General features: G+C 47.3%; 48 protein-coding genes and 1 pseudogene (1 of these 49 running past the window's edge). 21 read left to right on the top strand and 28 right to left on the bottom strand.

All coding sequences use genetic code 11. The features are described from left to right. Positions 1–1,868: the 5' portion of a DNA primase gene (dnaG, locus tag BLX24_RS11360; protein WP_071503271.1), read on the bottom strand. It extends 241 nt beyond the left edge of the window; only the first 1,868 of its 2,109 coding nucleotides appear in the window; it begins with the start codon at positions 1,866–1,868; its stop codon lies off the left edge, out of view. 313 nt (positions 1,869–2,181) lie between these two features. Here dnaG and BLX24_RS11355 point away from each other — a divergent pair, with 313 nt between their 5' ends. Continuing rightward, positions 2,182–3,576 (top strand): vanadium-dependent haloperoxidase, encoded by a 1,395-nt coding sequence (locus BLX24_RS11355; protein WP_083421929.1) that lies wholly within the window; start codon positions 2,182–2,184, stop codon positions 3,574–3,576. A gap of 122 nt (positions 3,577–3,698) precedes the next feature. Here the strand turns inward: BLX24_RS11355 and lgt are convergent, their stop codons facing one another. After that, on the bottom strand, positions 3,699–4,517 hold the full coding sequence (gene lgt, locus BLX24_RS11350; RefSeq protein ID WP_071503270.1) for a prolipoprotein diacylglyceryl transferase: 819 nt from the start codon (positions 4,515–4,517) through the stop codon (positions 3,699–3,701). Between the two features lie 79 nt (positions 4,518–4,596). Here lgt and yidD point away from each other — a divergent pair, with 79 nt between their 5' ends. From yidD to BLX24_RS11335, 3 genes are all read left to right on the top strand, one after another. Further along, entirely contained in the window at positions 4,597–4,806 is a 210-nt protein-coding gene (gene yidD, locus BLX24_RS11345; protein ID WP_071503269.1) for a membrane protein insertion efficiency factor YidD, read from the top strand. Between the two features lie 111 nt (positions 4,807–4,917). Next, on the top strand, positions 4,918–5,295 hold the full coding sequence (locus BLX24_RS11340) for a co-chaperone GroES (RefSeq protein ID WP_071503268.1): 378 nt from the start codon (positions 4,918–4,920) through the stop codon (positions 5,293–5,295). A gap of 111 nt (positions 5,296–5,406) precedes the next feature. After that, a complete protein-coding gene (locus tag BLX24_RS11335) occupies positions 5,407–5,793 on the top strand; it encodes a DUF4174 domain-containing protein (protein ID WP_071503267.1) in 387 nt (128 codons plus the stop codon). Positions 5,794–5,911: 118 nt separating this feature from the next. Here the strand turns inward: BLX24_RS11335 and BLX24_RS11330 are convergent, their stop codons facing one another. From BLX24_RS11330 to BLX24_RS11295, 8 genes are all read right to left on the bottom strand, one after another. Next, positions 5,912–7,303 (bottom strand): OmpA family protein, encoded by a 1,392-nt coding sequence (locus tag BLX24_RS11330; protein WP_071503266.1) that lies wholly within the window; start codon positions 7,301–7,303, stop codon positions 5,912–5,914. Positions 7,304–7,346: 43 nt separating this feature from the next. Further along, positions 7,347–8,435 (bottom strand): hypothetical protein, encoded by a 1,089-nt coding sequence (locus BLX24_RS11325; protein WP_071503265.1) that lies wholly within the window; start codon positions 8,433–8,435, stop codon positions 7,347–7,349. Between the two features lie 96 nt (positions 8,436–8,531). Continuing rightward, positions 8,532–9,737, bottom strand: coding sequence for a cytochrome P450 (locus tag BLX24_RS11320; protein WP_071503264.1), 1,206 nt, complete (start codon positions 9,735–9,737; stop codon positions 8,532–8,534). Between the two features lie 42 nt (positions 9,738–9,779). Beyond that, on the bottom strand, positions 9,780–11,354 hold the full coding sequence (locus tag BLX24_RS11315) for a Dyp-type peroxidase (RefSeq protein WP_071503263.1): 1,575 nt from the start codon (positions 11,352–11,354) through the stop codon (positions 9,780–9,782). Between the two features lie 12 nt (positions 11,355–11,366). After that, entirely contained in the window at positions 11,367–12,026 is a 660-nt protein-coding gene (locus tag BLX24_RS11310; RefSeq protein WP_071503262.1) for a hypothetical protein, read from the bottom strand. Positions 12,027–12,062: 36 nt separating this feature from the next. Beyond that, entirely contained in the window at positions 12,063–12,719 is a 657-nt protein-coding gene (locus BLX24_RS11305) for a hypothetical protein (protein WP_071503261.1), read from the bottom strand. Between the two features lie 494 nt (positions 12,720–13,213). Beyond that, positions 13,214–14,305 (bottom strand): glycine cleavage system aminomethyltransferase GcvT, encoded by a 1,092-nt coding sequence (gcvT, locus tag BLX24_RS11300; protein WP_071503260.1) that lies wholly within the window; start codon positions 14,303–14,305, stop codon positions 13,214–13,216. Between the two features lie 35 nt (positions 14,306–14,340). After that, positions 14,341–15,681, bottom strand: a complete 1,341-nt coding sequence (locus BLX24_RS11295; protein WP_071503259.1) for a T9SS type A sorting domain-containing protein — start codon at positions 15,679–15,681, stop codon at positions 14,341–14,343. Between the two features lie 100 nt (positions 15,682–15,781). On the opposite strand from BLX24_RS11295, the gene BLX24_RS11290 reads away from it, so the two are divergent. Further along, positions 15,782–16,990, top strand: a complete 1,209-nt coding sequence (locus BLX24_RS11290) for an AGE family epimerase/isomerase (protein ID WP_071503258.1) — start codon at positions 15,782–15,784, stop codon at positions 16,988–16,990. A 7-nt stretch (positions 16,991–16,997) separates the two neighbouring features. Then, the gene (locus BLX24_RS11285; RefSeq protein WP_229201772.1) at positions 16,998–17,243 is read left to right on the top strand and encodes a CBU_0592 family membrane protein; all 246 of its coding nucleotides are present in this window, start codon (positions 16,998–17,000) and stop codon (positions 17,241–17,243) included. A gap of 341 nt (positions 17,244–17,584) precedes the next feature. Here BLX24_RS11285 and BLX24_RS11280 read toward each other — a convergent pair whose 3' ends face one another. Then, positions 17,585–18,547 (bottom strand): glycosyltransferase family 2 protein, encoded by a 963-nt coding sequence (locus BLX24_RS11280; RefSeq protein ID WP_083421928.1) that lies wholly within the window; start codon positions 18,545–18,547, stop codon positions 17,585–17,587. A 71-nt stretch (positions 18,548–18,618) separates the two neighbouring features. After that, positions 18,619–20,262: an ArnT family glycosyltransferase gene (locus BLX24_RS11275; protein WP_229201770.1), complete on the bottom strand. Its 1,644-nt coding sequence runs from the start codon at positions 20,260–20,262 to the stop codon at positions 18,619–18,621. Positions 20,263–20,980: 718 nt separating this feature from the next. Here BLX24_RS11275 and BLX24_RS11270 point away from each other — a divergent pair. From BLX24_RS11270 to BLX24_RS11210, 14 genes are all read left to right on the top strand, one after another. Next, positions 20,981–21,772 carry a polysaccharide biosynthesis/export family protein gene (locus tag BLX24_RS11270; RefSeq protein WP_071503257.1) on the top strand — a complete coding sequence of 264 codons (792 nt, stop codon included), beginning with the start codon at positions 20,981–20,983 and terminating at the stop codon, positions 21,770–21,772. Between the two features lie 11 nt (positions 21,773–21,783). Continuing rightward, positions 21,784–24,108 (top strand): GumC family protein, encoded by a 2,325-nt coding sequence (locus BLX24_RS11265; RefSeq protein ID WP_071503256.1) that lies wholly within the window; start codon positions 21,784–21,786, stop codon positions 24,106–24,108. A gap of 368 nt (positions 24,109–24,476) precedes the next feature. Then, positions 24,477–25,148 carry a sugar transferase gene (locus tag BLX24_RS11260; protein ID WP_071503255.1) on the top strand — a complete coding sequence of 224 codons (672 nt, stop codon included), beginning with the start codon at positions 24,477–24,479 and terminating at the stop codon, positions 25,146–25,148. Positions 25,149–25,166: 18 nt separating this feature from the next. Then, positions 25,167–25,910, top strand: coding sequence for an acylneuraminate cytidylyltransferase family protein (locus tag BLX24_RS11255; RefSeq protein ID WP_071503254.1), 744 nt, complete (start codon positions 25,167–25,169; stop codon positions 25,908–25,910). An 11-nt stretch (positions 25,911–25,921) separates the two neighbouring features. After that, a complete protein-coding gene (locus tag BLX24_RS11250) occupies positions 25,922–26,602 on the top strand; it encodes an inositol monophosphatase family protein (RefSeq protein ID WP_071503253.1) in 681 nt (226 codons plus the stop codon). After that, on the top strand, positions 26,547–28,130 hold the full coding sequence (locus BLX24_RS11245; protein ID WP_071503252.1) for an N-acetylneuraminate synthase family protein: 1,584 nt from the start codon (positions 26,547–26,549) through the stop codon (positions 28,128–28,130). Before BLX24_RS11250 ends, BLX24_RS11245 begins: the two co-directional genes overlap by 56 nt. Positions 28,131–28,219: 89 nt before the next feature. Then, complete coding sequence (locus BLX24_RS11240; protein WP_071503251.1) at positions 28,220–29,587, top strand: lipopolysaccharide biosynthesis protein; 1,368 nt, start codon at positions 28,220–28,222, stop codon at positions 29,585–29,587. Continuing rightward, positions 29,542–30,666, top strand: a complete 1,125-nt coding sequence (locus BLX24_RS11235) for a polysialyltransferase family glycosyltransferase (RefSeq protein ID WP_143092648.1) — start codon at positions 29,542–29,544, stop codon at positions 30,664–30,666. The genes BLX24_RS11240 and BLX24_RS11235 overlap by 46 nt, the downstream gene beginning before the upstream one ends. Positions 30,667–30,670: 4 nt before the next feature. Continuing rightward, complete coding sequence (locus tag BLX24_RS11230) at positions 30,671–31,834, top strand: glycosyltransferase family 4 protein (RefSeq protein ID WP_083421926.1); 1,164 nt, start codon at positions 30,671–30,673, stop codon at positions 31,832–31,834. Positions 31,835–31,838: 4 nt separating this feature from the next. Continuing rightward, positions 31,839–33,188: an O-antigen polymerase gene (locus tag BLX24_RS11225; RefSeq protein WP_071503248.1), complete on the top strand. Its 1,350-nt coding sequence runs from the start codon at positions 31,839–31,841 to the stop codon at positions 33,186–33,188. Further along, the gene (locus BLX24_RS11220) at positions 33,185–34,444 is read left to right on the top strand and encodes a glycosyltransferase family 4 protein (protein ID WP_071503247.1); all 1,260 of its coding nucleotides are present in this window, start codon (positions 33,185–33,187) and stop codon (positions 34,442–34,444) included. Before BLX24_RS11225 ends, BLX24_RS11220 begins: the two co-directional genes overlap by 4 nt. Next, positions 34,444–35,523: a glycosyltransferase family 4 protein gene (locus BLX24_RS11215; protein ID WP_071503246.1), complete on the top strand. Its 1,080-nt coding sequence runs from the start codon at positions 34,444–34,446 to the stop codon at positions 35,521–35,523. Before BLX24_RS11220 ends, BLX24_RS11215 begins: the two co-directional genes overlap by 1 nt. A 12-nt stretch (positions 35,524–35,535) precedes the next feature. Further along, positions 35,536–36,099 carry a WcaF family extracellular polysaccharide biosynthesis acetyltransferase gene (locus tag BLX24_RS31665; protein WP_083421925.1) on the top strand — a complete coding sequence of 188 codons (564 nt, stop codon included), beginning with the start codon at positions 35,536–35,538 and terminating at the stop codon, positions 36,097–36,099. Continuing rightward, a complete protein-coding gene (locus BLX24_RS11210; protein WP_229201769.1) occupies positions 36,077–37,357 on the top strand; it encodes a WcaI family glycosyltransferase in 1,281 nt (426 codons plus the stop codon). The genes BLX24_RS31665 and BLX24_RS11210 overlap by 23 nt, the downstream gene beginning before the upstream one ends. On the opposite strand, the pseudogene BLX24_RS34050 reads toward BLX24_RS11210, so the two are convergent. The 5 genes and pseudogenes from BLX24_RS34050 to BLX24_RS34045 all read right to left on the bottom strand — a co-directional run. Next, positions 37,354–37,467, bottom strand: a pseudogene (locus BLX24_RS34050) (IS1 family transposase); the annotation flags it as partial. The gene BLX24_RS11210 and the pseudogene BLX24_RS34050 sit on opposite strands and share 4 nt — an antisense overlap. 106 nt (positions 37,468–37,573) lie before the next feature. After that, positions 37,574–37,738 carry an IS1 family transposase gene (locus tag BLX24_RS33835; RefSeq protein WP_083421923.1) on the bottom strand — a complete coding sequence of 55 codons (165 nt, stop codon included), beginning with the start codon at positions 37,736–37,738 and terminating at the stop codon, positions 37,574–37,576. A 92-nt stretch (positions 37,739–37,830) separates the two neighbouring features. Then, positions 37,831–38,547, bottom strand: coding sequence for a transposase (locus BLX24_RS11200; RefSeq protein ID WP_177225825.1), 717 nt, complete (start codon positions 38,545–38,547; stop codon positions 37,831–37,833). Then, the gene (locus BLX24_RS11195) at positions 38,537–39,145 is read right to left on the bottom strand and encodes an IS110 family transposase (protein ID WP_071503244.1); all 609 of its coding nucleotides are present in this window, start codon (positions 39,143–39,145) and stop codon (positions 38,537–38,539) included. Before BLX24_RS11195 ends, BLX24_RS11200 begins: the two co-directional genes overlap by 11 nt. Before the next feature lie 325 nt (positions 39,146–39,470). Beyond that, a complete protein-coding gene (locus tag BLX24_RS34045; protein WP_083421922.1) occupies positions 39,471–39,752 on the bottom strand; it encodes an IS1/IS1595 family N-terminal zinc-binding domain-containing protein in 282 nt (93 codons plus the stop codon). Positions 39,753–40,028: 276 nt separating this feature from the next. Here BLX24_RS34045 and BLX24_RS31645 point away from each other — a divergent pair, with 276 nt between their 5' ends. Further along, positions 40,029–41,444, top strand: coding sequence for a sialidase family protein (locus BLX24_RS31645; RefSeq protein ID WP_083421949.1), 1,416 nt, complete (start codon positions 40,029–40,031; stop codon positions 41,442–41,444). Between the two features lie 81 nt (positions 41,445–41,525). On the opposite strand, the gene BLX24_RS11185 is transcribed toward BLX24_RS31645, so the two are convergent. The 11 genes from BLX24_RS11185 to BLX24_RS11135 form a co-directional block, all read right to left on the bottom strand. Continuing rightward, positions 41,526–42,644: an acyltransferase family protein gene (locus tag BLX24_RS11185; RefSeq protein WP_071503242.1), complete on the bottom strand. Its 1,119-nt coding sequence runs from the start codon at positions 42,642–42,644 to the stop codon at positions 41,526–41,528. A 57-nt stretch (positions 42,645–42,701) separates the two neighbouring features. Continuing rightward, the gene (locus BLX24_RS11180; protein ID WP_071503241.1) at positions 42,702–43,838 is read right to left on the bottom strand and encodes an acyloxyacyl hydrolase; all 1,137 of its coding nucleotides are present in this window, start codon (positions 43,836–43,838) and stop codon (positions 42,702–42,704) included. Positions 43,839–43,862: 24 nt separating this feature from the next. Continuing rightward, positions 43,863–45,341, bottom strand: coding sequence for a capsule assembly Wzi family protein (locus BLX24_RS11175; RefSeq protein ID WP_071503240.1), 1,479 nt, complete (start codon positions 45,339–45,341; stop codon positions 43,863–43,865). Between the two features lie 409 nt (positions 45,342–45,750). After that, entirely contained in the window at positions 45,751–46,863 is a 1,113-nt protein-coding gene (gene gmd, locus BLX24_RS11170; RefSeq protein ID WP_071503239.1) for a GDP-mannose 4,6-dehydratase, read from the bottom strand. Between the two features lie 22 nt (positions 46,864–46,885). Further along, positions 46,886–47,824, bottom strand: coding sequence for a GDP-L-fucose synthase (gene fcl, locus BLX24_RS11165; RefSeq protein ID WP_071503238.1), 939 nt, complete (start codon positions 47,822–47,824; stop codon positions 46,886–46,888). A 286-nt stretch (positions 47,825–48,110) separates the two neighbouring features. Continuing rightward, positions 48,111–49,667: a hypothetical protein gene (locus BLX24_RS11160; protein ID WP_071503237.1), complete on the bottom strand. Its 1,557-nt coding sequence runs from the start codon at positions 49,665–49,667 to the stop codon at positions 48,111–48,113. Between the two features lie 37 nt (positions 49,668–49,704). After that, the gene (locus BLX24_RS11155) at positions 49,705–50,421 is read right to left on the bottom strand and encodes a hypothetical protein (RefSeq protein WP_071503236.1); all 717 of its coding nucleotides are present in this window, start codon (positions 50,419–50,421) and stop codon (positions 49,705–49,707) included. Positions 50,422–50,741: 320 nt separating this feature from the next. Then, positions 50,742–51,509, bottom strand: a complete 768-nt coding sequence (locus tag BLX24_RS11150) for a tyrosine-protein phosphatase (protein ID WP_071503235.1) — start codon at positions 51,507–51,509, stop codon at positions 50,742–50,744. A gap of 212 nt (positions 51,510–51,721) precedes the next feature. Continuing rightward, positions 51,722–52,669, bottom strand: coding sequence for an NAD-dependent epimerase/dehydratase family protein (locus BLX24_RS11145; RefSeq protein ID WP_071503234.1), 948 nt, complete (start codon positions 52,667–52,669; stop codon positions 51,722–51,724). Between the two features lie 113 nt (positions 52,670–52,782). Next, positions 52,783–56,250: an endonuclease/exonuclease/phosphatase family protein gene (locus BLX24_RS11140; protein WP_071503233.1), complete on the bottom strand. Its 3,468-nt coding sequence runs from the start codon at positions 56,248–56,250 to the stop codon at positions 52,783–52,785. A gap of 77 nt (positions 56,251–56,327) precedes the next feature. Further along, positions 56,328–57,671, bottom strand: a 1,344-nt coding sequence (locus BLX24_RS11135; protein ID WP_143092647.1) for a T9SS type A sorting domain-containing protein, incomplete at its 5' end; no start/stop codon positions are given.

Below are 57,671 nucleotides of genomic sequence, written 5' to 3'. Positions count from 1 at the left end.
CAGCCGTCGCTGATTTCGTGCCTGGGCGTGGTCATATGGATGGTTTCGTGCTGCAGGTTATAATCGCCTGCTTCCGGTGGCCGGTTCAGAAAATCGTCGGCTGTCAGGATCTCACCCCGAACGAAAGCCTCACGGAAAATGGCCAGCATCAGGTTATAGGGCGGCGTCTGAAAATCAATCTCGTCGAGCTCGCTGAGCATATACTGACACAGCGAAATGCCGGGTTCCAGCTCCCGGTGCCCGTAGTTGATCAGTAACCGGATACATTCTTCTTCCTGATAGGAGAGCGGTGTGCGGTTGACGGGTTTGGCCGGCTGTAGTTTCGGGGTTGCGGGAGTACCCGAGCGGTTATCCGGAGCCGGTGGGGGCATATCCGCTGGTGCCGGGCCGCTGATACCAGCCCCCGCAAAGAGCGCATTCCATTCCTCCTCCGATGGTTCCATCGGCGGCGGGAAACCTGGTCCGGGGGCGTTGTTACTGCGATTACGCTCCTGCCGGCGGTTTGTTGCCTCTTGCCGGTCGGCGTCCTGCGCTTTCTTTTCGTGCTGTTTCCGGATGAGCCGGTTCCCTTCCGAAATGAGCGTCTGCTCGTCAACGTTCAGCTGCTGCGCCGTATTCCGGAAAAAAATCTGCCGTTTGAGCGGGTCCGGGATTTTGATAATGCTTTCGACAACCTCCGCGATAACCTCCGCCTTCCGGAACGGGTTTTCGCCGGCATCACGCAGGAGTGTCTCGGCCTTGAACCGGATAAAGTCGAGCGCGTTGTTTTTGATGTATGTTTTGAACGCTTCGCCCCCCACCCGGCGCACGTAGCTGTCGGGGTCTTCGTTGTCGGGAAACGTGACAATGCTGACATTCAGGCCTTCTTCCAGTACCATGTCAACGCCCCGGAGTGCCGCCTTAATACCGGCTGCATCCCCGTCATACAGCATGGTTACATTCTGCGTAAACCGGCTGATTAACCGGATCTGCTCCATGGTCAGCGAGGTGCCCGACGAAGCTACAACGTTTTTGATACCAGCCTGATACAATGAAATAACATCCGTGTAGCCCTCCGTCAGAAAACAGTTATCTTCCTGCCGTATGGTTTGTTTGGCCTGTGAAATGCCGTATAGGACCTGGCTTTTGTGGTAAACTTCGGTCTCCGGGGAGTTAAGGTATTTCGGCTGGTTTTTATCGGTTTTCAGAATCCGCGCGCCGAAAGCGATGACGCGTCCCGATACATTATGGATCGGGAACATAACCCGGCCCCGGAAGCGGTCATACTGCTTTACCTGACCGGGAGCATTGCCTTCACGGGTGAGAATCAGGCCGGCTTTTTCGAGCAGCGCACGGTTGTATCCCCGTTTTTCGGCTTCCTGCATCAGCGCATCCCATTGGTCAACGCTATAGCCCAGCTCAAAGGCTTCGATGGTCGGATTGGTAAAGCCCCGTTCACGGAAATAACTCAGCCCGATACTCTGGCCTTCGTCTGATTTAAGAAGGGTATTCTGGAAAAAGGTTTTGGCGAAATTCAGGACAATGAAGAGGCTTTCGCGCTCGTTCTGCCGTATGATTTCTTCAGGGGTCTGTTCCTGCTCTTCAATCTCGATGCTGTACTTTTGGGCCAGATACCGCAACGCTTCGCCATAGCCGATGTTTTCGACGTCCATCACAAACCGCACCGGATCACCTGCCTTGCCGCAGCCAAAGCATTTGTAAATCTGGCGGGTCGGGTTTACGTTGAAAGAGGGCGTTTTTTCGTTATGAAACGGACAGCAGGCAATGTAATTACTCCCCCTCTTTTTAAGCGAAACAAAGTCGCTTACCACCTCAACAATGTCTGCCGCCTGGCGGATTCGCTCAACGGTATCTTCTGGAATGCGCATGAATTAGTAAAAAAGCAATCTCTTAGCCGATCAGAAACAAATGATTTACGAGTGATGATGTACGAATTACGGTGTATGGATCGTATTCAGAAAGGTTGCTCAGTAACTTTTGAGCGTTACGTTTAACCGGCCTGAACCCGTAATCAAAGGTACACATTCCCGGGTACAGACCGATACCTGATTGGTGTTAGTTCGTCCGAATGAAATTAACGTGTTGGAAAAAGTCTCTCGTTTGCCTGGTTTGGCAACATATTTGCTTTAATGAAATCATAGTACCGTTTATGTACGAATCCTCTTATTACCAACGTATCTTATGGAACAACAATTACGTGTGCACAGTAAAGCGCGCCGTCAGGCTTCGGCTACGGGCATTGCGTTGCTGTTACTTTTGTTGAGTTTATTACAGTCTTGCCGGCAAAATCCGGAAAGTGAGGCTGTGAATCCCGGCGGCCAGTCTGCTGATAAATTAACGAATGAGGTTGCGCTGAAATGGTCGGCCATGCAGCTTCGTCTGGTGCGGCAGAGTGCGGGTTTTTCGCCGCCGGTTGCGTCACGGGCGCTGGGCTTTGCCGGTATTACCATGTATGAGGCAGCCGTGCCCGGCATCTCCGACCGCCGTTCGCTGGCTGGTCAGCTGCAAGGCTTAAGTACCTTGCCGCAGATCGAGGCCGGCAAAAGCTATAACTGGAACCTCAGCGTCAACGCGGCCGAGGCCGCTATTCTGCGCAGTCTGCATGCCAACGCATCGGCAGCGGCTAAAACAGCCGTCGATTCGCTGGAATCAGCGTTGTTTGCCCGGTTTAAATCGGCTTCACAGGAGGAAAATGACCGGTCGACGGACTTTGGTAAACGTGTAGCGGATGCCATCTTTGCCTGGTCGAAAACCGACGGCGGCCACGAGGGCTATACCCGTAACTTCCCCGCCGATTACAGTTTGCCGGTTGGCAATGGCTTCTGGCGCCCTACCGAAAACGGGCAGAAAATTCCGATGCAGCCCTATTGGGGCCGCAACCGGCTGTTTGTTGGTGCTTCCAGTACAATGCCGGTTCCGGAACCACTGCCTATTTCAACCAGCCCGACGTCGCAGTATTATGCGCAATATCTGGAGGTATACACCAAAAACATGACGCTGACGCAGACCGAAAAAGAAATCTCAATCTGGTGGGCCGATGATCCGAGCGAAACCTTTACCCCGCCCGGCCACTCTTATAACCTGGCGCGTATTGCGGTTAAAACCAGCAACGCTAATCTGAGTCGTTCGGTGGAAGCATTTGCCCGCGTGGGTATGGCCGTAGCCGATGCTTTTGTGCACTGCTGGAAGTGTAAATATGCCTTCATGAATGAGCGGCCATACACGTTTGTGCGCCGTGCAATCGATCCGTCATGGGTACCGTTCTGGCCGGCACCGCCGTTCCCGGGGTATACATCAGGGCACGCGACGCAGTCGGCAGCGGCCGCTACCGTATTGACCGGCTTATTTGGCGACGATTTTGCCTTTACTGATGATTCGCACGTAAGCCGTGTCCGGGATACCAAACGGAATACAGATTTTAAAGCCCGGTCATTTAAGTCATTCTGGGAGTCAGCAGAGGAGTCGGCTTTTTCACGGTTCCTGGGCGGGATTCATACCCGGCAAGACAATGAAACCGGCCTGCGCGAAGGCCGGACGCTGGGGCGGAATATCAATACGCTGAACTGGACAAAGTAAGAGGAAAGCAGATGCTGGATCTGGTTGATGCCGGATAGCAGATAGCAGTGGTGGTATGACCGGCAGATGGTCCTGTTTAACAGGTTTGTCTGCCGGTCATGCCACCACTTTTTATTGCGTTGTTAGTTCCTTGCCGGCGGGTGGTTAGACGCAGAGCGAACCAGGAAGAAAATACCTAGTAACACAGCCGGTATGCTCAGAATCTGCCCCATGTTCAGGAACAGCGTGCTTTCAAACGAGACCTGATTTTCTTTCAGGTACTCATACAGGAAGCGAAGGGTAAAGACAACAATCAGGAAAATGCCCAGCAGGCTTCCGTGCGGCGTTGCTGCCTTCTTACGGTTCCAGACGGCAAGCAGAATAAAAAATAACACAAAGCAGGACAGCGACTCATACAACTGAGCAGGGTGCCGGGGTATTTTGGCAAACTCGTCGTTGTTGATAAACACAAACCCCCAGGGCAGGTCCGTTGGCCGGCCAACGATCTCGGAGTTCATCAGGTTACCCAGCCGGATAAAGGCACCGGCCAGCGCCACGACAATCGCAATGCGGTCGGTTACCCACAAAAATGTCTGCCCTGTCTCTATGCTGCGTTTCCGGCGTGAATAAAACCACAGGGCCAGCAAAATACCGATCCCGGCTCCGTGACTGGCCAGGCCGGCAAAAGGAGGCAGAATAACCTGCAGCGGGTTTTTAATCAACAATTCAGGTTCGTAAAACAGGAAATGACCTAACCGGGCACCTAAGACCGTGGAAATCACCATATACAGCAACAGGGTGTCGGTATCTTCCACCGGTTTGCCTTCCTTTTTGAAAATATGGGTCATAATCTGCATCCCGATCAGGAAGCCAAGTGCGAATAACAAACCGTACCAGCGAATGGAGAATGAGCCAATGTGAAAGATTTCGGGATTAATATCCCAGATAATGTATTGCAGCATATTGGATTGTTTTCAGAACCCTTGGTGTTAATGAACTAAACCGGGCAAAGATAAGGTAAGTCGGTTTAAGTGAGAAAAGATGAAACAGATAGTTATTTGGTTTGTACGATTTTATCAGGCAGCCGTGTCTCCCTTCTTCCCGAATGCCTGCCGGTATACGCCTACCTGTTCCCAATACATGATCGAAGCCGTGCAGAAACACGGGCCGCTCAAGGGGGGCTGGCTGGGAATGAAACGGATTAGCCGCTGTCATCCGTGGGGCGGGCACGGGTATGATCCGGTACCCTGAGCGGTAAAGGCTGACAATTTGGCAATCTGTAAAAAATTGCCTGATTTTTGCCGGTGCCTCCACCGCTGAAACACAGTGAGATATTGTCATAAACTACGTTGATAAGCCATTATGATTGAGATTACGGCCGATAATAAACTGAAACGCCTCATTATCGTAGGCGACCGCGTTCTGATTAAACCGAAAGATCCGGGCGACCGGACGGCCAGCGGACTCTACCTGCCGCCGACCGTGCACGAAAAAGAACAGGTCCAGTCGGGCTATGTGATTAAGGTAGGTCCCGGCTATCCGATTCCGGCGCCGGTTGACGATGAGCCCTGGAAAGAAACGGAAGAAAAAGTGAAATATATGCCTTTGCAGGCGCAGGAAGGCGATCTGGCCATTTATCTGCAACGGAACGCCATTGACCTGGAATACGACGGACAGAAGTACATTATCATCCCCCAGGCGTCGATTCTGATGCTGGAGCGTTCGGAAGATCTCTACTAAAAAACGTGCTGTGTATGGTCGTGGATGGCAGCACGGCTTAACATCATGAAAACACAAAGCCGTCTGCGATGGTTGTTAGTGATACATTTTAGTATTCTTACTCTCATCGTTATGGAAAGCATTGCAAACCAGACTAAATCGCTGAAGGCGATTCTGGCCGACAAAAAAGATCATCGCCGTGTGCTGTTGCTGTACGGCCGCGAAGATGCACAACACTACCTTATCGAACAGCAGGAATCGCTCCGGCAGGCCGACCAGCAGGTGGCCGAACGGGATCTGGATGTTATTGTCCTGATTAACTCCCTGGTCATGGAGCCCGACCGGCAGTTCCTGATGGGGGGCGATTTTAAACTAAACCCCGCAGATGATTTCGTGGGCTGGCTCATTGGCAAAGACGGTACCGTAAAGCACCGGTTTTCCGCGCCTGCCGCTCCCGATGAGCTTTTTAAGATTATCGACAGTATGCCGATGCGGAAGCAGGAAGCGAAAAAGAATTAAACCACAGAGTTACGCGGAGTTTGGCACAGAGTTACACACTAATTTATACGTCGTGTAGCTCTGTGCTTACTCTCTGTGATCGCTGTGGTTCTCTAAAATCAGCTGTGGTTCTCTAAAATCACTTGCCCGTCAGCTTCAGCGTTACCCGCCGGTTTTTGGCTTTATTTTCTTCCGTGTCATTCGGGGCCATCGGGTAACGGCTGCCGAAACCGGTTGTGGTCAGGCGCTCGTCCGTTACATCGAGGCGGCGCAGAAAGGTGGCCGTCACCATGGCCCGGTACTGCGACAGGGTCTGGTTTTTGGCCGGATCTCCCACATTGTCGGTATGCCCCATGACTTTTACCTGATACTTCGGATTCTTTTTCAGATAGGCCGCTACGGCCCGCAACACCTGGGCTGATTCCGGCATGAGCTCATAACTGCTTTGGCGGAAATAAATCGGCGGAATCGAATCGGGCAGGTTCAGGGCGGCTACGCCCGGAATCTCAAACGTAACGGCCGGCTCGTCGCTGACCGGAGGCGTTGCAGGAGAGGCTGGTTTTACCGTTGCGGTTACGGTAGGGGCCGGGGGCGTTGGCTTCGGCGTTTCGGCAACCGGCGGCAGTTTGATTTCCAGCATATTGAATCCTTCGCGCAGAACCACGTCCTGCTGATGGCGAATTTGCTTTCGGGCATCAACCAGCGCTAGCCGGTAGGCTTGCGGAAAAAACAGGTAGCTGCTCTGCCAGGTGCGGCCCGCATTAAGGGTAACCGGCGGCGCACCGGCCGCCACCGGCCGGATTTCGCACCGGAAGGTTTCAGTAACCGGCGTACCGTTGGCATTCTGCACCCGTACCGAAAAGCTGACCAGATCACGGAACAGGCGGTAGTCGTGCCGGAGCCGGCCATTCGCCGCGTCGATTGTCAGCATTCCCTGGTAAAAATCAAAGCCCGGCGACTTCACCTCCACCGTTAGTTCATCCTTTTCGGCAAAAGCCAGTTCAAAGCGGCCTTCTACATCCGGATCAAGACAGTTGGTCCAGTCGGCAGTCATGTAATGAAAACAGGTCCGTGCCCGGACCGGCGCTGTGGTATACACATCCGACATAAAAAATAAACTCCGCTGCTTCGACTTCGGATTCACCTTGGGCGACAGCAGTTTAAACTCCGCCGACGTCAGTGGCCGTACGCTAACCTGCTGAAAACTATTCGGAATCATCGGCACCGTAATGGCAACCGCTTCGCTGGCGGGCATGGTCAGGGTAGGTTTTACCAGCAAACGCTGGCTGCGGTAATTCGGGTGTTCGATGATCAGCGCCGTGGCATTACAATTCACATCGACGGTGAACCGGCCGTTTTCGTCGCTTTTACCGGCGTGTATACTGCCGCCCGGCACCAGCACGTAGAGGCTGGCCGAAACAGGCTGGCGGGTTGTAAGATCCTGAATGATTCCTGACAGTTTAAGACAATTCTGGGCCATAGCCGGGAGCGTCAGCAGGGTGCAAAGCAGGATGAATACAAGTCGTGTCATGTTGGGTAGAGAGTCAAATACCTAATGGTAACGAAATTACGGCTTAATCCTGTAATCCTGTCAAAAGATATTCCAGGAGCAGGGCCAGACAGTGGGCGTCGCACTGCCAGCGGAGCTGAACAAACGGGTGGTCGGCCAGTCGGTTCAGGAGCGGGTGTTCATAGGCGGTCAGCAGGCCGGCAATAAAGAAATGAAAGGACGAAAAGTCGGCTTCGATGCCGGTCAGGTCTACGGGTGCGGTCTGGTGGCGGGCAATGTCGGGAGCCAGCCGGTAGAGCGATGTCCGGAGCATGAGCCGGTCAATCCGGTTCGCAGCAAACGGCAGTTCGGTGAGCGTATCGGCAATGAGTCGCGGACGAATCGCCTCCAGCACCGGAAAGGCACCGGCCAGCCGCGCCAGATGGTAGATGATCAGCGAGGTACGGGCATAGTGTGGTGAACACCGGAAGGGATGTGTTTTGTACCGCCCCGACAGGACAATGTGGCGGAGGTAATGCAGACTGGCGGTCATCTGGGGTGTTTCCGGTGCATCGGCCGCATAGAGGTAATACAGCATGTTGCTCATGGCACAGGCATCGAAGTCGACGGGCATGTGCTTGCCGAACCAGGTCGAAAACGCAGGCAGGTCCCGGTACTCAGGGAACGTATTGCGGATAGGGCCGTGGGCCTGAGCCAGGTTCGCGTGTTGCGCCAGTTTACCGGTCAGCCAGCGGGCATCGGCGGGCGGGGGCTGACTGGTGAGATAGACCATGGCCGTATCGTCGATATCGTCCGGAATCCGGAAGTGGTCGAACCGGTGGAACAACCGCCCGTTTGGGAAATGGCGGGAAGGAGTAGTCGGCCAGAAATTATAGGTGGGCAGGCCGTCTTTATTCCGGAATTGCGGATAAGCCGCCTGTGCCCGTTGCCGGATGTGATCAATAATTGTCTGTTGGCCGGGTGGTAGCTGCGCCCGCAGTTGCTGCAGGACAAAGACAATACTGGCCGTGAAAAAGACATTGACATCGGCCCGCCGGTAGCCGCCCCAGTCCGGCTGAATCCGGTACGACGGAAACAACCCCGGCCCGGACACCGGATCGGTATCGGTCTGTAGCGCCGCCAGCCGGCGAAGGAGGGAGGAGGGAGTAACCATGAAACAAAAGCCGGGGTAGTATAGACGGGTTCCGGCAGCGAATCTGTAACGTCAGGATCGCCGCAAAACTATATACTCCCCCGGATTTTGCAGGCATCAGGCCGTAAAATTCAGCATAAACCGATCCGGGAAGGGCCCGTCGAACACCATTTTTCCTTCATCGCCGGTGGCTTTCCGGATGTTTGGTAAGCGCAGTAAGCCCGCCATTAATTCAGGAATCTGGGCCATGTTGATATACCGGCCCGAACAGGCATGCAGCCCGTAACTGAAGTGCAGGTATTCTGCCGTTCTGGACAGGTTGATCGTATCCGGCTGCTGAAATACGCGGGTATCCCACATGGCCGGCGCAATACCGATGTACAGGGTTGCACCGGCCGGAATGGCATAGGTCCTGGCGCCGCTGCTGATCGTTGTGGCCGACTGGTTATACCGCAACACAATGGGGTTATGCGGGTTAAACCGCAAGGCTTCCAGCAAATAACGGCCGATGGTTTTTGTGTCGTTCCGGAGGGCTGTCTGCACGGCATCGGCGGTATACGCTTTTTTATCCAGCAATACGTCCATGGCCAGCGCACAGCATTTACTCGTGGTGTCGACAGATCCGATGATAAAGCCGCTGATATTCCGGCGGATGACATCATTCGTGATCCAGGGCTCCTGGTCCTGTAGCTTTAATAACCGGTCGAGTACGGTATCCGATTCCGGAAGCGCGTAGGTGCCTGTCTGCCGGTATCGGGCAATATAAGCGGTCAGATAGGCAGAGAGTTCACCGGCCGCCGTGGTGGCTTTAGCGGCAATGGCCTCGTCGTTGGTCAGATTAAGAAACAGATGGTGGAAAAGAGCGCGCATCCAGCCCATCATCTGCCGGTCCTCGAATGCATCGAGCCCGAAATAATGCCGGATCAGGCTGACCGGTACCACACGCGCATAGTCGTTTACAACATCAATCCGGCCGTTGCTTCTGGCTTTCTCCAGGCATTCGGCCGCCTTTTGCCGGACAAGTGTCTGGATGAGGGCGAGATCCTCCCGTTTAACAACCTGCTGCATCATCCGGAGTTCGCGGTCATGCTGCGCACTGCGATCCATGCCCAGAAAGAAAGCCAGATCCAGCCCGTCCATCCGGGCCTGATTAATTTCAGCAATGGTAAAGTCGGTGTCCCGGGTAAGCGCCTGTACGACTTCGGGATACCCACTGATCAGCACGGTTTTGCGGAAGACAATCACCGGCGATACGGCGCGGAGTACGTTCCAGAAGAACCGTTGTACGCCGGGCTTTTCTAATAGACTGGTAAAGACAGACATAAGCTACGTTAGGTATAAGATGAGAACCCTGACCAGGTTGCATCAGGTTGGGTCAACAATACCTTCACCGATGCTGTTGAGGGCGGTCAGACTGGGAATAAAGAAATAGTCGCCCCCGCGTGTTTCAATAAACCGGGGAATCTGGCTCAGGAAATACGGCGCCGTATCCTGATCGCCCTGAACAACCATTCTGCCCTGGGGAACGCCGTTTAGTTCGTCATGATTACCCAGAATAGGGTCTTTGTCGTTGGCCAGTTTGAAGTCGTTGCCGTAATTGAGCCATTGCTGAAAGACAAATTCAAACTGGCGTTTAATGCTGGCGCAGATACTCATGACAATGGTACCGTGGTCGCCGTTATTGCTGGCCGGGTCCGGCGCGATGCCGTAGGGCAGGCCACGGCGGATCATCCGGCGGCGGTCATCCAGGGCGCTCGGGGTATTAAACGCCTTATCCTGACCGAACTCCAGCGATCCCCTCGGATTGGCCCGGCGGGTATGTGCTCCCACCGGACACCGGCTGCCTTCAATGTCTTTACTGTAGTCGAAGGCGGTGAATTTTTTATTGATTTCCTTAAACGCGGCCCTGGCGTTGACCAGCTCATCCGTTGTTTTGGCGGTGTTGATGGCCGCAAGGGCAAGCTGCCGTTTCAGGGCAATGGCGTTGGCGTCGGCTTCGTTGGGGAAACTGGTTAAGGGTGCCCCATTCCGCCACCTTCCGACAAATTTGGCCGCCAGCGCTTCTTTACCGCCGGGAAACACGGCCCCGCAGGTATCCAGATAGGCATTGAAACGGCCCACATATTCGTGAAACTTGCTGTAGGCCATAAACGAGCCGTTTTTGGCCAGCAACGGCGGGGTTGGCGCAACAGGATACTCCTGTGCTTCGTCCTGATAGCCTAAAATAAACTCACCGGTTTGCAGGGGAGCCCAGGTCGAAGGCTGTTCGGGATCACCGTAACGGACTTTTTTGCCGCCGCCCATCACATTGCCCAGGTCGTCGGGCATACCCTCGAAAAACGGATTGCTGATGCCGTCTGAATATCCGAAGTGTTCCTTGGCCGTCGGGATGCCTTTTTCGTACAGAACAGACGCCTGCTGGTAAGGCAGCGTAACCCCATCGACAGCGGTCCGGTGGCCGTCCAGCAGGTGAATCTCCCCGATTTCGGCAGCCATGGCGAGGATTTGGGCATAACGTTGTTCGAGGGCCTGATCCTCCCGTGCCTCAATCGATACAAAAACGTGAATGTCTTCGTGCCAGACCTTATCCCAGCATTCCGGATCGCTGCGGCCATCGTCGCCGAGGATGGTTCGCCGGCCACGCATGCCTACAATAAACTCATCGGGAAACGATTGCAGCGACAACACCGGAAGCCCCAGCTGCTTCAGGCCGTTGTAGGTAAAGGCCACATTGGTGGTGACGGCCGTGGCCCGGGTGTTTTCTTCAGAAAGCCAGACGGCCGCACTGGTGATAAGCGGAAGCAACTGCCGGACAAACGCACGGCCATTGTCTACTTTATTGATGCTGAAAAACAGGTAGCGGGCCTTGAAAAAGCCGAATTCAACGCTGTGTGCCAGAATGTTGCCTTGTATGTCTGTATAATTCAAGCGTACTTCCATAGGGACTGAAGGTTAAGCGGTTACGATGTGTTTTTCTGAAGAAATACCCGGTTTCCAGGTCGGCGCCTGCACATCAAACGGTTTGACCCGTTCGGCAAACGCGCGGTAGGCCGTCAGAAGCGCCTCCGGTTTGAGCCCCTGATGGCTGTATACAAACCGCGAAAACTCCTGCTTCAGATACAGTGACTTAAGCTGCTCGGCCAGGGGCGCATCGGTTGAGCCGTTAAAATAAAACGTGGTGTTGACCTGACACCGGCGGATGTATTTCTCGAAGGCATCGGCGCTCGTCACCTGATCAAAATCAATACAATACTGCCAGATCCGGTGAATGTCGTCCGGAATGGCGGCATACATCGTCTTCAGATAGTCGGTCAGGGCCGCTTCCGATCCGGCATGTACTTCGGCAACAAAGACAAGGTAGCTCGACCGGAGCTGATCATACTGGTTGGGGTAACCCTGAAAAAAAGCATCTTCCAGCAGGAAAAACCGGGCCAGGTAGGTATTGGGTACCGCTGCCATCGGACTGTTGCACCGGCCATCAAAGGAGTCCTGGGTGTCGGGCAGGGCCTGAAGGACTTTACGGGTCTCAATAGATGGCGAAACAAGGCCGCTTTCGGCGACTAAAGGGCATAGGACGGTCAGCCCGTATGCATTACCAGAGAGGTTGGGCATGAGTGTTAAAAGGCTATACTAGGGGTAAGGATAAGGTTACTCGCGGTCGGCTTCAATCCGTTTGCGCTTGGCAATGGCCTCATTGGCCAGACTCACAACCGGCGTTGGTTCCATCTGACTGAGGTCATTCTGCAGTGCTAACAGGGTGGCATTGTATTGTTTCTGAAAATCATCGGGCGAAATGGTGTTCAGGTTCCGGCCAAGGTCCAGCAGCGACTCCCGGACTTTCTTCGCCGATTTGATATCATTCGAAGACGCCAGCGGATAGGCGCTGTAATAATGCTCCGTCCAGATCTGATTGCTCAGTACATACTGGTTAAACGGCGTTTCGGGCACCGAATCGGGCCAGCCAATGGTTTTGTACCACAACAGATTCAGCCCGCCCGGGATTGCCATCGAAAAGGAATCGACGTATTGGGTCCAGCTGCCATTGAAGTTGCTGAAAAAAAGCATGTAGCCATAAGTCAGCTTTTCCTTGGGCTGTTTTTCGTTCAGCCTTGGCAAATCCTTGTCCTTGATAATAACCCAGCGGGCATAATGAATGAGCGAGAGGGTGATTAACCCGCCAAACGAGCGCTTCTGAAAAAAAGGCCGTCCGGCAATCCAGAAAATAGCCTTGTTGACCCAGACCATCCGACGCTTCAGCGGCGTCAGTAGATTCATGGCATACGCCTTGCCTGCAATATTTGACATTGTATAGAGGTAGTTAAGGGAATATCAACTAAACAAAACGTGCCTGTCTGCCCGGAAACAGCCGGGCCGGGTACACTGTCATCAGGTAATACAGACGGTTCCATCCACCCTGTGAAGGGCAAAGAGAGCGGCTGATCGAATGGGTTGGGAGGTTACTGATTCAGGTATCAAAATCAGTAAGCCGGAAGCTGGCTCAGGCAGGTGAGCCATTAAGATTACTTTACGAAATTATGTGTGGCGAAAAATAGAGAAAAAAACACAATATGTTTATTTTTATAAAAACTAAATTTTCGTTTTTAGGTATTAGTAGACTGATTTTTATTCTTGGTTTACAATGGTGAGCTATGCATTCACCGGCTCAATGTCTGTTGGCCCGGCCGGTGACCGGTGGAGAAGTGATGCAGAGAATGCATCGCTTCAAGCTATTAAACACGTCAAAGGTCTCAAAACCATCACGTTTTGAGACCTTTGACGTACATATTCTTCCAAAATAATTACTTCTTCACAAACGGTAGCTTCGCCACCTGCGCCTTCAGCAGGCGATCCCGTACGTTGACAAAAATCTCCGTGCCCGGCTTGCTGAACGCCGTCGGAACGTAGCCCATGCCGATGCCCTTGCCCAGTGTCGGTGACTGCGTACCCGACGTTACTTCGCCGATTACCTGCCCTTCAGCATCGCACAAGGCATAGTGGCCGCGCGGAATGCCCCGGTCAATCAGTTCGAAGCCAACCAGTTTGCGCGGTACACCGGCATCTTTCTGCGCTTTCAGTGCGTCGGCGTTGACAAAGTCGTGGGTGAATTTGGTGACCCAGCCCAGACCGGCTTCAATCGGTGAGGTGGTGTCGGTAATGTCGTTGCCATACAGGCAGTAGCCCATTTCGAGGCGCAGCGTGTCGCGCGCACCCAGTCCGATCGGTTTGATACCAAATGGCTCACCAGCCTGCATGATGGCCTGCCACACGGCTTCGGCCTGCTCGTTGGCCACGTAGATTTCAAAACCACCGGCACCCGTATAGCCCGTTGCCGAGACAATGACATTGGCGAAACCGGCAAAATCAGTCTTTTCGAAGGTATAGTACGACATAGCGTCCAGTTGCGCGTTTGTCAGCGACTGGAGCGCCTGCGCGGCCAGTGGGCCCTGCACGGCAAACAGACAGGTGCTGTCGGAAATATTGGTCAGTTCGACAGCCAGTCCGTCGGTATACCGGCTGATCCAGTTCCAGTCCTTGTCGATGTTAGAGGCGTTGACAACCAGCATAAACTCGACGGGGCTGATCTGGTATACCAGCAAATCATCGACCACACCGCCCTGCGTATTCGGCAGGTAGCTGTACTGGACTTTGCCGTCGTATAACAGAGACGCATCATTGGCCGAGACGCGCTGGATAAACGCACAGGCATCTGCACCCCGGACGATGAACTCACCCATGTGAGACACGTCAAAGATACCGACAGCGTTGCGGACGGTGTTGTGTTCGTCGAGGTCGGAGGTATAGCGCACGGGCATTTCGTACCCGGCAAAGGGCATGATTTTAGCCCCGAGCTGCTGATGAACGTGGTGAAGCGGAAGTTGTTTGAGGGTCATTGCGTTGACGATTGTTCCGCAAAAGTACCGTTTTTTTATTGCTTCACGATCCTGATACTTTTTCGCCGGGTTGGCGTGAAGGCCTGAATCAGGTATATACCGGATGATTGACCGGTTTTGATCCGCGTCCGTACCGTACCGGATGCTGCCGGAAAGGCTTGTTCGCTAATCACTTGTCCCTGTAAGGAAACTACCCGGAGCTGTACCGGCTCCTGTTGTAATCCATCCAGCACTACCTCCGCCAGATTCCCGTAAACAGGATTCCCGGCCACCTCAACCAGCAGCGGCTGTTCTGAAAGAGCGGTGCGGCCCGCTCCCTCCCCACAGGCGGTCTTAGGGTCCCACCGGAGCCGGGCCATTTCGTAACTGCCGTCTTCCTGCAGCTCGCGGGCAAACAGCATAAACGGCTCTATGAAAACAGCAGGGTCGCGGATATCCGCGATCAGGGCAAAATTCTGGATGTTGGTCTGGCAGTTGGTGGTCCAGCCCGTAATGGCAGGGCTCATAAACGATACCTGACCGCCGGAGCCGCCGGTTATCCTGAAGGTAATGACGCCGCTTGAACAGTCATAGACCGGGGCCAGCAGCCGGAGCGGTTGCCCTAATGTGCTGTCCGGACTGGCGCAGGGGTTCGCGGTTATGACCGGTGTGACCGTTGTCGATGACGGGGGAGCCGTTGTCGGCGGGCAGTTTTCCGGACAGGTTTGGGTATAGTTCCAGGCAAACGTCGTAATCGCTGTCGGGTCGCTGTCGCTGCGGGCCATGAGCGTAAATGGCCCGGCATCGCAGGCCGGTTTTACGGTAAACGGACCGGGTTTGTCACTCCACGACGTAATGCCAACGGCCATGTAGCTTACGGCACTCGTATCACCGCCCATGTGCCTGAACACAAAACTGCCGGTGCGGCAGTTGTATTCAGGGGCGATCAGGCTCAGGGAGCAGGGAGCTGCTTCTACCGTCACCGATTGGGTAAGGGTGATATTGGCTGCCAGCAGAATAAACGAAAAGGAATACCGGCCCGGCTTGACCGCTTCCGTTGTCAGCAGGAAAAGATTATTGTTGTCTGCTGCCTGCCGCAGGCTGGTACGCACACTATCGTTTTGCGGAACCGAGAAAATAAGCATGGAGCCTAGCGACCGCTCCGGTATGGTCAGCGAAATGGTTACCGGCTGGCTGATACAGGTCGTCAGCGAGGTAGCCGACACCGAAAAGTTTACGGGCGGTTGCAGGATACCGGTCTTCTGCCAGGCAGGAGCCAAATAGACCGTGTCAGTCCGGATAGCGGGTAGCAGGGTGTCGGCAGGGGTGCGCTGCCCCAGCGCACAATGTATGGCAGCCACGACCAGAAAGGTGAGGATGTAAAGATTTTTTTGCATAAAGGCTGTGATAATGAGAAGGAAAGGTAGATAAAATCTGTAGGAAAACCTATAGTAGATTTTTTGCCCCCCTGCCTTACCTGACCAAACGAAAACCGGTATGTTATCTCCTGACCTGCACGCGCTCCACCGCGAGTTGCAAACCGAACTGACAAACATCCTGGCCTACTGGCAGAAATACGCGGTCGATACCCGGCACGGCGGCTTTTACGGGCAGGTCGGTCTCGATAATGTGCCCGAACCGGATGCCGCCAAAGGCATTGTCCTCAACAGCCGTATTCTCTGGACCTTCGCTGCCGCTGCCCGTCACACCCGCCGCACCGCTGACTACCTCCCGCTGGCTAAACGGGCCTACGATTACCTCGATACCTTTTTCCGCGACCGCGACTATGGCGGTGTTTACTGGTCGGTCGACGCAACCGGTAAGCCACTCGATACCACCAAGCAACTCTACGGGCAGGCATTCGCCGTGTATGGCCTGAGCGAATACTACCGCGCCACGAAACACGCCCCTGCCCTGGCTTTTGCAAAGGAAGTCTACACCGCCATGGTCAAACACGCCTATGACGCAACAGGAAGCGGGGGCTTTTTCGAAGGATTTGCCCGCGACTGGTCACCGACCGCTCCCTATGCCATCAGCCGGAAAGAAAACGGTGAGTCGAAAACCATGAATACCCATCTGCACATTCTGGAAGCCTTTACCTGTCTGCTGCGCGTATGGCCTGAGCGCGGCCAGGGGATCTATGACCTCCGCACGCAGGTGCGCGGCCTGATCAACGTTTTCCGGCAGCACATCATCGACCCGGCAACACACCGGATGATCTTGTTTCAGGGCGACAACTGGGAAACCCGCCGGACGGCCATCTCTTACGGCCACGACATCGAAGCGTCCTGGCTGCTGCCCGAAGCAGCGGAGGTGCTGGGCGATCATGAACTGGTCAACGCGATCAAAAAAGAATCGGTCGCCATGGCGCGGGCTGCCGCGACGGGGCTGGCGGCCGATGGCGGGATGAACTACGAATTTGATCCGGTTACCGGTCACCTGAATCAGGAGCGGTCGTGGTGGGTAATGGCCGAAGCCATGGTCGGGTTCATCCATGCCTGGCAGCTGACAAAAGAACCGCAGTTTCTGGAAAAGTCGGTAGAAAGCTGGACCTTTATCAAAAAATACCTCATCGACCGGCAGCGGGGCGAATGGTACGGCGGTGTGGATGAACACCACAAGATCGTGGGCAACACCAAAATCAGCATGTGGAAATGCCCCTACCACAACGGTCGCGCCTGCATGGAGATGATGGACCGGATCTGATCTGAACATGATGCACATTCTGATTGAAACCCTGGGCTGGATTGGCTCAGTGCTGATCGTGGGGGCCTACGCCGCCAATATCTACGGCCGCCTCAAAGCCGATCACATTGCCTACATCTGGATGAACATGGTAGGCGGTGTGTTTTTTGTTGTCAATACCATCTATCACCACGCGTACCCCTCCGCCCTGGTCAATGTGGTGTGGGTGCTGATTGCGCTCAATGCCATTATCCGGAAAAAAACGGCCGCCTGACCCAAACAAACCGGTCTGCCCGGAAACACCCCCCGGACAGACCCTTTTATAAGCCGCAAACCCTTAGTTACCTGCCGGGCAGGCAGCACCGCCTACCGTTGTCGTATAGGTAGCGGCCTGGCTACCATTATCGGCGTTCTGAACAGACAGCTGACTGATTGTAGAAATTGTAATATTCAACTATGAAGGAAATCGATTTGTTAGTAACCAACTTATTTACTTGAACCGGTAAAAGAATAATTACTAGCTACAAAATTATAAACAAACAACTATTGTGCCAGATAATTATAAATAAATATAGGATAAGTCACATAAATAAAGGCGGATATGATTGTTCTGATTTATGATTTTTTGGTTAGGTTACGTATACGGTACGTCGTTCGCTGGGGGGAATTGTAATACAGGCGGAGGAGGAGTTCGGCCAGCAGTCCCATGCCCAGAAACTGAAAACCGCCGACAAGCAGCAGAGGCGCCAGCAGGGAGGGGTGCCGGACACCGTTGGTCAGAAAGTGCCAGCCGTCGTACGCGTAGAGCAGGCCGCTGACCGCCCACATGTACAGGCTGCCGTGCCCGAAAAAATGCATGGGCTTCAGGCCGTAGCGCTTCAGAAAAACCAGCAGCATCAGATCGCTGATGACCTTCATGGTCCGGCCCAGCCCGTATTTGGAAGCACCATGCAGGCGGGCGCGGTGGTGGACCGGCACTTCGGTCATGCGGGCTCCTTCCAGATGGGCCAGCACGGGCATAAACCGGTGCAGTTCGCCATAGAGCGGTAGCCGCTTCGCCAGGTCGGTGCGGAACACGCGCAGGGAGCTGCCATAATCGTGCAGGTAAACACCGGTCACGCGCCGGATGAGGGCGTTGGCGACCCAACTCGGTACTTTCCGGAGCCAGAAACCGTCCTGCCGCCGCGCTCTCACACTCCCGACCATGTCATACCCGCCGCTTTCGGCCAGCGTCAGCAGCCGTGGAATATCGGCCGGATCGTGCTGCAGATCGCCGTCGAGGGTCACCACCCAGGTGCCCTGTGCCACCGCAAACCCCGCCGCCAGGGCCTGGCTCTGCCCGTAATTCCGCGCCAGATCGACAATCACCAGCTCCGGAGCCGCCAGGGCGTCCAGCTCCGCCAGTGTCCCGTCTGTCGACCCGTCATTGACATAAATCAGCTCATAGCTACGTCCCCGCAGCGCCGATCGCAGTTCCTCTACCAACGGCCCGATGTTCCCGGCTTCGTTATAAACACAAATGACAACCGAGACTATGATTGACTGATTGACTGATTGACTGATTGAGTGGCGCTGCATGGTTTAACGCGTCATTGAGTGATTGGGCGAATGAGTGATTGAGTGAATTTGTGAATGAGTGATCCTTTCACTCAATCGCTCAATCGCTCATTCACAAATTTTACAATCTTCGCCGGGTGGTTGTCGTAGAGCATGAGGGTGCCGAGGGTTTGGTAGTGTTCGTTGAGGAGGCTGACGGAGTCGGCAAGATACAAGGCATTCGGGTGTTTCTGGCTCGTCAGGGGCAAAATCTGCCGCCGGACCACTTCGATATGAAACGTATTGACGTCGGTGGCGCCCAGTTCGGGCGTGATCGTCTGCCGGTAGACATAGAGGGGCAGCGGCCGCCCGCGAGGGTCGAGCGTCAGCCGCGCGGCCTGCTCAGAGGTCGCTTTGTAGAAAGCCCGCTTGGCCAGCCGGGGGGGCAATACGAGCGCGTTAAAGGCTATCCGGCCGAAGAGCAGATAGAACAGCAGGATCAGCAGCCGGTGGGCAGGCAGGCGCGTATAGGCATACCAGCACCCGCCCAGTACGACGGAGGCCCCCGCCGCCCACGTGAACCGGTACGGAATCCCCTGCATGTCGGGCAGAAAAGGCAGCCCCAACGCCCCGACAGCAATCAGCGCCATCAGCCCGCCCCAGATCCGCTCCACCCACCGGCGAACCCACACCCCGCGCTCTCCGCTCCCCGCTCTCCGCCCTACGCCCTCATACAAGTAGACCAGACAGGTAAACAGCAGCGGCAGAAACATCAGCAGATAACGGGCATAGACCTGCGGCGACGCCCAGTAGATGGGTATGTTCACCAGAAACACCAGCCCGTTGAAGGCCAGAAACGGATGCGCCCGCAGCCGGTCTGGGGCCCCCCGAACCGCGAGCAGGGGCAGTAGCAGCGTAAACGGCGCAAAATGGTAGATAAACTCAAACGGAAACGTCAGCAGGTGGAGCAGGGCCGCGCCGATGCCGAAGGTGAGGGCCGTCCGGCGGGTACTCTCAAACCAGAGCACATCCAGGGCTTTGGCCACCGGAAAACCCGCTTCCAGCGCCGCCGCCACGTAATAGCCGCCGACAAGGCCGGCAAACAGCAGCAGCCCGGCCACGTGGGCCGGATGCCACAGCCGCCGCCATTCGCGCCGCCACCCCAGCCAGCCAACCAGCGTAAGCCCCTGAAAAATAACCGATGGCCAGCCCTTCATCATAAACCCGATGGCCGTCAGCAGGTAGGTGGCCGGATAAAGCACCCACCAGCGTTGCCGCACCGACAGCCGGTAGAGCAGCATCCAGCTCGTGTAGGTAATCCACGCCAGCGTAATGTCCATGAGCCCGAACAAGGTCTCGAAAAACAGCACCCGCCCGTTGACCAGCTGCATCCCCGCAATCAGAAACGCCCTGTAGGCCCCCAGCTCACGGCGGACAAACCAGAAAATAGTCAGTGAAAAGCCGATGGCAGAAAGCGCCATCGGAAACCGCAGCGCCAGCGACGAAAAATCGCCCCAAAGACGGAACGAACCGGCGATCATCCAGTTGTAGAGCGGCGGCTTGTTGAAATAGAGGGCCCCGTTGAGGGTAGGGGTGAGGTAATGGCCCGACAGCAGCATCTCCAGCGCGACGACGGCCCGCCTCGGCTCGTCGGTCCGGACATCGACCGGCAAATAGCCGAGGTGGCTGAACACGGCTGTTGTGGCGAGCAAAACAAATGCCAGAGGCACCCAGCCCGGAAATGAACGTTGACTCACTGTAAAATTTATTTTTTACCACATAGCCTACAAAGAGAAAGATAAAACCTATGTTTTCTGTGTGGCTATGTGGTAAATTTTTGCGCAATACAAGTATATGATTACGATCAGTGATAAATATGAATTAACCACTTATGGCATTAAGTCCCCAAAAAGATATTCTTCAGATATTTGCGGCTACCGGTTAATAAACCCCGATAGTATAGGGTGTACCGGTTGTAATCGATATGGTTACAAGAATAAGGTAACATATAATCCTCAAAAATCAGTACAATTTTTACTGAAAGGGATAATTTAAAATTTATTATATGGCTAAACCAGTTGATTACCAAACAGAAAGATGGTTTCAGCCCTGTCAGTCAGATGAAAATAGCGTATAAATACGTATACGAGTTCTTATTAATTATAAACAACTTTGTGACGGAAATGGGGATTTGGTTAGCGGCGATAATGCTTTTGTACAATTTGTATAAGTAATATTACTTATCGCCAAATAAGACAAATTCTGCATATGACCCCATTGTAGTAACTATTTTTTCTATTTACTTAGTACTCGATTTCCGTAACGATCATTAGAAAAAAAGATACTATTGGTTACTGATAAAAATAAGAGGTAACAACTCTGACTATCTTATCTTAACATTAGTGATTCTATGTTCAAGTGTAAACAATGCCCGTATAGCGGGCAGGTATGGAAAGACATTAACGCAAACAGCCTATGACTCCACACGCACGCATCACCCGCACCGGATTCTGGCTGGCTTGTCTCTGCCTCTGTCTGACGGGCTGCATTTCCAGCAAAGAGCTGGTGCTTTTCCAGAAAACAACCGCCGACACGCTGACGGTCGCGAGCCGCTACACCCCAACCATTCAGACGGGCGATGTGCTCTCTATCCAGGTCAGCAGCCTCAACCCCGAAGCCACCTCTTTCTTTAATCCCTACGCAGTCATTAACCAGGTAAGTCAGACGCAGGCGTCAACACCAAATGCATCATTACCGTACATTCCCGGTTATCTCGTGGATAATGCGGGCAATATCGAAATGCCCCTGATGGGCAAAATAAAAGTAGCCGGTTCAACCACCTCACAGGTGGCCGACCTTATCCGGGGAAAAGTAACGACCTATCTGAAAGAACCAACCGTAAATGTCCGCAACACCAGCTTCCAGGTCAGCGTATTGGGTGAGGTAACGCGGCCGTCCATGTATTCGATACCAAATGAGCAAATAACGCTCCCGCAGGCCATTGGCCTCGCGGGTGACCTGACGGTCTACGGCCGCCGGGATAATGTATTAGTGATCCGTGAAGAAAACGGGCAGAAAATCTTTGCCCGCATCGACCTCCGCCAACGGGATTTGTTTAAATCGCCTTTTTACTACCTGCATCCGGGTGACATTGTGTATGTAGAGCCCGGCAATGCCCGGGTGGCTAGTGCAGACAATGCCTACCGGATTCTGCCCATCATCCTGAGCGCGCTGTCAATTGTTGCTATCATCGTTACCAGACTTTAAGCCCATACCGCATGTCCAATCCATCTAATTACTCGTACATCCCTTTTCAGGAGGTTGATACGGATTCTCAAAATTTGCGGGCGACCGTATTCCGTTACCTGCGCAACTGGCCCTGGTTTGTGGCTTCGCTCGTAGTGGCGCTGGCGGGTGCTTATGTGTATTTACTGTATCAGCAACCCGTATACCGTTCGCAGGCAAGCCTGTTGATCAAGGACGAAAAAAAGGGGATTGATCAGGAAAGCATTCTGAAGGAACTGGAGATTTCGGGGCCGAAAAAAACGGTGGAAAACGAAATTGAGATCCTGAAATCGTTTACCCTGATGGAAAAAGTGGTGAACAAACTGGATCTGGATGTCCGCTATTATACCGAAACGTCCTTTGGCAAACGCGATCTGTATGCCGCGCGGCCGTTCCGGTTTGTGGTCGAAGCCGCTAGCCCGGCCCTGTACAAAGACGAACTGCGGCTTACGTTCCCAACCATTAACACCGTACAGATCAACGGCAAAACCTATCCCGTTAACCGGCCGCTGATTACGCCCTATGGCCGGATTCGGGTAGACGGGCTGAAGGGGCTGAAACCAACGACTGAGCCGGTGATTGTACAGGTGCTGACGCGGACGGATGCCGTAAACGGCTATGTAAACGCGCTGAAAGCCGAGCCAACCAGCAAAGCCTCGACGGTGATTGTGCTGTCGCTGGAAGATGCGGTACCGGAGCGTGGCGAAGCGATTCTGAACGGCCTGATCGACGAATATAACCAGGCGGCCATTGCCGACAAAAATCAGATTGCGGGCAACACGCTGAAATTCATCGAAGACCGCCTGTCCCTGATTTCGGGTGATTTGGCCGTAGTGGAAAAAGACGTGGAGCACTACAAATCCTCCCAAGGGATTACCGACCTGAGCACGCAGGCGCAAAGCTTTTTGCAGACCCTGCAAACCAACGATGCGCAGCTAAACGAAACGACCCTGCAACTGGGTGCGCTGAAAGATGTGGAGCGTTATGTGCAGCAGCAGTCCGATCAGAAAGGCATGGCCCCGGCTACCCTCGGGCTGAATGATCCGGTATTGCTGGGGCTTGTCAGCAAATTGTCGGAACTGGAACTACAGCGGGAACAGATGGCGCGGACCACCTCCGAGCAAAACCCGATGCTGCAGACGCTGGACAGCCAGATAAAATCGACCAAAACCAGCATCCAGGCCAACGTGCAAAACATGAAGGCCATGCTGACGACCACGCAGAAACAGCTGCAGGCCAACAACGTAACGCTGGAAGGGCAGATCCGGACCATTCCGGGTAAGGAGCGCAACCTCCTGGAGATTTCGCGGCAACAGGCCATTAAAAGCAACCTGTATACCTACCTGCTGCAGAAGCGGGAAGAAACGGCGGTATCCTTCGCCTCTACTATTTCGGATAGCCGGACGGTGGATAAGGCACGCACGGCAGCTGAACCCGTTAAACCGGTACAACGGACAATTTTTTTGATTTTTGCGCTGGTAGGGCTACTAATTCCGGTAGGAGTAATGGCCGGCAAGGACATGCTGAGCAACCGCGTGATGCGCCGGACAGACGTGGAAGAAGGGACGCAGGTACCGATTCTGGGCGAAATTGTCAAGAGCAAAAAGCTGGAGCCGATTGTGATTTCGGGCCGGAAGCAATCCATCATTGCCGAACAAATCCGGACGCTCCGGACCAACCTGCAGTTTTTACGGACCGATCCGAAAGGCAGTCAGGTGCTCCTGTTTACCTCCAGCATCAGCGGCGAAGGCAAATCATTTATTTCGCTCAACCTGGGCGCGAGCCTCGCCCTGGTCAACCGCCCGACGGTGATTCTGGAAATGGACCTCCGGAAGCCCAAGCTCCATAAAAACCTGAATATTTTTCCGGGGCAGGGGCTGAGCAATTACCTGATCGGCGAAGCAACGGTAGATGAAATCTTACAGCCAGTGCCGGGCAACGAGAATTATTTTATCATCACGAGCGGGCCGATTCCGCCGAATCCGGCCGAATTGCTGAGCGGCCCGAAACTGCCCGAACTGATCGATGAACTGAAGAAGCGCTTTGACTATGTGCTGATCGACTCCCCGCCGATTGGCCTCGTGACCGATGCGCAGGTGATTGCCCCGTTGGCCGATGCAACCCTGTATGTGGTCCGGCACGACCATACACCGAAGAACTTTATCAAGCAACTCGATACCTGGAACCGCGAACACCGGTTCAATAAACTGAACGTGATCCTGAACGCTGTCGGCGAAGGCGAAGCCTATTACTACAGCTACAGCTACGGGGCCTACTACGGAGAGGGCAAAGACAAACGACTCACACGCCCTAGCTAACCCTGTACGGACATACATCCCGTCCCCTGCCCCGCGCAGGGTAGGGGGGATTATGCAACGAAGAGAAAAGACTAACCACAAAGACGCTAAGAACCGAAGGAGCGCAAAGAAGAATAACCACAAAGACGTTAAGAAAAGTAGAAGCACAAAAGCAGAGGCAAAAAAAACTTAGTGCTCCTTGGCGACTTCCAGTCTTAGTGGTGAAAATTAAAACTTAGTGCCCCTTCACGTCTTGCCGCCTTAGTGGCAAAACGAAAAAAGTTTCAGATCATTTGTTACTTATATGAATCTGTGGGTATTAATAAATACATGGTATTGATACAATCATAAACTAATCGTAAACAACCTAAAACGCTCACGCCAACGCCATGATCTCATTAGACTCACTTCCTACACCCGGACTGTTCCGGCCGGAAGACCGAAGCGCAGAGACGGAATCATCGCTGTACGTACGCTATGGAAAGCGTGTGTTTGATGTGGTGTTTGCCCTCCTCGTCACCGTATTTATCCTGTCATGGCTGTTACCTGTTGCGGCAGTCTGTATTCTCTTCTCCTCGCGGGGACCTGTGTTCTTTGTCCAATCCCGAACGGGAAAAAACGGGCGGAAATTTAAATGTCTGAAATTACGCACGATGCGGCACGAGCAGCCGGGTGAATTCCGGCAAACTACGCGGCACGATGATCGTGTCACAAAAGTGGGTAAGGTATTGCGGAAAACTAACCTGGACGAAATGCCGCAGTTCATCAATGTCTTAATGGGGCAAATGAGCGTAGTCGGGCCCAGGCCGCATGCCGTGGCCCACGACGCACAATTCTGGAACAGCTTTCCCGAATACAAACTTCGTTATTTAGTAAAGCCGGGCATTACGGGATTAGCACAGGTACGCGGTGCACGGGGTGAAACCGAAACACTGGTAAAAATGCAGCATCGGGTTCGGTATGATTTATACTATCGAGACCGGCAGTCATTGTTGTTGGATATGCGTATATGCTGGTGGACGGTAAAAAGTATGATTAAAGGAAATGTGAATGCGTGGTAAACAATTCAAAAAAGTAGAATGAAAAGAACAGATATTGTAGCATTGATAATAGGAAGGGGAAATAACACATTGAAAAATAAAAATATATTAAATGTGTTAAGTAGACCTTTGTTAGAATGGCCAGCAATTGCTGCAAAACGTTCAAAATATATTGGACGTTATTATATAAGTAGTGATTGTGAATCAATTTTGGAGGCAGGGAAGAAAGTTGGATATGAAAATATAAAAAGGCCGTTATGGTTAGCGGAACCAACATCGCAAAGTTCAGATGTTGTTAAACATGCATATGAAACCATATCAAGAAAAGACGAAGCAAAAATTATAATTGTATTTCATGCAAACGTTGGAACAATTTCAACAGAGATGATTGATGATTGCATAGAAATCCATTTAAGAAATCCAATGAGTTCAGCAGTAATACCATCACATTATAAAAATGAATATCATCCATATAGAGCAAAAAAAATAAATAAAGATGGTGAGTTAGAGCCATTTATAGATCTTTCGAATAAAAAGGTATCTGCAAATCGCCAGGATTTAGAGGGATGTTTATTCTTTGATCATTCATTTTGGGTGCTCAGTGTTGAGCGAGGAATAAAAAGCAAGGTTGGACAGCCTCCATGGCCGGTGATGGGGAATTCAATAATTCCATATATAACAGAGGGATGTTTTGATGTTCATGAGTATGAAGATTTATTAAGAACGGAGAAATGGATAAAAGAAAAGGGATTGGATGTAATTTATAAAAATGAAGGTTATTAACCAACAATTATATGGAAGTGTGTTTTAAAATTAAAGAATTACTGAAAGAGAATTTAAGTAAAATACTAGAATATAGGAAAAACCCAGTTAAAAAAACTGATGGAAGCTATGTGAGTGAAGGAGATCTATATACTGAAATGTTGATAAAAAATCTATTGGCAGATGAGTATCCTGATTTTAAATTAGTATCTGAGGAAACACCTGAAATAAATATCGAAAATATAAAACAAAAAGAAGTATTAATCTTAGATCCAATAGATGGAACAGAAAACTACATTTCAGGACTCAAAGAATGGGGAGTTGCAGTATGTCATTATAAAGACGGGAAACATCAAGAATCGATGTTAGCACTGCCAGAATTAAATTGCTATTTAAGTACAGGGGATAAAATTAAAAAATATGATTCGAGAATATGTGGAATTTCCTCAAGTTTAACAAAAAGCGATTTACTGAATCTTGAGGAAGGTTATGAATATAGAATTATTGGATGTTGTGTTTACAATATGTATAATGTAATCACAGGATCGTTCTATAGTTTTCAAAATAATAAAGGGGCATATATTTGGGATATCATTCCCGGACTGAATATTGCTGTTGAAAATGGATTAAATGTAACAGTAGAAAATGAACAATACAATGGAGAACTTCTTGAGCCAAATAAGAAATATCGTTTTAAAATCTCACAAAAATAAATTATTAATTGTGGGTAAAGGTGAGTCATCTCGAGAACTAGTTGACTATGATCTAAAAGACTTTTTTGTAATAAATATAAATGATTCGGAAAGAATCATACAAGGAGACATATCTTTATTTTATAAAATTGACTTTTTCGAAAGTATAAAATCAAATAATTTTAGTTCAGAGAAATATATTGCTCCATCATATTTAAAGATACCAGATCAAAAGCATATTGAGGTAAGTTATGAAGCTTGGAGACAAGATAGTCATGAGCATATTTTAGATTATTTACGTTCCGAAACATATTATTTAACAGATTATGTAATTTTATCTGCTATAAAATTTAGTCTTGAGTATCAGAAAATACTAAAAGAAAATATCGAAGTGTTTTTTGTTGGATTTGATTTTTATGCAAGTACATTATCACCAGAAGATAATGTGATGCATGATTTGAAATATAAAAATGCATTTTTAAAAACTCAAGAATCTCAATTTAAAGAGGTGATTGAGTATTTTAATATGTATTATAAGACAGTTAAGCTAAAACATGTCGGTGAAAAAGAGTTTAGTGAAATTTCAATACAAGGATTTAAAAAGTTCTTAGATGATATAAATTACGATTATCCAGTTAGAAGAAGAGTAACAAATTCAAGTTTATATAAAAAATTGACCAAACAAGTAGAACGAGATAACAAAGTAATTGTAGTTGCAGAATTTACAAATAATCACATTGGCGACCCAAAAAGATTAGTTAAAATGATACAAATAGCTAAGGAAAGTGGAGCTGATATGATAAAAGTACAAAAAAGAGATGTAAGAACTTTTTATACGGCTGAAGAACTTTCACGCCCCTACAAATCACCATTTGGTAAAACTTTAGGTGATTATAGGTTAGGTGTTGAATTAAATGATGATTTGTTCAGCCTTCTTGAAGCAGAGTGTATAAAGTATGAAATACCATGGTTCGCGTCAATATTAGATTGGAATTCATATGAATACATGACAAAGTTTGATACTGTATTATTGAAATTACCTTCAACTATATCAAACCATAAAAATTATTTACTAAAAGTAGGTGAAAGTTTCGTAGGAGACTTAGTTATTTCAACTGGCTTTACAGACAAAAGTTATGAGAATTTTGTGCTAGATAATTTTATATCTGACAGGAAATTATTTTTGCTACAATGCACCTCTTCTTACCCAACTCCGCCAGAAGCATGTCAAGTAGCCGTTGTAAGGCATTATGAGGAATTAAGAGGTTTAGGTTATAAAAACTTATATTCAGGTTATTCAAGTCATGATGTTGGATCCTTAGGATGTATGTTAGCAGTAGCAGCTGGGGCCAAAATGATTGAAAAGCACGTTAAATTAGGTGATCTTGATTGGGTCCATTTTGATGGAGTTGCAGTAGATCTATATAAAAATGAATTTAAAAGCTTTGTACAAGACGTCAGGAAAGCTGAAATAATGTGTGGATCAAAAAGTAAAAATATCCACGGCGTTGAACATCATAAGTATACACCGAATGTTACACATAATTAGCCTTTTAGTGATCAGGACTAAACTAAATGATAGCTTTTCTATAGACCGTATTACATGTTTTATGTTAGTATTGTTAATGAATATTTCTAATGATTTCTAAAAATAAAATAAATAATTTTTTTAAAAACGGTGTTGCAACGGCAATACAAAAGATAATAAAAGTGGCTGAACAATTAGTATTAGTCCCTTTTTTTATAAGTTCTTGGGGGACTGAATATTATGGTGAATGGTTGACTTTAACAATAATCCCAAATATATTCAGCCTAACAGATTTAGGATTTGGTACAGCTGCATCAAATTATTTTGTATTAAATTTTCTAAAAGGAGATAAAAAAAAAGCAGCAGATATATCTAAAAGTGCATTCATATTAATTACAATTATTCTTATAATAGGAATATCGTTAAGTTTATTAGTAGTATTAATTCTTAAAAAATATAGCTTTTTATCAGTTTCAATAATAAATGAGAATCAAGCCCTAGCAAGTGTCTGGATACTAATTGTTTCAAGATTAATATCTTTTTATACGCAAATGTTTGAAGCGTATTACAGAGCTGCGCGAAAAGCAGCATTAAGTATTAATCTATTCACAATACAATCATTTATGATAATTATATTGAATGCAATAGTGCTATATTTGAATATGAATATAGTTTATTTGGCTCTATTTAATTTAGTTGGAACGTTGATGTTTGTTATAACATATGGAGTAATTGCGAAAAGATTAATCAATTTCAAGCACCAAAAAATATATGGTACTATTAATAAAAATGAAATTAAAGTTATCGGAAAACAAGGTTTTGGTTATTTACTTTCACCCATTTGGCAAGCAATATTTTTTCAAGGATCAACATTAGTTGTAAGAATTACACTTGGACCTGAATCTGTAACAATATTTAATACTGTACGTTCACTTACAAGATCTGTAAACCAGATCATAAATATGATAGATACCATAGTTTTTCCTGAATTGCAATATGAAATTGGACGAGGTGACTTAAAAAAGGCTTCAAATATTTATGTTAACTCTGTAATAATTACTACAATAATTGCATTAGCTGGAATATGTTTTTTGTTAATTTTTGGAATCGATATATACAAATTATGGACAGGAAACAGTATTAAAATTGATAAGTATGTTTGGTCAGTAATTGTTATTGGGATATTATTCAATGCCTTATGGTGGATTGGTGGTGTAGTCTTCAGGGCATATAATAAACCATATATGTATACAATTGCAGGAGTAATTTGCTCTATTATATCGATAATATTATCATACTTACTTGCACAACATATTGGTTTACTTGGTATAGCTGTTGGAACACTAAGTTTAGAGGTATTAATGTCCATATATGTACTACCTAAAAGCTTGAATTTACTAAGAATCACTTACACCGTATTTATTGATAGAATATGGAATTTCTTGAAAATGGACAAAGTTATAACAACAAAGATTTAAACTTAATGCGCAATTTATTTGTCTGCCATACACAAGCTAATTTGATTTTAGCAATAGGTCTAGCAAAGATTAGATTCCAAAACCAAAAAAATGATTTAATTTTGTTTAAAGATTTTAATTTAAATGAACAAACTGAAAAAGCAGTACGATCTGCATTTACAAATGTACTTATAAGGAAAGGATCTTATCCTTCATCGAACAATAAGTGGTATAATAAATTGCCGATAATTTTAAATGATTTAGTAGCTATCAATAAATTTATAACTGATTCCTATGATAAAGTTTTTGAGGTTTGCGATACGAATATACAAGAAATGTATATTTTGAAAAAACTTTACAAAAAAAATAAGCACATTGAAATGATATGGCTTGAAGATGGATCATTTCCATATTTTAAAAATACTGAAAATGTGGACGGTTTTAATTCTAATGATATTACAAGAGCATTGAGAAAATTGATAATAAAATATATTTTTCAATTTGGTAAGATATATAATTTTAACGGTAATTACATTTCAAGTAATAAGAATTTAACAAAAATATATCTTACTTTAAAAGGCAAAGAGAGAGATATTTTTAGGGGAAGAGAAATAATTCAGATCCATAAGGAAGAATATTTAAAAGGTGTAACAAGTCTTTACTTAAATATTGATGAAAGTTTGCAAATGGCAGACTGTAGTATAGTGATTGCTCTTGATAAAATTGATACAATAAAAAATATTGATACACTAGTTGAATCAATCCAACATATAAAAGAATACTCTTCCAGTAAAAAAAATCAAATTTATTATAAGCTTCATCCAAAGGAAGAATATAACCTAGAAGTCCTAAATGACCTCAGATGTTTAAATAAGGATAAAGGCTTAGAATATTATCTTTCAAGCTTTAAAGATAAAAATGTCAAAGTTGTTGGGTATAAGAGCACAATTTTAATGAGTGCAAGAGTATTGGATATTAAAGTAATATCATTGACAAAATTAATAGGTGATTATTCACACGAACTAACCGAGTTTTATGATAAGATTGGCGTAGATATGCCAGATAATTTAATGAAACTGCAATCATTACTAAGTGAATAAGAAAATGAGTGTTTCAAAAGTTATATTATTAACTAATATTTTGACTCCATATCGAAAATATTTTTATGATATGTTGTATAAAGCATTTAAAGAACAGGGAATATCCTTTAAAGTGCTTGTTACAGCAGAGACCGAGCCTAATAGAAATTGGACATATTCTCAATATAAGACGGAATATACACATTTGATAGACGGCAAAGTTTTCGCCATATCTGGGATTTATTTTCATATAAATAAAGGGGTGAGATCTATACTTGAAAATGAAGATCCTGATGTAGTAATCTCAGCGGGTTCTTATCTTTATTTTGCACTATGGACAGTGCTTTATAATAAGAAAAGTATTGATTATAAAGTATATTATTGGAATGAGTCACATCTTAATGAAGAAAGGAATTATAGTTACTATAAGTTGTTATTGCGTGAACATATTAGGAGGTATATTTTTAAAAAGTTTGACGGTTTTTGGTATGCAGGTAGATTATCGCTTCAATTTATTATGAAATATGCTGCAAATGAAAATCATAAGATTTTAGTGCCAAATGTTATCGATAATGTAAAATATAATACTGTTTTAAATTTTGATGAATTTAAATTAAATAATGTTCGTAAAAGTTATAAAGTTGATAATAATAAGATTCTTCTATTTTGCCCAGCAAGATTAACCTGTGCTAAAGGACAAATGCGTTTTTTAAAACTTTTAGTTGAGTCTGAGTTTTGTGATAAATTTACTGTTTTACTAGCTGGAGATGGAGAATTAGAAGCCGATTTACGTAATTTTATTGATAATAAAGAGAAATTAGATATAAGATTATTAGGATATGTGGATCAGACAACTACTATTGATTTATATTCCATTTCAGATTATTTACTTTTACCTTCGCTTTCTGATCCTAATCCCTTAACATGTATTGAGGCATTATGGTGTGGCTTACCATTAATTGTGTCTGAACATGTAGGTAATCATCCTGAAGTTGTCGTTAATGATAAAAATGGATATGTTTTTAGCTACAGTGATGAAAAAAACTTTTATAATATTATTAAAAAAATTGTATCAAACTCTAAGTCATGGTATGATGTTGCCAAAATGACTTCACTTGAGATAGCAAATACTAGATTTAACGCTAGCGATGTTGTTTCTAATGTTGTATCTCAAATAATAAAAATCTAATACTATGTCACTGAATAAAATAATTTCTTACCCAATTATTCATACTATAATATTGTTGCTCATATTTTCCTTAAATAATGATATATATCTTTATGAGATTTATGTAATTATTCTTTCAAGTATGTTTATGCTTTTTGGATATTTATACGTTATTAGAAATGAAAGTATAGATATTTTTCATTCAATTCATATTGTTGTCGCTTTATATATGGCATTATTTGTCTATACACCTCTTTCATTGATTTCTGTCGGACGAACTGATTGTTTTGGTGTTGATGTCATGCCAGGTTGTATAAAAGCAACCTTTGTTTTTCTGTTTTCCTTTCTTTTCTTTCTTCTGGGTTATTATAAAGCTAGCTATCTACGATTTTATTCCTTTATACCTATAAATAAAAATAAAATAAAAAATATTATGATATTTTCATATGTTATCTGGGTTTTAGCTTTTGCTTTATCGATATATTACTTATTCCTGACTGGAAGGTCTTTTACATATATCTTTAGTATGGGCCAGGATGGAAATAAAATTGATCAAAATACAGATTTATTATTTTTGTCAAATTTTTCATTGTGTATGATTGTTCCATTAATTTATATATTTAAATTTAATAATAATAAATTTATCTTTATTGTATTAGCATTTATGACTTTTTCTGTTTTTTATATACGTGGATTTCGAATCTTTTTAATTATTATGATTGTATCTATTTTCTTATATTATTATAAAAGTAATAATAAAAAACCATCCACTAATATTTTAATATTTTTTACTATTACATTATTTTACTTAAGTACTTTACTCGGATCAACTCGTGGATCTTTGAGATCTGGAGAGAAAGCTAACTCGTCATTAAGTACTACTGATTTTATTTATACACTCGAAAGTAATTTTGATTTATATAAACCATTCTATGGTTTAATGATGAATTATCCTGATAAATACGATTTTACATTAGGCAAAAGCTTAATTATAGATACATTTACTCTTTGGATCCCACGTGCTTTCTGGCATAATAAGCCACTTGCACAAGATATGACAATGGTTGTAGGTATTCGGCATTCAGTTAATGATTTTGCTATTTTAAATGCTGCGATTGCTTGGCCTAATATTGGAGAGTACTATTTGGATTTTGGAATTATTGGATGCTTTATAATTTTTTTTGTTTTTGGTTATTTTCTCAAAAAAATGAATTCATTATATCATTCAAACAACTTAAATCATCTTGTTCTTTATTCTGTTTGCTACACATTATTACTTCAATTCATTACTCGTGGTGGACTTTGCTATTTTTCGGCCTTTTTTTTATTTACAACATCCCCTTATTTTTTAATAACCAAGTTTAGTAAAGTATGAAAGTTATTGTTGCTCATCCAGGTAAACAACATTCTTTGAGGTTGGCGTCAGCATTGAAGAAATCAGGCTTTTTGTATAAATATTGTACATCGATATATAATTCTAACAATTCGATATTAAATAAAATTTTGCTTTTATTTCTTAATTCGAATAATAAGAAAAGAATATTAAGCAGAAAGTCATACGAACTGTTTGATTCTGATATTTTGCAGTTTTGTGAGTTGGAAACTCTACTTTTAACTCTTTATACTAGGGTATTTGGTAATACTAAATTTTCTAATATTATTCGCACTGTAATTTCAAGACGTTTTCAAAAAAAACTTGCAAAATATATAATAGATAATAAAATAGATGTAGTTATTTCATTCGATACTAATAGTGAATTACTTTTTGAGATTTTAAAAACTAAAGCACCTAATGTTATTAAAATTATTGATCATGCTCAAACACCTCGAAATTATTTGCATGTTATTTATCAACAATATATTTTTTCAAGCGGTAAATTTGCCAAAACTTTTGAAGGTTCTGGTTTTGTTTTTGATAAATCTTTTAGTGAGAAATTTGTTAAAGAAATTTTGTTGGCTGATTATCATATTGTTGCCTCAACCTTTTCAAAAAAAGGCTTATTTTTTTCCGGAATTTCGAATGATATAATCTTTCAAATTCCTTATGGTGTTGATTTTGAAAAGTACGTTAATTCAAATGTAGTATCTAGGAATATTAATAAATTTTTTAAAGTTTTATATGTTGGTGAGATTAGTCAACGTAAAGGTATTTCTTATATATTAGAGGCTTCATGTAAACTTTTGAGTTATCCAATTCAATTTGATTTAATAGGTTCTGGCGCACAATACTTTCCTGATCTTTTTGAAAATATCCCAGACAATGTTTTTCTTCATGGTCACAAGTTACTGGATGAACTTAAACTTTTTTATTCTGATTGTAGTGTTTTCCTTTTCCCGACTCTTGGTGAAGGTTTTGGTCTTGTTTTACTTGAAGCTTTATCTGCTGGCTTGCCTGTTATCGTTACTAAAAATTCCGGAGGGCCTGATATAATAATTGATGGTTATAATGGATTTATTATCGAAGCAGGTGATGTAAATGCAATTTATGAAAAAATTCTTTATCTTTTTCTTCATCCTAGTCATTATCATGAAATGTCTTTGAATGCTCTTGAATCAGTAAAAAATTATTCGTGGGATAATTACGAAAAAAATATTTGTCAAGCTTTAAATAAAATTAATTTACTTTTCTGATGTATACAATTAAATTTATATCACAATTTCCTCCTCCAATGCATGGTCTTTCAAAAGCTGTTTCGACCTTATATAGTAGTGTATTACATAAAAAATTTATTTTTTCTAAATTAAATCTTACTAATAATTTAGATTTTGTCAAAAATTTACTTATTCTTTTGTTCTCAAATGATGATCTGTATTATTTTACAATTTCTCAAACTGTCGGCGGTAACATTCGTGATTTAGTTATCATTTTTATTTTGAAAATTAAAAGAGCTAAAATTTTGTTACATCTACATGGTGGCTATTATCGTACTCTAATTGATTCTAAATCATGTTATATACAAAAAAAGATTAATTATTTTTTGATAAATAAAGTTTCAGGCGTTATTGTTTTAAGTGAGAGCTTGAAATTTAATTTTACTGGTATGATTGACAAAGAAAATATTTATGTTGTTGAAAATTGTGTTGACGATTGTTTTCTTTTGAGTAATGAATTATTAGAAATTAAAAAAAAAGATATTATTACTTCTGGAATATTGAAAATATTATATTTAAGTAATTTTATTGAAAGTAAAGGCTACAAAGACGTTCTGCATATTGCACTTCATTCAAAAAATAAAAATTTGCATTTCGAATACCATTTTGCTGGTAAGTTTTTTTCTGATTTAGATAGAAACTATTTTTTTAATTTTATTTCCGAAAATAACTTAACTAATTATGTTTTTTATCATGGTGTTGTAGACGGGGCTAAAAAAGCTTGTCTTCTAAATGATTCTCATATTTTTATTTTATTATCCAGATATCCTAATGAAGGACAACCAATTTCTATTTTAGAGTCTTATGCAAACGCTTTAGCAGTTATATCTACTTATCATGCAGGCATTCCTGATATTGTTAATGTTCCCGATAATGGTTTTTTGATTGAAAATACTAATATCGACAATGTTGCAATAATTAATTATCTATTGTATTTATATAATAATCGTCCTGCTTTGCTTTCTATTGCAGTGATGAACCATAAAAAAGCTGTTGAGTTATTTTCTGAAGATAGATATATTTCAGATATGGAAAACGTTTTTTTAAAATATTTGTAATTAAATTTAATTATGTTTAATAAATCAGTTGTTCGGTTAGGAGAATTTGATTCCTCTTTAGGATTTACACTCGGCGCTTCCAAGTTTAAATTTGTTGTTTGGTATATTGTAAAATGTATATTTTTTCTAAACCCTTTCCCTTTTCCTAATTCCATTAAACGTTTACTTCTTATTTTATTTGGAGCAAAAATTGGCCATTCAGTTATTATAAAACCAAGAGTTAATATTCATTTTCCATGGAAGCTTGAAATTGGCGACTATGTCTGGATTGGAGAAGAAGTTTTTATATTAAACTTTGAAAAAGTTACTGTTGGTAATAACGTTTGTATTAGTCAGAGATCTTTTTTATGTTGTGGAAACCATGATTATTCGATTTATAATATGCCTTATCGGAATTCTCCAATCACTCTTTATGATGGTGTGTGGATTGGGGCTTCTTCCTTTATTGGTCCTGGTGTTGTTATAGGTAATGATACAATTGTAACAGCTGGGTCTATTATAAATGAAACTTTAGATAGTAATGGTATTTATAAAACCTATACTAAACCCTATCTTGTTAAAAAACGTTGGAAATAATTTTTGTGGTATGAGAATTTTGTTCTATGGGATCAATTATTTTCCTGAACTGACAGGGATTGGAAAATATACTGGTGAAATGGCTGAATGGTTAGTCAGTCAAGGTCATGCCGTTGATGTTATTACGGCTTTACCTTATTACCCGGAGTGGAAGATAAAAGAAGAATACAGCAGTAAAAGTTGGATGACTGAAATAAGCAATGGTGTTCGTATAATGCGTTGCCCTTTGTATGTGCCAAAAAACGTCACATCTATTAAGCGTATTGTTCATGAGTTATCTTTTGTTATCTCTAGTTTGCGATTCTGGTCGAGAGTTTTTGTGAGTAAGCCATATGATATTGTCATTTGTTTTTCTCCTCCTTTTCATTTAGGGCTTTTGCCCGTACTTTATACACAGCTACGTGGTGTGCCACTTTGGTGTCATATTCAAGACCTACAGATCGATATGGCAAAGGATCTAGGTATGATTAATAATAAACTATTTCTAAATCTTATGTTTTTTGTTGAACGCATTATTTTGAAACATTCAAGTGTTGTTTCAACAATTAGTAAAGGCATGATTCGGAAGATTTTGGCAAAGAAAGTATTAAATCAGGAATGTTTATTTTTTCCTAATTGGGTTGATGACAAACATATCTCTGTACTGCCGAAAGAAGCTTCTCTAAAAAGAGAATTTGGTATTCCGATGGAACATAAAATTATTCTGTATTCAGGAAGTTTAGGCGAAAAGCAAGGCTTAGAAATCATACTTGAGGTTGCGGAAGCTTACCGCACCCAATCTGACGTTCATTTCTTAATTGTGGGTGCAGGGGGTGGGAGAGAACGTCTTGAAGAGTTAGCTAGGCAAAAAAAGCTAGGGAATGTTAGATTTTTTCCTTTACAGCCTTATGATAAGCTAGGAGAGTTATTGGCATCGGCTGATGTTCACTTAGTTTTACAAAAAAAGTCGGCTTCTGATCTAGTGCTCCCTTCGAAGCTGACAAGTATTTTATCAGCTGGTGGTTGTTCAATTGTATCTGCTCTTCCCGGAACAACTTTATATGATATAATTGATGAGTTTAAAATGGGTATTTTAGTAGAGCCGGAATCCGTCATTGCCTTGAAAGAAGGTATTGATAAAGCATTGAGTACTGATTTAAATTGCTATAGGGAAAATGCCCGACGCTATGCTGAACAATTTTTAAGTAAAGAAACAATTTTAAGAAGATTTGAAATGGATTTACTTCTGCCATTTTCGAAAAAATCGGTAGTGGCTTAATCTTGTTGGTGCGTAAAGAAAAACTGGTTGATGAAAAGGCCAATAACCGCATCATGAACTAACACCGATTTCGAGAAACAAATCGTTCGCCGATACAACCGTTTAAGTCGGGTACCAACGTTAGATGCTTCCGTTTAAGACGCTGCATGGCCGCTTTGCCCCGGTTCGTATCCACTGATCCAGGCAGTCAAAATAGACCCACCACGAATCGGTAAACTACCGCTCCACCCCAATCTGAGCCCCGGCCAGAACCTGTAGCAACTGCTCAAAGGTGCGATGACTACGACGGCCAAAGACAAAAGCAAGTACTTCGCCTGTAACCGTGTCTTCACCCCACCACAGCCAGCGCGGGTACTTCTTAGCACCGGTGAATGACCACATTCATCTGTTTTTAGATTCACAATCAAGCCCTTATCTGCATAAGCAGGGTTGACCCGAACGACCTCACTGCTTTTTTTCTGTACAACTGATTTCTACCCTATTGATAACGAGTGCTTTGTGAATAGCCTTTTTAGCTCCTCCTGAGTCAATTGGAGAGCATGCAGTTTTTTGTCTAAGTGCTTCAGTTTGAGGATACGCTGCTTTGCCTGGTTCTGCTCCACTCGCTCTTTTTGATAGGCTTCCCCTTTACTGATCATATTCCAGATGATAACCGCCAGCTTGCGGGCGGTGGCAATAATGGCCGCAATCCGGCCTTTTTTGAAGGCAATGCGTTTGAAGAAGGGCGTTAACTCATGATCTTTCTGGTTGCCAATCGAGTTGGCCGCATGGCGCAACGCTTTGGCGATGGTATTTCGACCAGACGGTCGGCGATTACTGATGACTTTACCTCCACTGACCTTGTTATTGGGCACCAGGCCCAGCCAGCAGGCAAAACTTTTCGCGTTCGGGAATTTGTGAATGTCATGACCTAAGCTGGTGAGTAAGCACAACACCGTATTGTAACTGATGCCGGACACGGCAAACAGGTCGGTACGAAAATACTGGTAAGCCAACTGGGATAGATTAAAGCCAGGAGCATGTTTGCCCGCTCGCTTGCGATGCGTTTTTAGCTGCTTCTTCTCGGTCGGCGTTACCTCAACCGGGGGCGCATACTTGACTAGAAACGTTTCAATAACACCATCACATTCCTTGATCTTACTCTCGTAAAGCCGGTAAAAATCCAACGAAGCCTGTAGCTCAAACAGCAATCGCTTCGGCGCTCCGATCCTCTCGCCACCAGCCTTGCAGGGCATCCGCAATCTCCTGGCGGGATTTTTTCACCCGGTCACTTACCAGCGACACCAGATGATCCGTTTCCCGATGGCCTGATAGAATCGCTTCAATGACGGCCATACCAGATTGACCGGTGATATCATTGAGTGCCACATCTAAGCGGATATTCATCAACCGTAATGCCTTTTGCATCTTGCTGGAGTAACGAGCCGATTGCTGGACCAGATGCTGGCGATGGTAATAGTAGGTACGCAACTGCTGAAAGGTATCACTCAGAAGCAAACTGCCCGAAAGTAAGCCCAGCGAGTGCAGCTTTTGAATCCAGATGCAATCGATCACGTCGGTTTTGCGGCCCTTGACATTTTTGGTCTGGCTACCGCCCACTAGCAGCACGTCAAAGCCTGCTTGCTGAAGAGCATTGAACAATGTCTGCCAATAACTACCGGTACTCTCCATGGCGATGGTAGTCACGCCATGCTGGCGCAGATGACTAATAATCTCCAGATGGTCTTTTGTGTAGACCCCAAACTCACGCACATTGTCGGCTTCGGCCGTCCGATTTGTTCTGATCAATGGCTACCAGATGACTGCGTGAACCCACATCAATCCCGGCGGCATGGGGATGAAGAATCTTGAAGGTTACTTGGCTACTTTCCATAGGACATTAGTGGTTAATGACTTCCGGGAGCGCACCGTGACTGTAAGAGTTTTCTGTACGGGATTCGCCGAAGCGATCACCAATGCATTCACCAAATACCTTTCATAACGAAAGGCATTGTACGCTCCAGCCCAGATTTTAAGGGAGGACTCGATCGGGTACCAGTAAAAGCGGGAGGCTTGGTTCAGAAAGTCGGCCAAATTTAGGGCTTCTGCTGGGAACGTAAGTTGTAAAGGCTATTCAACAGCGTAGGCGCTGTACAACGATTTTAAAATGTCGGCTAACCGTATTCCGATTAATGCCATGCATACGCGCTGTGTCCAGAACGCCCCCGCCGTTAAGAACAAGGTCAGTAATCTGTTGGCTGACGAGCGGGTCGCAGGCCTTGTTGGTGTAGATTCGCACAAACGTCCGCTTACAATCACCACACTGAAACCGTTGAGTAGCAGCTGGTGTGGTACCGTAGCGTTTAACCAAATCGGTTTTGCCACAATGTTTGCAAGGAATCGCTTCTAAGACCATTGACAAAGATACATCTAACAACAAGATTAAGCCACTATTGATATTAAGAGTAAGTATGATGGATATGCTTCTTTCTTTGATTACTCACCATTTATTATATGATATTATGATATTTATTGCCATTTATATCTCTCTTAAGTATACAATATATTAGTCTTCTTCTAATTAAATTTGAATTTTAATGTAATAATAATGAAGCCATGCTTGTAATGAATGAATAATATTAATAAAGTTGTGTAGTGGAAACCATATTCTAATCTTATATATTATATGAAGATGAAATTTGTAATAGTCAAACTAATACGAAAGCCAGCTGCACTTTCGCATTCGCAAGATTTTACTTCTTTTCAGTTACTAACTGTAATTTATTTGGCATGGCAATCGCTAAATAAAGATATTGTGTTGTTTAATTCAAAATATTTCGGAGAGCCAGAATGTTTTAGTATAAAACATATTTTAAAGGTTATTAGCTTAAGATCTGTTTTACATAGATTTATTTTGATAGTTTCTGTAAATCTATGTTCATGCAAGACTCAGGATAAGTCATTAATTTCGACCTCAATTAATCCTGTTGGAAAAGAGAGCGATGCTGCTTTGGTAGCACCCGTAATTGATACAAAACCTTTGCCAACCTATGACTATGATCAACTTGATTTTAGTATGAACAATGGCATAGCAAGAACACCTAAAGGTCGGATTTGGTCATGCTGGGTTGCAGGTGGCGATGATGATAATGCTTTTTTTGTGTTAAACTATAGTAATGATAATGGAGAGTCTTGGTCGAAACCTAGTGTCGTCATTGACCCTCATGATACTTCTCTTGAAGATAAGCGTAGGTCAGTTGTTGGAAATTTATGGACTGATCCACAAGGTCATTTATGGCTATTGTTTGACCAGTCTTTGACATACTATGATGGCAGGAGCGGGACATGGTATACGCGATGTGATAATCCCGATAGTGACACTCCGATTTGGTCTAAGCCTGTCAGAATATGGCATGGCTGTTCGCTGAATAAACCTAATGTTTTTTCAAATAATACTTGGCTGGTAACTATCTCACTCTGGAATAGAGGGCTTATTACTCTCAAATATAAACAACAGTTTCGTGAACTAGATGCATTTCGTATGGCAAACGTAATTGTATCTTCCGATCAAGGCAAAACTTGGATACGCCAAGGAGGAGTACTGTTTCCTGGTTCAGAATATGATGAACATCATATTATTGAGCGAAGAGATGGTACACTTTGGATGACCGCGCGAACAATTAACGGTATATGGGAAAGTGTATCGTCTGATAAAGGTATAACATGGTCAAAGCCTGTAAAATATCAAGAACATGTTAACTCACGCCATTTTATTCGTCGTTTACAATCAGGCCGAATTTTATTAGTACGACACGGAGCTATTAATGAATTAACAAGCCTTCGAACTAAACTGACCGCTTATTTATCTGAAGATGATGGAAAAAGCTGGATTGGTGGGTTATTGTTAGATGATCGAAGTGTGGTTTCTTATCCTGATGGCTTTCAGTCATCTGATGGTACTATTTATATATCGTATGATAGGAATAGAAATAGAGATGCTGAAATTCTTTTGGCTCGGTTCACTGAAGAAGATATTTTATTAAAGAAATTTGCTGGTCAAAACTCAAAAGCAAGAATATTAATTAGTAAAGCACTTAAAAATAAATAATAGTTAGTGGCTTAGATATCTACAATTTATAACACTTACGTTTATACATTGTAAATGTCTAAGCCACTAGAAAATAATTGTTTACTTAGCTTGTGGTAACATTTTAGATTTAATTAGATTTTTAATAAATGGTGTTTGCTTTTCGAAACATAGCCAAAAGACATAACTAAACAATACAATTGAAGTTGAAATTAATATAAATATAATAAAATTATCTTTTGTGAAAGGTAAACGTTCTTTTATTAAAGCACTTGTTATTAATACAGCTAGTGGCATATGGATTAAATACAAGGTATAAGAAATGTTTGATAAAAACAGGGTGATTCTTTTTAATATATTTAAAGGCATTGTATAGTTAATTAAACTAAATATACATAAGCTTGTGACAAACCCAAGTGTATAATCATTAAAGAGGAAATTTAATTTATTTATTCTTACTACTGACATATTTACAAAAAACATTCCTATTATGACAGGTGTTAAATAGCTGAGGGCTTTATTGTTTTTAATGACCTTACTCAAGAAATATGGAATTCCACCCATTAGCCAAATTAAATAGTTGTTTCTTATGTCTGTTCCAATCAAGAAAAAAATTGACAGTATGAATACTAAATAAATTAAGACATTTATGGATTTTCTCCAGTTAAATATTAATAGATACATTAATGGGAAGAGACAATAGTACCAGAATTCGTAGGCTAAACTCCATAATGGCGAATTCGTTCCAAATGTAGGTACTAATATTTTTTGAATGAAAAACATATTGCCGAAGAATACAGCAAAAGATTGATTGTTGTTTAAATTTACTGCGGGTAAATATTCTAGTTCACCTTTATAAGCTAGAGATTCAGGAAAATATAATTCTCCAAAATTATCACATAGTACAGTGAAAAGCAAAGATGGAATCAATACTACCCAAAGCCTTACTATTCTGTCAATACCGTATCTTCTAAATGACCATTTATTATTTATATATGCTTTATCTATACTGCCAATTATAAAAAAACCACTTAGAACAAAAAAGATAATTACTGCAATATGCCCAAATCCTGTTATAAAATAAAAGAATTGGATAAAGACATTTTGTGACGTAGACGAGTAGTCTAAAAAGAACAAGGCTCTAACATGACTCAATAATACCAATAACGCAGATATACCTCGGATTAAATCAAGCCAGTAGTAGTTACTTTGGTGTTTCATATCTTAAACTTATAGTTATTTATTGAATGCTTAGATCTTACTTTTCAATTTTGACGTTCAAAGTACCCAACCTGTTAGAACATGAAACCCCTTTGTAGTTTCACGATCAGCCCTGACGCCTACACCAAAGGTAAACCCATTACTCAACTGATAGAGTAACGAATAGCGCTGAAACTGATGGTAATGCCGGATATACCCATTAAATGCAGGGACAACAAAATTCCAGGCATAATGCGCTTGTACAGTAAAACGTCCATACCAGAACTCATAGCCTGCCAAAATCGACGCCTGACGATATTGAAAGTTTGGTCTTGATAACATAAGCGTTTTTAAATATCGATCGTCAATATACTGTATGCCTACCGATACCGCATGTTGCCGTGTTAACCGATAGCCGCCAACCAGATCTGCCCCCCACATTTTCGTCACCCATTGCTCTTTTTCTTTAAAGAGGTCTTTGCTGGCATACGGATCAAAGCGCGAAATAATCCGGATTGAGCCAAAAGCCGTTGCCCGTGCAAACCAATGATTAAATGAATTTGGCGCATTGCGTATAAAGTTAACCGGTAAACCATCCGGTTGTGGGCTATAGATGGTGCCAATACCAATGGTGGGTAAATTAAGACCGTTGTTTGGTTGTTTAGTACCACCATTCGAAATATGGCCAAACTGAACCGATAAAACGCTCTGCCAGTTTGGTGTCAGGCGGTAATGCAGGGCGGCTCGGGCGGCAATCATGTTGCTCACCGGCAGACTGACAAACTGATTGGTTGGGTTGGTCTCGGCATTGAAATACCGGCTTAGATACGAAATACCTAGCGAGGCCCGGACAGATCCGTAAAGCCGGTGGCGGTAGCCTATCAAGGGTTCAAAAAAGATACCGGCTCCCGCTGTCTGCCCCAAAACGGTTGGATTGCCCAGCTGATAGTAGTTAACATATACCCCCGTTTTAGCAAAACAATTACAGGCTTCCCAGGCTTTCCGGCTTGTCCCGACGCGGCTATATGTGAGTTCGAGCCCAAATGGGTTATGGCTGGAGGGTGGATTGGTTTTGCCCGGACTGTTGAGGCCTGTAAGGATTGATCCTCCCCACTGGGTCAGGTTCAGCGTTGTATCAGTTTGCCCTGACGATATAAACGGGGTTAGACAGGAGAGCAGGATAACGATGAAGGTAATGCGTAACGGTGTATGCATAGAGCGGCTGTACAGAGTGTAGGGCTACCAGGTTTTACGAATGCCGATAAATCCGCCGATGGAATTGACGTATAGCTCGCCCTGGTCAATGGCAAGGGCGATGTTCAGGTCAAAGCGCTGCCCGGAAACAAAGATCGGCGCAATGGCTTTTAATATTCCTGAAAATTGCTTTGGCTGTTGTTTATTAACAAAACTCCCCAGGTTATGCGAATAGGAAGCCCGCCCTTCCAACAGTACTGCTGCGGGTAACTGCAACAAAAATCCCAGGTGCGCCACCTTAATTTTGTTGTTGGTAATGACGCGAAGATTGGGGTCTTTCGTATTTGTTAAGCCTGGCCGGACATCTTGCCAGCGGGTAATAAACGGCGTGCCGAGAATATTATGATCAACAACCCAACCGGTCCGGTATTGGGAGTGATTAAAGTAGTTATCTCCCCCCCCATAACGTTGGTCGGTACGGGTATGGGTAAGGCCGCTTTGATCGACAGTATACACATATTCAACGGTAAATTGCTTTAGTTGAATACCTTTTGCCTTTGTGTTTGTATTCTTCAGTCGTATGCCATAAATGCCATCCGGGAAGTTCATGTAAATCAACCCCGATTTATCTTCAAACGGATGTTGGTTGTAAAGCAGGACGTTCCAGTTTTTCACGGCAACCTCAATAGCTAGATCAATGTTGCCCAGATGATTGCCAATCTGATTCAGCGTATCAATAGACGACAGGTTTTCGGAAAAGCCTTTCGGTTGCTTAGCCACCAGCATATACAGATAATCACGGAACGAAGAGGGTAGTTTACCATCATCCCTGCCACCATATTTACGGATAACTCTATAAGTTGAATACCCGCCCCACTGCACATTGTGTAACAGTCCCCCATAGATGCGCACCGGCCACGATGGTTTACCAATCCGACCATACACCGCTTTCTGGTGAAGAAATGAACCACGAACTGAATCAGCAGCCGGAAACCAGCCGTGAGCCATAAAGGCATTAATGGCCAAAACGCCTTTGGTGAACCCAATGGGCACAAAACCGGTTGTGCCAAACTGCACCCGTGTAATCGGCAACGCATTGCCCGACCAGGAATAGGAGCCGGAGGTAAGCAGCGTATCGGTCAGCCCAATTACCTGCCGCCGTCGGCCTGCCCAAAGCTCCAGGGCCCCGCGTCGAATACGTCCGTAGGCTTCGGGTACCAGTACCTGATTGGTTGCGCCGACGTTGCCAACGACATAGGCACCGTAGCCCGCTGCCCACTTGCTCCCTTTTTTGAGGGGGCGCTCAAAGGTCGTGCCTAGCCGTAGCGTTGCCGAGGAGCCATTCAGCGGTACCAGGCCAAACTGATTGGCGCGTAACCAGAACGGGGTCCGGTTGGTGGAGCAAATGACACCGCCCAGCTCCGCCGTATAACTGGCCGGTTTGCTGGTGGAGTCTGGCACGGTTTGGGCCATCGCGGGCAGGGAGAGCAGCAAGCCTCCCAACAGGTTCAGTAATCGCGGCATTCGTTAATCTTTATTTTTACCACATAGCCACATAAGGAAACAAAGGTCTTATGCTAGTGTGATACGTGATATGTTGATTTTCCTCCCCCAACCCCCTCCAGAGGGGGAGAACGGGCAGCTCTCCCCCTCTGGAGGGGGTTGGGGGGAGGGGAATAAAGAGCGCTTAAGCGTTCTTTATTCCCCTCCCGAATCGTCGGCCCGGCCTGAAAAACAGGAGAGGGGATGTTTCCGGGCTTTAGAGCCCCTTCCCTTGACGTCTACTCTTGTAGGGGTTTTATTGGTAATTTTACCTCACCCCCTGCCCCCTCCCGAATCGTCGGCCCGGCCTGAAAACAGGAGAGGGGGAGGGGGTATTTTCGGGCTTTATAGCCCCTCCCCTTGACGTAAGGGGAGGGGTTGGGGTGGGGTTTTACTCAAAATAATTCAGCACCGCATGCCCGTTGGTGGCCAGCAACTGATCGCGGGTAAAGAGGTCGAGATCGGCAGTCACCATGTCTTTGACGAGCGCAGGCAGGTCGTATTTGGGTTGCCAGCCAAGTTTCGTCATCGCCTTGGTCGGGTCGCCAAGCAGCAAATCCACTTCGGTTGGCCGGAAATAACGCGGGTCGATACACAATACTTCCTGACCCACCGATACCGGATAGGCCGGATTGCTGGCCGAGACCACCACCGCGCGTTCGTCCACACCTTCGCCGTCGAAGGCCAGTTCAACACCCACTTCGGCAAACGCCATCCGGACAAAGTCGCGGACGCTCGTGGTGATACCGGTTGCAATCACAAAGTCTTCGGGCTGCTCCTGTTGCAGGATCAGGTACATGGCTTCGACATAGTCTTTGGCATGGCCCCAGTCGCGCAGCGAGTCGAGGTTGCCGAGGTAGACTTTGTCCTGCAGGCCGAGGGCGATGCGGGCCACGGCGCGCGTAATCTTGCGGGTGACGAAGGTTTCGCCCCGCAGCGGCGATTCGTGGTTGAACAGGATACCGTTGCAGGCATACATGTTGTAGGCCTCGCGGTAGTTCACCGTAATCCAGTAGCCATAGAGTTTGGCTACCGCATAGGGTGAGCGCGGGTAAAACGGCGTCGTCTCCGACTGCGCATGGCCCTGCACACCGCCGTACAGCTCCGAGGTCGATGCCTGGTAGATGCGGGTTTTCTCCGTCAGGCCCAGCAGGCGCACCGCTTCCAGAATCCGCAGCGTACCGATGCCGTCGACCTGGGCGGTGTATTCCGGTTCATCGAAGCTCACCCGCACGTGCGACATGGCCCCGAGGTTATAGATCTCGTCGGGCTGCACTTCCTGAATAATCCGGATGATGTTGGTCGAGTCGGAGAGGTCGCCGTAATGGAGTTTAAACCGTACGTTTTTGTCGTGCGGATCTTCATACAGGTTGTCGATGCGCTGCGTGTTGAAGAGCGAGCTGCGGCGCTTGATGCCGTGGACTTCGTAGCCTTTGCTGAGAAGGAGTTCGGCGAGGTAAGCGCCGTCCTGGCCGGTGATACCGGTGATTAGTGCTTTTTTCATGGTTGTATCGTATGTGTAAACGCTAGACGTAAACCGTCTGCTTATCGAGAAAATCCTGATACGTCAGCGCGAGGCCTTCGGAGAGGTCGATGTGGTGCTGCCAGCCCATGCCGTGGAGGCGGCCCACATCCATCAGTTTGCGGGGTGTGCCGTCGGGTTTGTCGGTATTCCAGCGCAGGTCGCCGGTATAGCCCACCACATCGCGGACCATTTCGGCCAGCTCGCGGATGGTCACGTCTTCGCCGGTGCCGATGTTCACAAACGGTTCGCCGTCGTAGGTTTCCATCAGGTACACGCAGGCGTCGGCCAGGTCATCGGCGTGCAGAAATTCGCGGCGGGGTGAGCCCGTCCCCCAGATTTCTACGGCGGGAGCGCCGGTTACTTTCGCTTCGTGAAATTTGCGGATCAGGGCCGGTAACACGTGTGAGCCCTGCAGGTCGTAATTGTCGTTAGGGCCGTAGAGGTTGGTCGGCATCGCCGAGATAAAGTTACAGCCGTACTGATGGCGGTAGGCTTCACAGAGCTTAATGCCGGCAATCTTGGCGATGGCATAGGGTTCGTTGGTGCTTTCCAGATAGCCGCTGAGCAGACTGTCTTCGCGGAGCGGTTGCGGGGCCATTTTCGGGTAAATACACGACGAGCCCAGAAACAGTAGTTTGGTCACCTTGTGCCGGTAGGCGCTGTGGATGATGTTGCTCTCGATCATGAGGTTATCATACAGGAACTCGGCGCGGTAGGTGTTATTGGCCAGAATACCGCCCACTTTGGCAGCGGCCAGAAACACATACTCTGGTTCTTCGGCGGCGAAAAAATCCTCAACGGCCGTCTGTTGCCGGAGATCCAGTTCGGCCGAGGTGCGGGTGATGAGGTTGTGATAGCCTTTGGCCTGCAGGTTGCGGACGATGGCCGAGCCCACCATACCACGGTGTCCGGCCACGTAAATCCTGGCGTCTTTTTGCATAGTTTACTGGTATAGTTTTTTTGTATTAGTTACCTACTTGCTATAGTATGCTACTGTATTTTTTCTTTTATAAACTAAATATAGTCGTTTGGTAGATACCGGAAATACCGGTTCCTCAAGACATGGAAAAGTTTATATAGATTGTTGTTATCAAGCAACTTTTAAAAACCTTCCAGGAAGGTTTTTACATCGTACATCGTAAATCATACATCGTAAATTAAATAGCCCCTTCCCCGAACAGGTGGAGAAGGGGCGGTGACCATGGATCGTAGTCAGAAAACGAACCTTAGTTCGGGCAAACCAGTGTACCCGACTTGATATTTACCTGAATGGGTTCCAGGGCGGTGTCGCTGTTGCCGGTTGTGAATTCATAATTGTATGAACCCTCAAAGTCAACGCGTGCCTGGTAAAGGGTATTGGGCTTCAGACCGATTAACTGCCCTTCGCCTTGTTTCACCACGGTCGAAGAGGTCAGTGGTTTGCCTTTTTCAGCATACCATACCGTTACGTTCGGATACAGGGCCAGGGACAGGTCGCTGCCGTTCAGTTTCGGTGTTTTGCCGTTGGCACAGGTTACGTTCGCTTTGAACGATACGTTGACCACACGCTTGGTATACTGGACCAGTTTTTCCTGCTTGCCGCACAGGCTGTTGAGCGAAAGGGTACCAAACAGCTCGCCTTCCGAGTCAAACAGTTTCACCGTTGCCGGTTCTGACAGGGCGGTCGGGAAGTCGATGGATGAACTTGATGAGCCTTTTACTTTCAGGCCTTTCTGCTCAATTTCGTATGAATAGGCAAAGCCTTCGATTGATGTATTGCCGGCATTCACAACATTAATGTCCAGTGAGCCGGTGCACGTGTTTTTCACGATTTCACCCAGACCGATTGGCTTAGACACATCCGTAATGTTGAGCGGAATAAACGTGCTGCCGTTGATGTTGCTGATCGCTGTGCGACTGGCCGCGATAAACTGACCGGTTGCACCATCGTAGTTTACGATATCCACTCCGCCTGTGCCGTCGGCCGGTATCAGCATGGCAATGTCATTACCGGTAAACGTAACCGGCTTACCGCCGCTGGTAAACTGAATATCCAGATAATCATACAGTTTCAGCACCACGTCAGATACTTTATCGCCTTCTCTGAGCGAAACGCTTGAGCCCACCGGCGCACCACCGCGACGGATGAATACATCAACGCGTGAACCCTGAGCCAGTGGTTTGCCATCTTCGCCCAGGAATACGGTACCGGGCTTAATCGCGGCCTGAATGTTGCCGATCGGCAGTGATTTCAGGCTTGGGTTTACCCCGCCGGCGCCCACGGTAAAGTTGGTACGGATCACGGCAATATCAGCCGGCAGATTTTTTTCATCGACCAGTTTTACCTGGAACGGATCGTTGATGGCTTTCGTCAATACCAGGTTCGTGCTGCTTTCCATGTAGGAGGTGTAGCTTGGCGGCGTTACCTGTACCAGGATGCGGGCCGGCTTTTCCAGCGTCGGCACTTCACCGGTCAGATACAAGGCAATCGAGCCTTTGGTCGTAAAGGTCGACGGCAGTTTGTTGCCTTGTGAGTCAACCACACGGTCGGCGTCCGGACCTGAGATGGTAACCGTTACCCTCGCATCACTAATAGCGTCAAGGGTTTTGGCGTCGACGATGGCACCGGTTACCTGGGTAGCAGCCGGTTCAACACTTACGCGGGCGGTGATACCGTTCAGCGGCTTGAGGCTGAAGGTGTCGCGCAGGTCCTGGCATCCCGTTACCAGGGCGGCTCCGGCCACAGCAATCAGGGCTGTTGCCCGTGCTTTGCGGAGCGGAAACGATTTAATAATACGCTGCATAAATTGGTCAGTAAAGGTTTTACAGATGAATGATTAATTAACGATTAAACAGACTTGCCTTGAGGCGATAAGCCAGACCTATGTTTAGAATAGGATAGTACTTAAGCGGTTTCAGGTTGTTTTCTAATACAGCTCCCTGGTCACTGGAAGGAGCAAGCATACCCGTTGTACGGAAGTCGATTTTGGGCGAGTTCTGGAAAAACATCCCTAGGTCGACCATCAGTTTGAGGCGCTTGCGCAGGAACGGATGTCCCCAGCCCAGGCCTGCATATGGCGCGAATCGTTGAAAACGGGCAGTTCCTTCAATGGTACCAATGTCCTTAACCGTGAAGACCACATCATTAAACTTGAAGTCCTTCGTTGACTGACCAAAAAGTGAGAACCGGTTACGGTTGAAATAGGTCCCTGCCGTCAGGCGAAAGCCTAACCGCCGGAACGGGTAATAGTCCAGTAAGAGATTAAACGACGTCAGCTTAAACGAGTAATCAAACGCTAACTGCAGATCGTCGGTATCTTTACCTGCGTTATAGATGCCCTGGTAGTTGAATAGGTTGACGCCTGCCCGGGCGGCAATATGGCGGGAAACCGAGTGGGCCACCCCAACCCCGAATCCCGCGGTGCTTACCTGCAACATAGGTGCCAGTCCGGTTTGATACGCTGGCAGCGGGCGGCTTTTTTTGAGCGGCCCGTCATCCGCACTCTGACTGACAAGCGGCACTGTCAGCAGCCATAGCAACAATACGGTGTGGTTCATCCCGGTAACCAGTATCTAAATGGTTAATGATAAGATTCAGGTTTTTCAACATTGCCCCTCTTGTCTTTTCCGCCTCAATACCTGCCTCTCACCCAATAAAAGACCTCCGGATCTGATATAGACAATAGAATGTACTATAAGTCTACATTTATTCAATATGGTATCTTAAATGATGCATCAAAGTTAACGTATAGAAAAGAATATATAAATAGCTGTACTATGCTATTTCAAATTAATATATGTACTATTTGGGGATTCTTTTAAACGGTACTTTTATGTAACTAATTGATTATGGCTATTTTGCTAAAAAATGTAACCATTTAGTCGATTAAAAGGGTATGATTGAGGAGGGGTTGCTCAGAAAGTAACTGCCAGTCGGAGGAGGTAAACAGTTTGCGCATGTCGTTCAGATCGCGCGGTTGGTGCAGGTCGCTGCCGATAAAATCGATGGCCTGTTGTTTGAGCAGAAAGCGGGCCTGCCGCTGTACGGAACTGCCATAGCGTCCGGTGAGCGACATCCAGTTGAGCTGTAGTTTACAGCCGGCCTCGCGCAGGTGAAGCAGGGTTTCCCTGTGGTCGTGGTAGTATTTATACCGTTCGGGGTGGGCCAGAACGGGGGTATAGCCTTTGGTCTGAATCCGGAACAGGATGTCGTCGAGGTAGTTTGGGGCCGAAGCCCAGCCGGTTTCGACAAGCAGGTAACGCTGTGCTCCGAACGAAAGCAGGTCGTTTTCTTTCAGCAGGCCGGGAAAAAAGTCATCAAGCAGGTATTCGGCGGCTACTTCAACGGTCAGGGGCAACTGATGGGTTTCGATTAATTCCTGAACGGTTTTCAGGCCATCGCGGATGGTTTGCGAGCTGTTCGGATACCAGTCGCGGCTGACGTGCGGGGTGGTAATTACTTTTTTTATTCCCCAGCTGACGAGTTGTTGCAGGCAGGCGAGGGTATCGTCCGGATGCTGAACGCCATCATCGAGCCCCGGCAAGAGATGCGAATGAATATCTACTTCCCAGAAACAAGTCTCGGTTTGAGCTGACTCATTTCTGAAGGTAGATAGTATCCGGTGCCAGAGGGAGGTTTGTTGCATGCGTAAGGAAAAAGTACTGTCTGATGATAAATACGTAAAAAAAAGCGATAAGGTTGTGTCAGAAACAATATATAGTCATAATGTAGTTTATCAGACTTAGAGTATAGTAAGTTTTATTTGAATTAAATGGATATACGGCATACGAAAACGTCAAATAAACTACTTTTTAGACGAAGTAGTCGCAAATAGTATCGTATGGTACCGTTAAAAAATCAGCGTTTTTTTTTATGCCAGCTAATAAAACGCTGCAGGCCTTCGCGGAGAGGAATGGCGGGGTGGTAGCCGATCCGGCGTTGGGCGAGGGTGAGGTCAGCGGCCGTGTAGAGGACATCGCCCGGCTGAAGCGGAAAATGCTGGATACGGGTCGTCTGACCGGTGAGTTGTTCGAGCAGGCTGATGAGTTGTTGCAGGGAAATGGCTTCTGCGCCGCCGATGTTCAGCCGCTGAAAGCCCTGCAAATGGGTTAACGCCTGAAGAAAGCCCGTGACGGTATCGTCGATGTAGGTGTAGTTCCGCACGACGGAGCCATCGCCGAAAACGCGGATGGGGGTTTGGGTCAGCAGGCCATGAACAAACTGGCTGATGGCCATTTCGGGGCGCTGACGCGGCCCATAGACGGTAAACAGCCGCAGGCAGCTGATATCGAAGTGATACAGGCTATGGTAGGCGTGTGCCAGCAGCTCGGCCGCATACTTGGAGGACGCATAGGGCGAAACGGGCTGCTCGCCGGTCTGATCTTCCCGGAAAGGAATGCCTGGTGTATTGCCATAAACCGACGAAGACGACGCCAGAATAAGCCGCCTGACGCCGGTCTGCCGCATGGCTTCCAGCACAGATAACGTACCGTTGACATTCACATCTACATACAAGGCGGGCGCAAACACCGACGGGCGGACACCGGCCCGGGCGGCTAAATGAATGACCGTATCACACTGATGACCGGACAGGATATCGGCCACCAGTTCCTGCCGGCGGATATCCCCTTTAATGAAATGATAGGCCGGACTGCCGGTGAAGGCCTGAATGTGCTGCTGTTTTAAACCGGGATCATAGTAGTCGTCCAGGTTGTCCAGGCAGATAACGGTATGACCAAGTTGCAGGAGCCGCTCCGTTAAATGAGATCCGATAAAACCGGCACCACCTGTTACTAAAATGGTCATGGAGCAATTGTGTTTTTGGCAAAACTACGTAATCAGCTCAATTTTCACAGAAAAGGCCCCCTACAGTTTACTATAAGGGACCTTTTTCTGTGTATTAGTAACGAGGGCGTACCTTACTGGCGGATGACCTTCACCGTTTTCTGCTGCGTGGCGGTCGATACGTTCAGGAAGTACATACCGGCCGAACGGCCGAGTTTCAGGCGTTGCTGCTCGGCGGCACCGGCGCGGTCAACGGTTTGTGCGCTGATTTGTTTGCCTTGTCCGTCGACGAGCAGGAGCTGTACGGCCTGTCCTTCGGCGCCCCGGATTTCGACCTCCAGCATGTCAGACAGCGTCGGGTTACCCAGCAGGGTTACCTGGAGGGCTTCGCTGCGGGTCGCTTCACGGGCAGCACAGGCCGTCCGGAAGTTGAACGAACGGGTAACCACCACACCACTCTGACGGGCTTCCATCTGAATGGTCGCGTTATTCGGGTCGGCTACTACGGGCGCTTCAATGAAGGCAACCGGATTGGTACTCCAGTCGCGGACACCGATGGCGCGGTAGTCAACGGCGGAGCCATTACCCCCGGCGCTCTGGAACGTAATCTGACGCGTAGCACAGTTGTATTGCGGGGCCAGCAGCGACAGCGAACCCGGCTGTGTAGGCGGGGTTGTGGTACCGCCGCAATTGGCCGTCCGGAAGTTGAAGACGCGGGTAACGGTAACGCCGTTCTGGCGCGCTTCCAGCAGGATGGTCGTATTGTTCGGATCGGCTACCACCGGTGCTTCGATGAACGCTACGGGGTTGGTGCCCCAGTCGCGCACGCCGACGGCGCGGTATTCAACCGGCGACCCATTGCCGCCTGTCGACTGGAACGTAATCTGACGGGTGTCGCAGTTGTACAGCGGGTCGGTCAGGGCCAGTGTTCCGCCCTGGGCCGGTACCAGTTTCGTCAGGTCGAAGCGGGCCAGTACCGGGAAGTGGTCAGACGTGGTATTGCTGTAGTTCAGGATACCGGGCTGGAAGACAAACGCCGAGTTGGCGATGTAGGCCGGCTGTAGTTCGTTTGAAATCGTGATGTGATCCAGGAAACTGCCGGAACCGAATGACCGGCATCCCTGCGCTTCGAGTGCCTTCGTCAGGATTTCGTAGTTCGGGTTATCGCTGCCGTTATCAAGCACATCAAAAGCACGGTATGACGAAGGTTGACCACTGGCAATAGAACTCAGAATCTGATCGTTATAGTCCCCGGCGATAATGACGTTAGCATTCGGGTAGCTGGCATCCAGCTCGGCTTTCAGTTCCAGAATGTCGTCACGGCGGCGTGTGTAATCGGCCGTGGCCGACCCTGATTTCGCGTGAATACCGACAATGTACACTTTCTGCGTTACCCCGTTGACGGTCACATTGGCCGCAAACAGATACGGCAACCGGCCCGACGACCAGTTGTTGGCGTTCGGGTAGTTATACTTGCCATCGAACAGGGCGCGGCTTTCGCCTGCCAGGAAACTGACCGTGCTGTTTTTATAGATGACGCAGACCTTCTGCGCCAGCGACGACGGGCCGAAAACGGTACCGTCGCTGTTTACGGACTGGTCGCAATCGGCCTGGAAGTAGTACGAAAATTTGTCGGAACAGACCAGACTATAGCCGCTCAGGCTGTTGCTCACCACCTGAGCCAGCAGGTTCTGGTCGCTCACTTCTTCCACAACATACACATCCGCATTGAGTTTGTTCAGCACCGTAGCAACGTTTTGTGCCTGCAACAGCTCGTTGGCCGGTCCGTTGTCGGCATATGGCCGGGCGGTCGGCGACGTCGGGCAGGTAATCACACCGCTGTCGGCACCAAAGAATTCAAGGTTAAACGTGGCCAGGTCGAAGGTCTGATCCGGCGACAGCGAAATCGTCTGTGAACCGCCGCAGGTCTGATCGGCAAGGGCCACGCTGGTAGATCCCGGTACGTCCGGCAGGAAGCGCGGTATCAGTTCGGTGATGTTGGTACTGCCGCTGGTAAAGTGCTCGCTGATACCGGTGATGGTGAGGTTGCCGCCTGGTTTGGTTGAGCCGTTCAGGTCGGTTGAGGCACGGATGAACAGCGTACCCGACTGACCGCCGCCTGTCAGCGGGTAGGTGGTGGCGGTAAACACATCGCCGCTGCCGCCGATGGCTACCCCCTGTACCTGAACCAGCAGGCCTTCGTTGGCCGGCAACTGGTCGAGCGTAATCACTTTCGGAGCCGGAACCCGGTTCGGAACGCCCGACACAATAGTCATGCTGGTCACCACGATTTCTTTACCACCCTGGAAGACGGCGGTTGCACCGGCCACCTGAATAGAGTCGCCCAACTGTACCTGGTTGCCCAGTGCTTCGGCGCTTCTGAACAGCTGGATACCGCCGGTACCGTCCTGCATATAGAAGGTATTGCCGCCAAACTGACTGCTGACCGTTACGCGGCCGGCAGCTACGGTATTGATGCCCGTCGGGTAGCTCCGGATGGTGGCAATCGGCGTAAACCGGCTGCCCGGCGCACTGACCACACCGGTAACGCCGACAGAGGCAGTACGGTCACCGCTCTGCAGCGTAATGTTTCCGGAAACGGCACCGGCGGCCGCACCCGTTAAGCGGGTATAGACCGTTGTTGTGCCGGTTGACGCAGGCAGGCTGAGCGTAGCCGCAAACGTGGCATTGTCGAGGCTGAGTTCAACGCCTGCCGGGGCTGTAATCCCGATCGGAGCCGTCAGGCCGCTGGCCGTGATCACAAACCACTGTGCTGCTGACGGAGTGCCCTGGACGGCCGTAAAGTTACTCAGTGACGTAGGGTTGACGCTCAGAACGGTCTGCACCGGCGGTGTGCCGGTCGACGCCACAACGGTCAGATCGTCGATGGCCAGGCCATGGTCAGAACCGGTATGGTCGGGATCGTACCAGCGCAGCATGATTTCCTGTCCGTCGGGAATGTTCACGACAATGGTACCGGAAATCAGAACGCGGTTGGCCGCCGCATTGCCGTCGAGGGCGGCGGCTGTACCACCGGTAACGGGGCTGGTAAAGTTGAGCGCCGGCACCTGGGTATAACCGGCGGGGGCAGAACCGGAAGCCGGCGAGGTTGAGGTTACCGCGCTGGCAACAACGTAGGCAAACGTAATGGTCTGAGCCGCAGCGGCCGAGTTCCGCCACTGTTCGCCGGCGTAGCTGACAGCCAGCGAGGTAATGGTTGCGCCGGTCGTATTTTTAAACCGGAAGCCATACGAGAAGTTACCGGCGGCCGCATTGCTGGAGCCGATGGTCCCGAGCGCCCGGTCGGGCTGGTCGGTCGTCCCGTAGCTGAATACACCGCCGGAGTTGCTGGCCCCGTTGTTGGCTGTAATCAGGTTCGGGTTGTTGGCGCCTGTTTTCTCTACATACAACCCCGGGGCACCCGGCGTGGCCGCCGAGTTGGGGTTGAGGGTAGCCGTACCGGATTGCGGCAGGGTTGGTGCCGTAAAGGGCTGCGTGTAGGAGAGGGAAGACGGGGAAAACTCAATCTGGGCGTGAGCTGCCTGCGTCAGCAGCAGAACACCGGTGAGTACCCGTACCGTGGATCGTATAAAACGCATCATACAAATGGATTAGTTGCTGATTAACTACATCACAAACCTACCAGGTTTTTGGGTGTAAACGAGAACCGTCGCTCGGATTACTGTTTAATAATGCGAAACGTTTGTTGTTTTTTTATACTTCGGACGGTCAGCAGATAAACACCTGCCGACTGACCCAGTTCGAGCTGGTATGGTTTAAACCCTGAGGTGGCTGTGACTTCCCGGCTGCTGATTGTCCGTCCCTGTAAATCGGTGATGATAAGCCACAGAGGTAATCCGTCTTTGCCGGCCAGGGCAATCTCCGCATGGCGGGCCGATGTCGGGTTGCCTGCAAGGGTGACCGAAAAGCCGGTGTCTTCCACCGGCATTCGTCCTGCGCCGGCCGTACATGGATTGGTGAGCGTATAGGTCGTCTGCGCGGGCACCTCATTGGTTATCAGGTTTCGCTGGCGGACAAACGTCAGTATCACCGGATCGGCGTCTTGTACGCTGACGGTGCAGCTGGTGGTCCAGCCGGTAACTCCCGGACTCATAAACTCAAAAACGGTATTGGCCTGGAGCTGCCCGCCGTGGGGAAAGAAAGAAAGTATGCCGCCATTCTCCTGACAGGCCAGCGAGGCCGACAGCGTGAGGGGTTGCCCGAGCGTGGCTGCCGGACTGGCACAGGATTGCTCCGTCACCACTACCGTCTGTGTTACCGGCGGGGTGGTTGTGACAGACCGGCACTGGCTGCTGTAGTCGAACGTGAATACAGCAGAATTTACACCGTTCTGTTGTACCTGAAGCTGTATCGGCCTGCGTTCTGCAAAAACATCGTTATCGAGCACAAGAGGTTGACTGGCTGGCTGGAAACTGGTCACCAGCAGAATCCGCTGATAGACCGGAGCACTGTTGCCGCCGGTTGTCGATACGGTAATGATCCGGCTGTCGCAGCTGATACTGGCTCCGGCAATTTGTAAAGGCTGGGTGTTTGGTTCCGTTGCGATGGGGGTAACCGTTACCGGTAGCGGACGTGCACAGGCCGGTATCGGCAGTATATAGCGAACTATACTGACCGGATTGCCGGTATTGCGGACCCATATCTCAAGCGGAGCCGTATCATTGAAAACCGGAATGGTCAGTGGCCCGGTTTTAGCTGACCATGGGGTAATACCTGCCGCCGCAACTTCATAGGGTGACCCGTCCCCGCCGGTAGCCGCCACAAATACCGTAAGTTCACCGGGTTGGCAATTCAACACACCCGCCGACAAACTGAGCGGACAAGCCTGTACCTGAATAGTCAAGGTTGCGGTTGCCGCACAGCCATTGGTGGTGCCGGTGACGGAATAGGTCGCGGTGGCGTTGGGCGTCAGGTTCAGTCCGGCGGTATTAGCCCCGGTCGACCACAGATAAGTGCTGGCTCCGCTGGCCGTTAGGTTGACCGACTGCCCCAGACAGACCGT

The sequence above is a fragment of the Arsenicibacter rosenii genome (assembly GCF_001870735.1).
Lineage (GTDB): Bacteria > Bacteroidota > Bacteroidia > Cytophagales > Spirosomataceae > Arsenicibacter > Arsenicibacter rosenii.
The sequence above is the reverse complement of the archived record's forward strand: the minus strand, read 5'-3'. Positions and strand labels throughout refer to the sequence as shown.

Coding starts and splice junctions, on each gene's coding strand:
- BLX24_RS11145 (WP_071503234.1), bottom strand. CDS start 52,669: ATGACCATTTTAGTAACAGGTGGTGCCGGTTTTATCGGATCTCATTTA.
- BLX24_RS11255 (WP_071503254.1), top strand. CDS start 25,167: ATGAAAAGAACAGATATTGTAGCATTGATAATAGGAAGGGGAAATAAC.
- BLX24_RS11215 (WP_071503246.1), top strand. CDS start 34,444: ATGTATACAATTAAATTTATATCACAATTTCCTCCTCCAATGCATGGT.
- BLX24_RS11150 (WP_071503235.1), bottom strand. CDS start 51,509: ATGCAACAAACCTCCCTCTGGCACCGGATACTATCTACCTTCAGAAAT.
- BLX24_RS11250 (WP_071503253.1), top strand. CDS start 25,922: ATGGAAGTGTGTTTTAAAATTAAAGAATTACTGAAAGAGAATTTAAGT.
- yidD (WP_071503269.1), top strand. CDS start 4,597: ATGAAACAGATAGTTATTTGGTTTGTACGATTTTATCAGGCAGCCGTG.
- BLX24_RS11235 (WP_143092648.1), top strand. CDS start 29,542: ATGGAATTTCTTGAAAATGGACAAAGTTATAACAACAAAGATTTAAAC.
- BLX24_RS11270 (WP_071503257.1), top strand. CDS start 20,981: ATGACTCCACACGCACGCATCACCCGCACCGGATTCTGGCTGGCTTGT.
- BLX24_RS11180 (WP_071503241.1), bottom strand. CDS start 43,838: ATGCATACACCGTTACGCATTACCTTCATCGTTATCCTGCTCTCCTGT.
- BLX24_RS11245 (WP_071503252.1), top strand. CDS start 26,547: ATGGAGAACTTCTTGAGCCAAATAAGAAATATCGTTTTAAAATCTCAC.
- BLX24_RS11290 (WP_071503258.1), top strand. CDS start 15,782: ATGTTATCTCCTGACCTGCACGCGCTCCACCGCGAGTTGCAAACCGAA.
- BLX24_RS11325 (WP_071503265.1), bottom strand. CDS start 8,435: ATGGTTACTCCCTCCTCCCTCCTTCGCCGGCTGGCGGCGCTACAGACC.
- lgt (WP_071503270.1), bottom strand. CDS start 4,517: ATGCTGCAATACATTATCTGGGATATTAATCCCGAAATCTTTCACATT.
- BLX24_RS11155 (WP_071503236.1), bottom strand. CDS start 50,421: ATGAACCACACCGTATTGTTGCTATGGCTGCTGACAGTGCCGCTTGTC.
- BLX24_RS11285 (WP_229201772.1), top strand. CDS start 16,998: ATGATGCACATTCTGATTGAAACCCTGGGCTGGATTGGCTCAGTGCTG.
- BLX24_RS11260 (WP_071503255.1), top strand. CDS start 24,477: ATGATCTCATTAGACTCACTTCCTACACCCGGACTGTTCCGGCCGGAA.
- BLX24_RS31645 (WP_083421949.1), top strand. CDS start 40,029: ATGAAATTTGTAATAGTCAAACTAATACGAAAGCCAGCTGCACTTTCG.
- BLX24_RS11295 (WP_071503259.1), bottom strand. CDS start 15,681: ATGCAAAAAAATCTTTACATCCTCACCTTTCTGGTCGTGGCTGCCATA.
- BLX24_RS31665 (WP_083421925.1), top strand. CDS start 35,536: ATGTTTAATAAATCAGTTGTTCGGTTAGGAGAATTTGATTCCTCTTTA.
- BLX24_RS11225 (WP_071503248.1), top strand. CDS start 31,839: ATGTCACTGAATAAAATAATTTCTTACCCAATTATTCATACTATAATA.
- BLX24_RS11160 (WP_071503237.1), bottom strand. CDS start 49,667: ATGCAGCGTATTATTAAATCGTTTCCGCTCCGCAAAGCACGGGCAACA.
- BLX24_RS11185 (WP_071503242.1), bottom strand. CDS start 42,644: ATGAAACACCAAAGTAACTACTACTGGCTTGATTTAATCCGAGGTATA.
- BLX24_RS11280 (WP_083421928.1), bottom strand. CDS start 18,547: ATGCAGCGCCACTCAATCAGTCAATCAGTCAATCAGTCAATCATAGTC.
- BLX24_RS11220 (WP_071503247.1), top strand. CDS start 33,185: ATGAAAGTTATTGTTGCTCATCCAGGTAAACAACATTCTTTGAGGTTG.
- BLX24_RS11140 (WP_071503233.1), bottom strand. CDS start 56,250: ATGATGCGTTTTATACGATCCACGGTACGGGTACTCACCGGTGTTCTG.
- BLX24_RS11320 (WP_071503264.1), bottom strand. CDS start 9,737: ATGTCTGTCTTTACCAGTCTATTAGAAAAGCCCGGCGTACAACGGTTC.
- BLX24_RS11315 (WP_071503263.1), bottom strand. CDS start 11,354: ATGGAAGTACGCTTGAATTATACAGACATACAAGGCAACATTCTGGCA.
- BLX24_RS11310 (WP_071503262.1), bottom strand. CDS start 12,026: ATGCCCAACCTCTCTGGTAATGCATACGGGCTGACCGTCCTATGCCCT.
- BLX24_RS34045 (WP_083421922.1), bottom strand. CDS start 39,752: ATGGTCTTAGAAGCGATTCCTTGCAAACATTGTGGCAAAACCGATTTG.
- fcl (WP_071503238.1), bottom strand. CDS start 47,824: ATGCAAAAAGACGCCAGGATTTACGTGGCCGGACACCGTGGTATGGTG.
- BLX24_RS11175 (WP_071503240.1), bottom strand. CDS start 45,341: ATGCCGCGATTACTGAACCTGTTGGGAGGCTTGCTGCTCTCCCTGCCC.
- gmd (WP_071503239.1), bottom strand. CDS start 46,863: ATGAAAAAAGCACTAATCACCGGTATCACCGGCCAGGACGGCGCTTAC.
- BLX24_RS33835 (WP_083421923.1), bottom strand. CDS start 37,738: ATGTGGTCATTCACCGGTGCTAAGAAGTACCCGCGCTGGCTGTGGTGG.
- gcvT (WP_071503260.1), bottom strand. CDS start 14,305: ATGACCCTCAAACAACTTCCGCTTCACCACGTTCATCAGCAGCTCGGG.
- BLX24_RS11355 (WP_083421929.1), top strand. CDS start 2,182: ATGGAACAACAATTACGTGTGCACAGTAAAGCGCGCCGTCAGGCTTCG.
- BLX24_RS11335 (WP_071503267.1), top strand. CDS start 5,407: ATGGAAAGCATTGCAAACCAGACTAAATCGCTGAAGGCGATTCTGGCC.
- BLX24_RS11230 (WP_083421926.1), top strand. CDS start 30,671: ATGAGTGTTTCAAAAGTTATATTATTAACTAATATTTTGACTCCATAT.
- BLX24_RS11340 (WP_071503268.1), top strand. CDS start 4,918: ATGATTGAGATTACGGCCGATAATAAACTGAAACGCCTCATTATCGTA.
- BLX24_RS11240 (WP_071503251.1), top strand. CDS start 28,220: ATGATTTCTAAAAATAAAATAAATAATTTTTTTAAAAACGGTGTTGCA.
- BLX24_RS11265 (WP_071503256.1), top strand. CDS start 21,784: ATGTCCAATCCATCTAATTACTCGTACATCCCTTTTCAGGAGGTTGAT.
- BLX24_RS11330 (WP_071503266.1), bottom strand. CDS start 7,303: ATGACACGACTTGTATTCATCCTGCTTTGCACCCTGCTGACGCTCCCG.
- BLX24_RS11305 (WP_071503261.1), bottom strand. CDS start 12,719: ATGTCAAATATTGCAGGCAAGGCGTATGCCATGAATCTACTGACGCCG.